This is a genomic window from Synechococcus sp. MEDNS5 (genome assembly GCF_014279875.1).
In the GTDB taxonomy this organism is placed as follows: domain Bacteria; phylum Cyanobacteriota; class Cyanobacteriia; order PCC-6307; family Cyanobiaceae; genus Synechococcus_C.
The window spans coordinates 1,856,710-1,911,913 of sequence record NZ_CP047952.1 but is presented as its reverse complement, the minus strand read 5'-3'; the positions used below and the strand labels follow the sequence as shown (position 1 = coordinate 1,911,913).

At 54.5% G+C, this 55,204-nt stretch carries 58 protein-coding genes and 1 tRNA gene (2 of these 59 running past the window's edge); 26 read left to right on the top strand and 33 right to left on the bottom strand.

Annotation, left to right across the window (positions count from 1 at the left end; all coding sequences use genetic code 11):
* The 6 genes from atpA to SynMEDNS5_RS10340 all read left to right on the top strand — a co-directional run.
* Positions 1-733: the 3' portion of a F0F1 ATP synthase subunit alpha gene (gene atpA, locus SynMEDNS5_RS10365; RefSeq protein WP_186583311.1), read on the top strand. 788 nt of this gene lie to the left of the window's left edge; the window shows 733 of its 1,521 coding nt (coding positions 789-1,521); its start codon lies beyond the left edge, outside the window; its stop codon occupies positions 731-733.
* A gap of 11 nt (positions 734-744) precedes the next feature.
* Positions 745-1,695 carry a F0F1 ATP synthase subunit gamma gene (locus SynMEDNS5_RS10360; RefSeq protein WP_186583310.1) on the top strand — a complete coding sequence of 317 codons (951 nt, stop codon included), beginning with the start codon at positions 745-747 and terminating at the stop codon, positions 1,693-1,695.
* A 92-nt stretch (positions 1,696-1,787) separates the two neighbouring features.
* Positions 1,788-2,516 carry a 2OG-Fe(II) oxygenase family protein gene (locus SynMEDNS5_RS10355; protein WP_186583309.1) on the top strand — a complete coding sequence of 243 codons (729 nt, stop codon included), beginning with the start codon at positions 1,788-1,790 and terminating at the stop codon, positions 2,514-2,516.
* A 33-nt stretch (positions 2,517-2,549) separates the two neighbouring features.
* Complete coding sequence (locus SynMEDNS5_RS10350) at positions 2,550-2,885, top strand: 2Fe-2S iron-sulfur cluster-binding protein (protein WP_255440133.1); 336 nt, start codon at positions 2,550-2,552, stop codon at positions 2,883-2,885.
* Positions 2,882-3,076 (top strand): hypothetical protein, encoded by a 195-nt coding sequence (locus tag SynMEDNS5_RS10345; protein ID WP_186583308.1) that lies wholly within the window; start codon positions 2,882-2,884, stop codon positions 3,074-3,076. Before SynMEDNS5_RS10350 ends, SynMEDNS5_RS10345 begins: the two co-directional genes overlap by 4 nt.
* 4 nt (positions 3,077-3,080) lie before the next feature.
* Positions 3,081-4,145, top strand: a complete 1,065-nt coding sequence (locus tag SynMEDNS5_RS10340) for a DUF3326 domain-containing protein (protein WP_186583307.1) — start codon at positions 3,081-3,083, stop codon at positions 4,143-4,145.
* Between the two features lie 161 nt (positions 4,146-4,306).
* On the opposite strand, the gene ald is transcribed toward SynMEDNS5_RS10340, so the two are convergent.
* Genes ald through SynMEDNS5_RS10315 form a run of 5 tightly spaced genes read right to left on the bottom strand, consistent with a single transcriptional unit; the run spans position 4,307 to position 10,114 of the window.
* Entirely contained in the window at positions 4,307-5,446 is a 1,140-nt protein-coding gene (gene ald, locus SynMEDNS5_RS10335; protein WP_186583306.1) for an alanine dehydrogenase, read from the bottom strand.
* A 29-nt stretch (positions 5,447-5,475) separates the two neighbouring features.
* A complete protein-coding gene (locus SynMEDNS5_RS10330; protein WP_186583305.1) occupies positions 5,476-7,209 on the bottom strand; it encodes an NAD+ synthase in 1,734 nt (577 codons plus the stop codon).
* A 6-nt stretch (positions 7,210-7,215) separates the two neighbouring features.
* A complete protein-coding gene (locus SynMEDNS5_RS10325) occupies positions 7,216-7,797 on the bottom strand; it encodes a nicotinate-nucleotide adenylyltransferase (protein WP_186583304.1) in 582 nt (193 codons plus the stop codon).
* A complete protein-coding gene (locus SynMEDNS5_RS10320; protein ID WP_186583303.1) occupies positions 7,794-9,110 on the bottom strand; it encodes a GTP-binding protein in 1,317 nt (438 codons plus the stop codon). The genes SynMEDNS5_RS10325 and SynMEDNS5_RS10320 overlap by 4 nt, the downstream gene beginning before the upstream one ends.
* On the bottom strand, positions 9,107-10,114 hold the full coding sequence (locus SynMEDNS5_RS10315; protein ID WP_186583302.1) for a CNNM domain-containing protein: 1,008 nt from the start codon (positions 10,112-10,114) through the stop codon (positions 9,107-9,109). Before SynMEDNS5_RS10315 ends, SynMEDNS5_RS10320 begins: the two co-directional genes overlap by 4 nt.
* Before the next feature lie 71 nt (positions 10,115-10,185).
* On the opposite strand from SynMEDNS5_RS10315, the gene SynMEDNS5_RS10310 reads away from it, so the two are divergent.
* Entirely contained in the window at positions 10,186-11,520 is a 1,335-nt protein-coding gene (locus SynMEDNS5_RS10310; protein ID WP_370593595.1) for an aminopeptidase P N-terminal domain-containing protein, read from the top strand.
* A gap of 2 nt (positions 11,521-11,522) precedes the next feature.
* Here the strand turns inward: SynMEDNS5_RS10310 and SynMEDNS5_RS10305 are convergent, their stop codons facing one another.
* Positions 11,523-12,692: a calcium:proton antiporter gene (locus SynMEDNS5_RS10305; protein WP_255440132.1), complete on the bottom strand. Its 1,170-nt coding sequence runs from the start codon at positions 12,690-12,692 to the stop codon at positions 11,523-11,525.
* Positions 12,693-12,734: 42 nt separating this feature from the next.
* Positions 12,735-13,508, bottom strand: a complete 774-nt coding sequence (locus SynMEDNS5_RS10300) for a TIGR01548 family HAD-type hydrolase (RefSeq protein ID WP_186585959.1) — start codon at positions 13,506-13,508, stop codon at positions 12,735-12,737.
* A 64-nt stretch (positions 13,509-13,572) separates the two neighbouring features.
* Here SynMEDNS5_RS10300 and SynMEDNS5_RS10295 point away from each other — a divergent pair, with 64 nt between their 5' ends.
* Positions 13,573-14,076: a 30S ribosomal protein PSRP-3 gene (locus SynMEDNS5_RS10295; RefSeq protein ID WP_186583300.1), complete on the top strand. Its 504-nt coding sequence runs from the start codon at positions 13,573-13,575 to the stop codon at positions 14,074-14,076.
* Between the two features lie 130 nt (positions 14,077-14,206).
* On the opposite strand, the gene atpC is transcribed toward SynMEDNS5_RS10295, so the two are convergent.
* Positions 14,207-14,617, bottom strand: a complete 411-nt coding sequence (gene atpC, locus SynMEDNS5_RS10290; protein WP_186583299.1) for an ATP synthase F1 subunit epsilon — start codon at positions 14,615-14,617, stop codon at positions 14,207-14,209.
* A gap of 82 nt (positions 14,618-14,699) precedes the next feature.
* Positions 14,700-16,163, bottom strand: a complete 1,464-nt coding sequence (gene atpD, locus SynMEDNS5_RS10285) for a F0F1 ATP synthase subunit beta (protein WP_186583298.1) — start codon at positions 16,161-16,163, stop codon at positions 14,700-14,702.
* Between the two features lie 217 nt (positions 16,164-16,380).
* Here atpD and groES point away from each other — a divergent pair, with 217 nt between their 5' ends.
* From groES to SynMEDNS5_RS10270, 3 genes are all read left to right on the top strand, one after another.
* Entirely contained in the window at positions 16,381-16,692 is a 312-nt protein-coding gene (gene groES, locus SynMEDNS5_RS10280; RefSeq protein ID WP_186583297.1) for a co-chaperone GroES, read from the top strand.
* Between the two features lie 53 nt (positions 16,693-16,745).
* The gene (gene groL / locus SynMEDNS5_RS10275; RefSeq protein WP_186583296.1) at positions 16,746-18,380 is read left to right on the top strand and encodes a chaperonin GroEL; all 1,635 of its coding nucleotides are present in this window, start codon (positions 16,746-16,748) and stop codon (positions 18,378-18,380) included.
* A 138-nt stretch (positions 18,381-18,518) separates the two neighbouring features.
* Positions 18,519-18,872 carry an MscL family protein gene (locus SynMEDNS5_RS10270; RefSeq protein WP_186583295.1) on the top strand — a complete coding sequence of 118 codons (354 nt, stop codon included), beginning with the start codon at positions 18,519-18,521 and terminating at the stop codon, positions 18,870-18,872.
* A 1-nt stretch (position 18,873) separates the two neighbouring features.
* Here the strand turns inward: SynMEDNS5_RS10270 and secG are convergent, their stop codons facing one another.
* Together secG and gpmI are read right to left on the bottom strand one after the other, a co-directional pair.
* Complete coding sequence (gene secG, locus SynMEDNS5_RS10265; RefSeq protein WP_186471875.1) at positions 18,874-19,104, bottom strand: preprotein translocase subunit SecG; 231 nt, start codon at positions 19,102-19,104, stop codon at positions 18,874-18,876.
* A gap of 24 nt (positions 19,105-19,128) precedes the next feature.
* Entirely contained in the window at positions 19,129-20,760 is a 1,632-nt protein-coding gene (gene gpmI, locus SynMEDNS5_RS10260) for a 2,3-bisphosphoglycerate-independent phosphoglycerate mutase (RefSeq protein WP_186583294.1), read from the bottom strand.
* Positions 20,761-20,910: 150 nt separating this feature from the next.
* Here gpmI and pyrR point away from each other — a divergent pair, with 150 nt between their 5' ends.
* Positions 20,911-21,471 (top strand): bifunctional pyr operon transcriptional regulator/uracil phosphoribosyltransferase PyrR, encoded by a 561-nt coding sequence (gene pyrR, locus SynMEDNS5_RS10255; RefSeq protein ID WP_186583293.1) that lies wholly within the window; start codon positions 20,911-20,913, stop codon positions 21,469-21,471.
* Here pyrR and SynMEDNS5_RS10250 read toward each other — a convergent pair.
* From SynMEDNS5_RS10250 to SynMEDNS5_RS10240, 3 genes are all read right to left on the bottom strand, one after another.
* The gene (locus SynMEDNS5_RS10250) at positions 21,456-21,677 is read right to left on the bottom strand and encodes a ferredoxin-thioredoxin reductase variable chain (protein WP_186583292.1); all 222 of its coding nucleotides are present in this window, start codon (positions 21,675-21,677) and stop codon (positions 21,456-21,458) included. The two genes, pyrR and SynMEDNS5_RS10250, sit on opposite strands and share 16 nt — an antisense overlap.
* A 30-nt stretch (positions 21,678-21,707) precedes the next feature.
* On the bottom strand, positions 21,708-22,553 hold the full coding sequence (locus SynMEDNS5_RS10245) for a hypothetical protein (RefSeq protein WP_186583291.1): 846 nt from the start codon (positions 22,551-22,553) through the stop codon (positions 21,708-21,710).
* Positions 22,554-22,630: 77 nt separating this feature from the next.
* Positions 22,631-24,259 carry an Hsp70 family protein gene (locus SynMEDNS5_RS10240; protein ID WP_186583290.1) on the bottom strand — a complete coding sequence of 543 codons (1,629 nt, stop codon included), beginning with the start codon at positions 24,257-24,259 and terminating at the stop codon, positions 22,631-22,633.
* Between the two features lie 39 nt (positions 24,260-24,298).
* Here SynMEDNS5_RS10240 and SynMEDNS5_RS10235 point away from each other — a divergent pair, with 39 nt between their 5' ends.
* The 4 genes from SynMEDNS5_RS10235 (at position 24,299) to SynMEDNS5_RS10220 (ending at position 25,802) form a co-directional block, all read left to right on the top strand.
* Positions 24,299-24,583, top strand: coding sequence for a hypothetical protein (locus tag SynMEDNS5_RS10235; RefSeq protein WP_186583289.1), 285 nt, complete (start codon positions 24,299-24,301; stop codon positions 24,581-24,583).
* A 25-nt stretch (positions 24,584-24,608) separates the two neighbouring features.
* Positions 24,609-24,836 (top strand): DNA-directed RNA polymerase subunit omega, encoded by a 228-nt coding sequence (locus tag SynMEDNS5_RS10230; protein ID WP_006043334.1) that lies wholly within the window; start codon positions 24,609-24,611, stop codon positions 24,834-24,836.
* On the top strand, positions 24,833-25,222 hold the full coding sequence (locus SynMEDNS5_RS10225; RefSeq protein WP_186583288.1) for a DUF1818 family protein: 390 nt from the start codon (positions 24,833-24,835) through the stop codon (positions 25,220-25,222). The genes SynMEDNS5_RS10230 and SynMEDNS5_RS10225 overlap by 4 nt, the downstream gene beginning before the upstream one ends.
* Before the next feature lie 298 nt (positions 25,223-25,520).
* Positions 25,521-25,802 (top strand): DUF2811 domain-containing protein, encoded by a 282-nt coding sequence (locus SynMEDNS5_RS10220; RefSeq protein ID WP_255440131.1) that lies wholly within the window; start codon positions 25,521-25,523, stop codon positions 25,800-25,802.
* On the opposite strand, the gene SynMEDNS5_RS10215 is transcribed toward SynMEDNS5_RS10220, so the two are convergent.
* From SynMEDNS5_RS10215 to SynMEDNS5_RS10190, 6 genes are all read right to left on the bottom strand, one after another.
* Positions 25,754-26,527 (bottom strand): hypothetical protein, encoded by a 774-nt coding sequence (locus SynMEDNS5_RS10215; protein WP_186583287.1) that lies wholly within the window; start codon positions 26,525-26,527, stop codon positions 25,754-25,756. The genes SynMEDNS5_RS10220 and SynMEDNS5_RS10215 overlap by 49 nt on opposite strands.
* Positions 26,511-26,972, bottom strand: a complete 462-nt coding sequence (locus SynMEDNS5_RS10210) for an EVE domain-containing protein (RefSeq protein ID WP_304623107.1) — start codon at positions 26,970-26,972, stop codon at positions 26,511-26,513. Before SynMEDNS5_RS10210 ends, SynMEDNS5_RS10215 begins: the two co-directional genes overlap by 17 nt.
* 24 nt (positions 26,973-26,996) lie before the next feature.
* Positions 26,997-28,385 carry a UDP-N-acetylmuramoyl-L-alanine--D-glutamate ligase gene (gene murD / locus SynMEDNS5_RS10205; RefSeq protein ID WP_186583286.1) on the bottom strand — a complete coding sequence of 463 codons (1,389 nt, stop codon included), beginning with the start codon at positions 28,383-28,385 and terminating at the stop codon, positions 26,997-26,999.
* A gap of 28 nt (positions 28,386-28,413) precedes the next feature.
* Positions 28,414-28,485 (bottom strand) — tRNA-Val (locus SynMEDNS5_RS10200).
* A 74-nt stretch (positions 28,486-28,559) separates the two neighbouring features.
* On the bottom strand, positions 28,560-29,339 hold the full coding sequence (locus tag SynMEDNS5_RS10195) for a photosystem II S4 domain protein (RefSeq protein ID WP_186583285.1): 780 nt from the start codon (positions 29,337-29,339) through the stop codon (positions 28,560-28,562).
* Positions 29,336-29,866 (bottom strand): hypothetical protein, encoded by a 531-nt coding sequence (locus SynMEDNS5_RS10190; RefSeq protein ID WP_186583284.1) that lies wholly within the window; start codon positions 29,864-29,866, stop codon positions 29,336-29,338. Before SynMEDNS5_RS10190 ends, SynMEDNS5_RS10195 begins: the two co-directional genes overlap by 4 nt.
* Positions 29,867-29,964: 98 nt before the next feature.
* Between SynMEDNS5_RS10190 and serA the strand changes: the two genes are divergently transcribed.
* From serA to SynMEDNS5_RS10170, 4 genes are all read left to right on the top strand, one after another.
* Positions 29,965-31,551, top strand: a complete 1,587-nt coding sequence (serA, locus tag SynMEDNS5_RS10185; protein ID WP_186583283.1) for a phosphoglycerate dehydrogenase — start codon at positions 29,965-29,967, stop codon at positions 31,549-31,551.
* A complete protein-coding gene (prmA, locus tag SynMEDNS5_RS10180) occupies positions 31,551-32,441 on the top strand; it encodes a 50S ribosomal protein L11 methyltransferase (protein ID WP_186583282.1) in 891 nt (296 codons plus the stop codon). The genes serA and prmA overlap by 1 nt, the downstream gene beginning before the upstream one ends.
* A 144-nt stretch (positions 32,442-32,585) precedes the next feature.
* Positions 32,586-32,885 (top strand): ferredoxin, encoded by a 300-nt coding sequence (locus SynMEDNS5_RS10175; RefSeq protein WP_006043345.1) that lies wholly within the window; start codon positions 32,586-32,588, stop codon positions 32,883-32,885.
* 101 nt (positions 32,886-32,986) lie between these two features.
* Positions 32,987-33,376, top strand: a complete 390-nt coding sequence (locus tag SynMEDNS5_RS10170; protein WP_186583281.1) for a hypothetical protein — start codon at positions 32,987-32,989, stop codon at positions 33,374-33,376.
* Positions 33,377-33,469: 93 nt separating this feature from the next.
* Here SynMEDNS5_RS10170 and psbV read toward each other — a convergent pair whose 3' ends face one another.
* Positions 33,470-33,982 carry a photosystem II cytochrome c-550 gene (gene psbV, locus SynMEDNS5_RS10165; RefSeq protein ID WP_186583280.1) on the bottom strand — a complete coding sequence of 171 codons (513 nt, stop codon included), beginning with the start codon at positions 33,980-33,982 and terminating at the stop codon, positions 33,470-33,472.
* Positions 33,983-34,068: 86 nt separating this feature from the next.
* Positions 34,069-35,040 carry a ribonuclease Z gene (gene rnz, locus SynMEDNS5_RS10160; RefSeq protein WP_186583279.1) on the bottom strand — a complete coding sequence of 324 codons (972 nt, stop codon included), beginning with the start codon at positions 35,038-35,040 and terminating at the stop codon, positions 34,069-34,071.
* An 88-nt stretch (positions 35,041-35,128) separates the two neighbouring features.
* Between rnz and SynMEDNS5_RS10155 the strand changes: the two genes are divergently transcribed.
* From SynMEDNS5_RS10155 to SynMEDNS5_RS10140, 4 genes are all read left to right on the top strand, one after another.
* Positions 35,129-36,538 carry a SpoIID/LytB domain-containing protein gene (locus tag SynMEDNS5_RS10155; protein WP_186583278.1) on the top strand — a complete coding sequence of 470 codons (1,410 nt, stop codon included), beginning with the start codon at positions 35,129-35,131 and terminating at the stop codon, positions 36,536-36,538.
* The gene (locus SynMEDNS5_RS10150; protein ID WP_186583277.1) at positions 36,529-37,338 is read left to right on the top strand and encodes a glucosamine-6-phosphate deaminase; all 810 of its coding nucleotides are present in this window, start codon (positions 36,529-36,531) and stop codon (positions 37,336-37,338) included. Before SynMEDNS5_RS10155 ends, SynMEDNS5_RS10150 begins: the two co-directional genes overlap by 10 nt.
* On the top strand, positions 37,335-40,997 hold the full coding sequence (locus tag SynMEDNS5_RS10145; protein WP_186583276.1) for a hydantoinase B/oxoprolinase family protein: 3,663 nt from the start codon (positions 37,335-37,337) through the stop codon (positions 40,995-40,997). The genes SynMEDNS5_RS10150 and SynMEDNS5_RS10145 overlap by 4 nt, the downstream gene beginning before the upstream one ends.
* 143 nt (positions 40,998-41,140) lie before the next feature.
* A complete protein-coding gene (locus tag SynMEDNS5_RS10140; protein WP_186583275.1) occupies positions 41,141-41,968 on the top strand; it encodes a cupin-like domain-containing protein in 828 nt (275 codons plus the stop codon).
* Here SynMEDNS5_RS10140 and SynMEDNS5_RS10135 read toward each other — a convergent pair.
* From SynMEDNS5_RS10135 to SynMEDNS5_RS10095, 9 genes are all read right to left on the bottom strand, one after another.
* Positions 41,949-42,197: a hypothetical protein gene (locus SynMEDNS5_RS10135; protein ID WP_186583274.1), complete on the bottom strand. Its 249-nt coding sequence runs from the start codon at positions 42,195-42,197 to the stop codon at positions 41,949-41,951. The two genes, SynMEDNS5_RS10140 and SynMEDNS5_RS10135, sit on opposite strands and share 20 nt — an antisense overlap.
* A 385-nt stretch (positions 42,198-42,582) precedes the next feature.
* Positions 42,583-44,160, bottom strand: coding sequence for a hypothetical protein (locus SynMEDNS5_RS10130; protein ID WP_186583273.1), 1,578 nt, complete (start codon positions 44,158-44,160; stop codon positions 42,583-42,585).
* A 437-nt stretch (positions 44,161-44,597) separates the two neighbouring features.
* Positions 44,598-44,897 (bottom strand): Nif11-like leader peptide family natural product precursor, encoded by a 300-nt coding sequence (locus tag SynMEDNS5_RS10125; RefSeq protein ID WP_186583272.1) that lies wholly within the window; start codon positions 44,895-44,897, stop codon positions 44,598-44,600.
* A 58-nt stretch (positions 44,898-44,955) separates the two neighbouring features.
* On the bottom strand, positions 44,956-45,255 hold the full coding sequence (locus SynMEDNS5_RS10120; protein WP_186583271.1) for a Nif11-like leader peptide family natural product precursor: 300 nt from the start codon (positions 45,253-45,255) through the stop codon (positions 44,956-44,958).
* A gap of 630 nt (positions 45,256-45,885) precedes the next feature.
* Positions 45,886-46,956, bottom strand: coding sequence for a hypothetical protein (locus SynMEDNS5_RS10115; protein WP_186583270.1), 1,071 nt, complete (start codon positions 46,954-46,956; stop codon positions 45,886-45,888).
* The gene (locus SynMEDNS5_RS10110) at positions 46,953-47,708 is read right to left on the bottom strand and encodes a sulfotransferase (RefSeq protein ID WP_186583269.1); all 756 of its coding nucleotides are present in this window, start codon (positions 47,706-47,708) and stop codon (positions 46,953-46,955) included. Before SynMEDNS5_RS10110 ends, SynMEDNS5_RS10115 begins: the two co-directional genes overlap by 4 nt.
* A gap of 966 nt (positions 47,709-48,674) precedes the next feature.
* The gene (locus tag SynMEDNS5_RS10105) at positions 48,675-49,829 is read right to left on the bottom strand and encodes an FAD-binding protein (protein WP_255440129.1); all 1,155 of its coding nucleotides are present in this window, start codon (positions 49,827-49,829) and stop codon (positions 48,675-48,677) included.
* Positions 49,829-50,947: a YcaO-like family protein gene (locus SynMEDNS5_RS10100; RefSeq protein ID WP_186583267.1), complete on the bottom strand. Its 1,119-nt coding sequence runs from the start codon at positions 50,945-50,947 to the stop codon at positions 49,829-49,831. Before SynMEDNS5_RS10100 ends, SynMEDNS5_RS10105 begins: the two co-directional genes overlap by 1 nt.
* A complete protein-coding gene (locus SynMEDNS5_RS10095) occupies positions 50,940-51,635 on the bottom strand; it encodes a TfuA-like protein (protein ID WP_186583266.1) in 696 nt (231 codons plus the stop codon). The genes SynMEDNS5_RS10100 and SynMEDNS5_RS10095 overlap by 8 nt, the downstream gene beginning before the upstream one ends.
* 147 nt (positions 51,636-51,782) lie before the next feature.
* Here SynMEDNS5_RS10095 and SynMEDNS5_RS10090 point away from each other — a divergent pair, with 147 nt between their 5' ends.
* On the top strand, positions 51,783-52,025 hold the full coding sequence (locus SynMEDNS5_RS10090; protein ID WP_186583265.1) for a MoaD/ThiS family protein: 243 nt from the start codon (positions 51,783-51,785) through the stop codon (positions 52,023-52,025).
* 139 nt (positions 52,026-52,164) lie between these two features.
* Positions 52,165-53,259: a hypothetical protein gene (locus SynMEDNS5_RS10085; protein WP_186583264.1), complete on the top strand. Its 1,095-nt coding sequence runs from the start codon at positions 52,165-52,167 to the stop codon at positions 53,257-53,259.
* Between the two features lie 45 nt (positions 53,260-53,304).
* On the opposite strand, the gene SynMEDNS5_RS10080 is transcribed toward SynMEDNS5_RS10085, so the two are convergent.
* The gene (locus SynMEDNS5_RS10080) at positions 53,305-54,900 is read right to left on the bottom strand and encodes a hypothetical protein (protein ID WP_186583263.1); all 1,596 of its coding nucleotides are present in this window, start codon (positions 54,898-54,900) and stop codon (positions 53,305-53,307) included.
* A 158-nt stretch (positions 54,901-55,058) separates the two neighbouring features.
* Positions 55,059-55,204, bottom strand: the final stretch of a protein-coding gene (moeB, locus tag SynMEDNS5_RS10075; protein ID WP_186583262.1) for a molybdopterin-synthase adenylyltransferase MoeB. Its footprint extends 1,003 nt past the window's final position; only the last 146 of its 1,149 coding nucleotides appear in the window; its start codon lies beyond the right edge, outside the window — the gene reads right to left on this strand; its stop codon occupies positions 55,059-55,061.

The window sequence follows — 55,204 nt, the reverse complement described above, 5'->3', positions numbered from 1 at the left end:
CCTCTCCAAGCAGGCTCAGGCTTATCGCCAGATGTCCCTTCTGCTCCGTCGTCCGCCCGGTCGTGAGGCCTACCCCGGTGATGTGTTCTATTGCCACAGCCGCCTGCTGGAGCGTGCCGCCAAGCTGTCTGATGCTATGGGCAAAGGTTCGATGACGGCACTGCCCATCATTGAGACCCAGGCCGGTGACGTGTCCGCCTACATCCCAACCAACGTGATTTCAATCACCGATGGTCAGGTGTTCTTGAGTTCCGATCTGTTCAACTCCGGTCTGCGCCCCGCCATCAACGTGGGTATTTCCGTGAGTCGTGTTGGTGGTGCTGCGCAAACCAAGGCCATCAAGAAGATCGCTGGCACGCTCAAACTTGAACTCGCACAGTTTGATGAACTCGCTGCCTTCTCACAGTTCGCTTCCGATCTCGATGCGGCAACCCAGAAGCAGCTCGGCCGCGGCAAGCGCCTGCGCGAGCTGCTCAAGCAGTCTCAGTTCAGCCCGCTGATCCTTGCTGAACAGGTCGCCATCGTTTACGCCGGTGTAAAGGGTTTGATCGATGATGTGCCCGTGGATCAGGTGGTTCAGTTCTCTCGCGAGCTCCGCGAATACCTCAAGAGCAACAAGCCTGAGTTCATCGAAAAAATCCAGACTGAGAAAGTTCTCAGCCCTGAGGCGGAGACCATGCTTAAAGAGGCCGTCGCTGAAGTCACCTCCACCATGCTGGCAACGGCCAACTGAGGTCCTGAGACATGGCAAATCTCAAAGAGATCCGCGATCGGATCAAATCAGTTAAGAACACCCGCAAGATCACCGAGGCCATGCGCCTTGTGGCGGCAGCCAAGGTGCGTCGTGCCCAGGAGCAAGTTCTGCGCAGCCGTCCTTTTGCGGATCGTCTGGCCAGGCTTCTGGAAAATCTGCAGGCGCGTATGCGTTTTGAGGATGCCGACGCTCCCCTGCTAGAGGAACGTTCCCTTGAAACGGTCACCCTTATGGCGGTGACAGGCGATCGTGGCCTCTGCGGTGGCTACAACGCCAACATCATCAAGCGCACTGAGCAGCGTTTCGCTGAATTGCAAGGCCAGGGCTACAAGGTGAATCTTTTGTTGATTGGTCGAAAGGCCATCAGCTATTTCACCAATCGCAGTTACCCGATTCAGGCCACATTTACTGGGCTTGAGCAGGTGCCAACGGCTGATGAAGCTGGATCCGTGGCGAACGAGGTGTTTGCGGAGTTTCTCTCTGAAACCACCGACCGGGTTGAAATTATTTTCACCAAATTCATTAACCTGGTGAGTTGCAAGCCCGTAGTTCAGACCCTTCTTCCGCTCGATCCTCAGGGAATTGCTGATGCTGAAGATGAGATCTTCCGCCTCACCACCAAAGACGGCGATCTCAGGGTGGAAACAGGTTCGGCTCCTGCCAACACACAACCGGAGCTCTCCTCCGAGATCGTGTTTGAGCAAAGTCCAGATCAGCTTCTGAACGCACTCTTGCCTCTCTATTTGCAGAATCAGGTGTTGCGTTCACTTCAGGAGGCTGCTGCCTCGGAACTGGCGAGCCGAATGACGGCCATGAACAACGCCAGCGACAACGCCAAGGCTTTGGCCAAAACCCTGACTCTTGACTACAACAAAGCCCGTCAGGCTGCGATTACCCAGGAGATTCTGGAAGTGGCAGGAGGCGCAGCTGCTGTTGGTTGATGAGAAACTCATCAACCTGATTGTCTCAAGCCGGCCTCAGTGCCGGCTTTTTTGTTGCAATCCAAGGTCCCCTTCAGCGTGGTGCATGACCGATGCTGGAGGTCTGCTGCCCCTTCGATGTGGAGCTTCACGCCCTTTTCCCAACGGTGGTGGCCACCGATCGGATGGCGATGGACCCCCTCACGCTGGCGGGGCAGCTGCAGACACTTCTGAGCCTGCGGGGCGAGGCGGTCAGCAATCCCGATGAAGGTTGTGCATGGACCGGGGATCTCCATGGCCTCTGGCAGCTGCATCAACATCACGACTTCCGATCCCTGGCGGATGAAGTGATTGCACGGGTTTGGATCTATCTGGAACGTACAGGATTTGATCTTGACCAGATCGCCTTGCACCTCCAACGGAGTTGGCCTGTGCTCAGCATGGCCGGGCAAGTGGTGGGTCGGCATCACCATCCCAACGCCCATGTCAGTGCCGTTGTGTATTTGAGTGGTGATGGTCAGGGTCAGGAGGGAGCTCTCTGTCTTCATGCAAGGCATCAACTGAATGAGCTGGTGCCAGGGCTTGCCGTGGGCCATGGGGGGCCGATTCGAGAGCATCACCCCCACAATCAGAGGCTCTGGACACTGAACCCTGAACCTGGTCTTCTGGTGATCTTTCCTTCCCGGTTGGATCACAGTGTTGGCGACAACAACGATGAGGAGTCACTGCGGGTGTCGATCAGTTTCGACTTCGTGCTCACGGCCCTGGCTTCGTCTTCGCCTGCGGAGTACCTGGCGCCCCATCCCCATCAGTGGCATCGCTGTGAGCGCCCGTTGTCCTGAGAGGATGCGGTCTTCCAGGACAATCTCGAACGGATGAGCGACTCCACGGCAGCGACCTTCGCCATCAGCGTTGAGCTGGATGGGCAGACCCATCAGTTCCAGTGCAGCGCCGATCAGACCGTGCTTTCAGCCGCTGAAGCAGCGGGAGTGGCGGTGCCCAGCTCCTGTTGTGCCGGCGTGTGCACGACCTGTGCCGCCCGCATCCTCGATGGAACCGTGCATCAACCGGATGCCATGGGAGTGAAGGAGGAGCTCCGCCAAGACGGCTTTGCACTCCTGTGTGTGAGTTATCCACGCTCAGATCTCAAGGTTCTCGCGGGTCAGGAGGATGCTCTCTACGAAGCGCAGTTTGGTCAGTATCAGAAGTGAGGATTGAGTCGCTTCAGCTGCAGCTGGCGCTTCCAGCCCACCGAGCGGCCTCGGATTGGCGTCGCAGGATCCTGGACCATCTGCGCGTGCATGGCGAGCCGCTGCGCTGGGCGATCACGTCGGTGATGGACTTGCCAGAGGGTGGTTCTGAGGTGGTGATCGAAGCGGTGATGCTTCAGCACGGGGGGTGACGTGATGGCTGCTGTCTTCCCCACACTGATGATTGTGCCTACAGGGATTGGCTGCGAGATCGGAGGCTTCGCCGGCGATGCCCTTCCGGCTGCGCGGGTCCTCGCGGCAGCCTCGGGCTGCCTGGTGACCCACCCCAATGTGATGAATGGGGCCGCCCTTTACTGGAGCGACGAACGCATCTTTTATGTGGAGGGATGGGGGCTTGATCGATTTGCAGCCGGGGAGCTGGCGCTTCGGGGAGGACGGCGACAGCGTGTTGGCTTGCTGCTCGATGCTGCGATCGAACAGTCTCTTCGGGACCGCCACCTGCAGGTAGCGGATGCCTGTCGCGCCACGCTCGGCCTGGAGATTGGCCCGGTGGTCACCACGGATGTCGCTCTCGGAGTCACGCTACGGCAGGGGGAGAGTGGGGTGAGCTGGGGCTCGCTCGAGCGCCCTGATGCGTTGCTTCGCGCTGGGGAGAAGCTGCGTGACGGGGGTGCCTCAGCGATCGCCGTGGTGGCTCGATTCCCGGATGATTCCGGCAGCGAAGCGTTGCAGGCCTATCGCCACGGAAGCGGTGTGGATGGGTTGGCTGGTGCAGAGGCGGTGATCAGCCATCTGCTCGTGCGGCATCTTCAGATCCCCTGTGCCCATGCACCGGCTCTGGCTCCCTTGCCCCTGGATCCCCAGCTGGACCCGCGGGCGGCAGCTGAAGAGCTGGCGCATACCTTCCTTCCCTGCGTTCTCGTGGGGCTCAGTCGCGCACCCGATCTGATTCAGTCGGCATCGGCGCAGCCTGGAGATCTGCTGGCCACCGGACTCGGGGCCCTTGTGGTGCCTGAGGGTGCCTTAGGGGGTGAGGCCGTTCTGGCCTGTTTGGAGCAGAACGTCCCAGTGATTGCTGTCACCAACCCTTCGGTGCTGCAGGTGTCGTCCTATTCCATGGGACTTGAGGGTCGGGTGGTTGCGGCTGCGACCTACGCCGAAGCCGCCGGGTTGGTGCTGGCGATGCGGGAGGGGGTGGCGTTGCCATCGCTGCAGAGACCCCTTCCTGGTTTGGATGTGTTGACTCTCGCTCAAGACTGAGCGCATGGCCAGGGGATTTGCTGGTGCCACGTTGGCGTCATGTTGCGGTCCTTGTCATCGGGGACTGGCGAAGGCCCGAATGGCTTGCAGCGCATTCCGTCGCATCTGGACGGCGCAGTGTCTTCAGGAAATCTCGTTGTTTCAGAGACGGGATGGGCAGCTCAGCGCAGGCATGCCATGGGATGGCGTGGCGGAACGTTTAAGGCCTTCGCGACACCTGGATGGCAGACCGATCCTTTCACGGTGTTCAAGCCAGACAGCAATTCGGGCCGCTCCGTGACGGCTTCTTCCAGTCCTCGTCCAGCGATGCCAAGGATGTATGGCAGCGTGACACTCACCAGGGCTTCCGTGGACGTGAACGGTACGGCTCCAGGCATGTTCCCGACGGCGTAGTGCTGCACTCCATGGATGCTGATCGTGGGATTGGTGTGGGTGGTCTCTCGACTCGTGGCGATGCATCCGCCCTGGTCGATCGCCACATCCACGATGGCTGAACCGGGTTTCATCTGTTTCACCATGTCCTCGTCGACCAGTGTCGGGGCCCGCCCTCCTGGGGTGAGCACGGCACCAATGAGCAAGTCGGCGGTAGGCACGAGTCGCTCCAGCAGTCCCCTGCTGCTCACCACACTCATCAATCGCCCTCGCCGGTCGGCCTCCAGGCTGCGCAAACGCTCCGGTGATCGATCCAGGAGCATCACCTCGGCATCCATGGCTGCTGCAAGCCGTGCCGCATTCCAGCCGACGGTGCCAGCCCCAAGCACCACCACCCGTGCCGGTTGAACACCGGTGCAGCCACCGATCAGCACACCACGGCCGCCGTTAGGGCGTTCCAGCAATCGCGCACCGACCTGAGCAGCGAGACGGCCTGCAATTTCACTCATCGGCGCGAGCAGCGGCAGGCTGCCGTTTTCCAGTTGCACCGTCTCGTAGGCCACACCCGTTGTGCCTGCATCCAGCAGCGCCTGGCCCACTTGGGGATAGGCCGCGAGGTGCAGATACGTGAAGAGCACCATGTCATCGCGCAAAAGACCGAATTCCTCTTGCTGCGGCTCTTTCACTTTCACCACCAGGTGAGCGGCCCAGGCGTCGTCCCGGTCGACCATGCGTGCACCAGCTGCTGCAAACGCGTCATCGCCGATGCCAGCACCGGCTCCCGCACCATGCTGGATGCGCACCTCCAGCCCTTGGGTCACCAACTCCCTGACGCCATCCGGTGTCAGGGCGACCCGCTGCTCATCAGCTTTGATCTCAGTGGGCACCCCGATACTGGCCATCGGGGCCGTCAGAACGGAATGAGCCATGGGAGGCAGAGATGTGTTCTCAATCTGGCTCAGATGGCTGCAATCGGCAGCCGCCAGCCGCTGCCGAAGGCTTGATTGCTCACTTTCAGAAGCGGAGGGGCCTGTCGCCGCTTGAATTCAGCCCGACGGAACAAACGTTCAATCCGATTCACGTCATCGGGATCATGCCCGGCGCTGATCAGTTGCACACCACTCATTCGGTGTTCGATCAGATCCACCAGCAATGGGTCCAGCCGCCCGTAGTCAGGCAGTGAATCACTGTCTTTCTGGTCTGGTCGCAGTTCGGCGCTCGGTGGTTTTTCAAGAATGGCCTGGCCGATCAACGGCCCCTCAATGGCCAGCCCCAGTTCGGATCGACAGGCACCAGCATCTGGGCTGTCTAGCCAGTGGCAGAGGGCGAACACTGTTGATTTGTAGAGATCGCCGATCACCGCCAAACCGCCGTTCATGTCGCCGTAGAGGGTGCAGTAGCCCACGGCCAGTTCGGATTTGTTGCCCGTGGAGAGCAGAAGCTGCCCCTGCTGATTGGCCATGGCCATCAGCAGGGTTCCGCGGATGCGTGATTGCAGATTTTCGGCTGTGATCCCGGATGGCTCGGCGTCGAGGGCTGGTGTGAGCGTGGCTTCAAAGCCGTCCATCAGGGTCTGAATCGGCACGATCCTTGAAGAGATGCCCAGGCGTGACGCCAGGGCTAGGGCATCTTCGAGCGATCCGGAGGAGCTCCAGGGAGAGGGCATCAGCAGGGTCTGAATCTGTTCAGGGCCCAGGGCAGCGGCGGCGATCACCGCCACCAAGGCCGAATCAATGCCGCCACTAAGTCCAAGAAGTGCTTGTTTGAATCCGCATTTGGCTGCATAGTCCTTGACTCCGGCCACCAGTGCGCGGAACAGCGGCTCGAGGCTGGCGTCTTGGTCTTGCCTGCGTTGATGGGGATGGGGATTCTGATCGCTTGGACTGACTGGTAATTGCGCAGTCCACACCGCTGTGCTGACGCAGAAGTCGGGCAGCTGCAGCAGCGGGGTGCTGTTACCGGGAGCCATCACGAAGCTGGCGCCATCGAAGATCAATTCATCGTTCCCGCCCACCTGGTTCACGTACACCACAGGACATTGCAGGCGTCTAGCTGCACGGGCCGCAAGCTCACGGCGGAGGGTCGCCTTGCCGCGGCTGAAAGGGGATGCCGAGCAGTTGATCAAGGCGTCAATGCGTTCGGGCATCAAGGCTGCGATGGGATCCGGGCCTACCAGGCGTCGCTCCTGGAGCTCCTGGTCCACCCAGAGGTCTTCGCAGATGGTGAGGCCCAGGCGCCAGTCGTGGTGGTTCACGCGCAGGCTGATGGTGGACGGACTTCCGCTGGGGCGGAAATAACGGGTTTCGTCAAAGACGTCGTAGCTGGGCAACAGCTGCTTGCGGGCGACGACCCGCCATCCCCCCGCCTGCACCAGCGCCATCGCGTTGTAGAGCCTGGGGTGTTGCTGATCAGGGGCAACCTCGGCCACACCAACGAGGAGGGCCACATCCAGTTGTTCGGCGTGCAAGCGTTGCTGCAGTTTGTCTAAGGCCTGTTGTTGCTGCGCAAGGTGAGTGGAGCTGAAGAGCAGATCCCTCGGTGGGTAGCCCCAGAGAGACAGCTCCGGCGTGACCAGGAGATCCGCACCCACCTTGCCGTCCACCATGGTGGCGTCCAAGGCCGCGTGAATGCGATCGGCATTTCCCAGAAGGTCCCCCACAAAGGGATTGATCTGGGCCAGGGCGATACGCATCAGCACTCAGGCGGAGGAGGAGTGGTAGCCGTAAAGATTGTGCTCCAGAAGCAGAGGCCAGAGTGTGTCGGGGATCTGGTCATCTCCAGTGGCCTGGCGGACTGCTGAGCTGGCGGTGGCTGGGATATCAAGGGACAGAATCCTTGGACGGGCACCGAGGCGTTCGAGGCCCTGCAAGTCGCCATCCTCGATGGGCCAACCTTTGCGCGGAACAATGCCCAATTCACAGAGACCAAGCCACTGATCGCAGTGCTTCCATCGAGGGATCTGGGTGGCCAGATCGCTCCCCACCACGAAGCAGAGAGGGGATTCAGGCCAGCGCTGTCGCGCTCGCTCCAGAGTGGTGATGGCATAGGGACTGCTGAGATCCTGAGCCAGTTGCAGGCGAGGGTTACCGATCGTCTGAACGACACGATCGAGCAGGTAGCTGCGCTGCTTGAGCCCGGCACCATGGCGTTTGGACGGGTTGTCACTAGCCCACGTCACCACTCTCTGGAACTCCCCGAGAAGACCCTCAAGCAGGGCCTGATGTCCAATGGTGGGGGGATCCGCGCTGGTTCCCAGAAGTGCAATCGTGTCTCTGCTCATGGCAGCAGGGATTTCAGTGCCGGACGCGTCGGCGCATCAGGCCAGCGATGCATCAATCCGATCAGACCGCGGTCTGTGCGGCACAGACGGCGCATCAGGCTGATGGGAATCGGCTGGTTGCGGCGACCGCGACCGCGTTCCTCCAGCAGCCAGCGGGCTGTCAGTCGACCGGTGCGGCGGGTGGTATGAACCGCCAGAGCCGCCTGGGCCACCGCCACCGGGGCCGCCGGGGCCAAGCTGAGCCCAGCACTGAAGGGTGCCGCTAGAAGCAGCAGCTGGCGTATCACTCCCAGACTCATCTGCAGCCCCAGCTGTGCTCCCCCGATCAGGGCATTCTGGCCACCAAGCTGACGGAGCAGTCGGCGGGCTGCCGGGCCTCCCAGGGGAAGGTCATACAGCGCACAGAGCTGGCTCACCAAGGCGGCATCACAGGCCATGCCTCCCGCAAGATCGAGCAGCATTAAAGGGTTGGCGGCCAGCGCCGCCGCCTTGAGGGCGGCGTAGCGACCGATCAGCCCCTGCGCTTCCCGACGGCGCCGCAGCAGGCGGCCGGTTTCGAGCTGCTGCTGAATGCTCGTTGCCTGCCGCAGGCTGTTCAAGAGCAGCAGGCCTTCGCCATGCTCAGCCAGCAGTGATGTCAGGTGGGTCTGCAGACGCGCCACATCGGCCGGCTGCTGCTGGCTGCGGATGCGTCCGTCGCTGAGCTGCACAGCCTGCCGTGGCGCCGCCGCCGCGACAACTGGCCCCGGGAGCCCTCGCGGCAGGCGGCGTTTGATGCTGGCGAGCAAAGGAGCCAGCTCTTCGCCTGGCCAGCAATCGCTGCGATTCAAAACGGTGACCACCGGTTTTCCCTTCTTCTGGAGGGTGGCGAGTGCATCGAGCTCAACCTGGGTGATGTCCCCATCCAGCACTAGCAACACCAGGTCGGCGTTCAAGGCCACGCGGCCCGCCAGGCGAGCCCGAGCTGGGCCATCGACCTCGTCGATCCCGGGTGTGTCCACCAGGTCGACGGCTTGCAGACCTGGGACTGGCGTCGGCCAGGGAGTGCTCTGCTGTTGTCTCGTGCAGCCATGGGCCACATCCGTGGCCATCAGCGACTGGCCTACAAGCGCATTGACCAAGCTCGACTTGCCGACGCCGACTCTGCCGAACACGGCGATCCGAATCCTGCTCTTCTCCAGGCGATGCAGCTGGTGATCCAGCGTTTTGAGGGCACCGCTCAGCAGACCCTGCTCAAGGGCGGTCAGGTTGAGCTGGTCTTTCCACAGCCGCAACACCTGTGCCTTGGATGCCATCGCAGTGGAGATGGTCATGGGGTAGCGCTGCCTCCCTTGCGCCACCACCCAGCCAGGACGGCCAGGACGGCATCGGGGCCGATCACACCGACGAAGCCACCGAATTCATCCACCACGACGCGCACGCCGGCATTGTCACGACGAAACGCGGTTAACAGTCGATCAGCGCGGATCATCTCCGGAACGAATTCGGCTGGTTCGCTCAGATCCAAAGGTGTGAGCTGACCGCGGTTCTGAACCAGCGCACTCAAGAGGCTGTCCCGGTTGGCCACCCCCAGAACCTTGTCCACCGCGTCGCCGAGCACGACCCACCACTGGGCTTCATTCTCGACCAGCGCGTCCCGCAGTTCATCCAGGCAGGTAGCGCCATCAAGGGTGGGCGCTGCCACACGCGGGATCATCAGGTCGCGGGCGGTGAGATCGTTGAGCTGAAACACCTTGGCGATCATGGCGGCCTCGTCCGCTTCGATCTGACCTTTCTGAGAACCGAGTCTGGCGAGAAGCCGGATCTCTTCCTCATCGGTGCTGATCTCGCTCTCCTCCGTGATGGCCGGCAACAGTCGCTCAAGCAGCAGAACCAGGGGACGCATCATGACGCCGAGCCAGTGCAGCACAGGGGCACTGGCCAGAGCCACAGGCAGAGCCAGGCGACTGCCGATCGCTTTGGGCAGGATCTCGCCCAGCAGAATCACCAGAACGGTGAGGCTGATGGAAAACAGCGGCAGCGCCACGCTGCTGCTGTCCATGCGTTTGAACAGCCAGGCGGCATAACCACCAAGCATCAGGCTGCCAAAGATGTTGAAGCCGTTGTTGGCAATCACCAGCACGGACAGGGTGCGTCCCAGGCGCTGTCGCAACTGAGCAAGCCTGCGAGCACCAGCGACCGGACGCGGACGTGCTGCGAGCTCATGGACGCGGATGGGATTGACCGTGAGCAGCGCTGCCTCCACACCCGAGCAGAGGGCTGATCCAGCCAGCACCACCACCACCAGGATCAGCAGGATCAGCAGGTCGGAGGTCATGGGGGTGTGCTTTCCCTGCCATCCTGACGGTTACTCGGCGACCTGTCTCTTTCGTGGCTGATTGCACCCCCATCGTTGATTTTGCTTGTCATGCGGATCGTCGTCAGCGGTTCATGCAGGATTTGGGACGTGCTGCTGCGGTGATCCCTGCAGCAACCCTGGTGACCCATCATGCCGATACGGAATGGCCGTTCCGTCAGGACAGTGATTTCTGGTACCTCACCGGTTTTGACGAGCCCGACGCGGTCGCCCTGTTCCTTCCCCATCGACCGGAGGGAGAACGTTTTGTGCTGTTCGTGAACCCGCGCGAACCGGCCGCCGAGGTCTGGACCGGACGACGCTGGGGGTGTGAGGGGGCTGTGGAGTGTTTCGGTGCCGATATCGCCCACCCCCGCTCCGAGCTTGAGCAGCGACTGCCGGACTATCTGCAAGGCGCTGAGGGAATCGCCTTCCGCGTCGGTCGCCATCCCGCAGTCGAGCCCCTCGTGGTGGCCGCCTGGGCGGGGCAGCTCGATCGAGCGTCGCGAACCGGCAGCGCAGCCCTGGCCTTGGTGGCTCCCTGTTCAGTGCTGCATCGCATGCGTCTGCGTAAGGAGCCGGAAGAGCTGGAGCGACTGCGTGAGGCCGGACGGATTTCCGCAGCCGCCCATGAGCTGGCCCGCTCCGTTGTGAAACCTGGGATGCGGGAACGTCAGGTTCAGGCCTTGATCGAGGAGCATTTCCTCGATCAAGGGGCCCGTGGTGTGGCCTATGGCTCAATCGTGGCGGGTGGTGATAACGCCTGCGTTCTCCACTACATCGAGAACAATGCCGTGCTTCAGGATGGCGATCTGCTGCTGATCGATGCCGGCTGTTCGCTGCCTGACTACTACAACGGAGACATCACGCGAACGTTCCCGGTTAACGGTCGCTTCAGCGGTGAGCAGCGAGAGCTCTACAGCCTTGTGCTTGCTGCGCAGCAGTCCGCGATTGACAGCGTCCGGCCAGGGCAGACTGCTGAGGGTGTTCATGACACGGCAGTGCGCGTTCTGGTGGAGGGGCTCGTGAGCCTTGGTCTCCTGCAGGGGGATGTGGATGGCCTGATTGAAAAGGGTGCTTATCGCCATCTCTACATGCACCGCACCGGCCATTGGCTTGGCCTGGATGTTCACGATGTGGGTGCTTACCGGCTTGGTGAGCATCACGTGGAGTTAGAACCTGGCATGGTGCTCACCGTGGAGCCTGGGCTCTATGTGAGCGATCGTCTGCCGGTTCCGGAAGGGCAACCCAGCATCGACGAGCGCTGGAAGGGCATCGGCATTCGCATCGAGGATGATGTGGCCGTGAGGGATCTCGATGAGGTGCCCGAAGGCCATGAGGTGCTCAGCGCTGACGCCCTCAAGTCGGTTCAGGCCATGGAGCGCTGAACTCAGACCAGATCCAGCATCAGCCAGAACAGGAACACCACCAGAAGCATCAACCCTTCGCTCCCGAGCACCTTGGGATGGGGGCGAAGCAGAAACAGGGTGAGGGCCAGCAGCACCATGGAGGCGGGCTCGAGGCCCAGGATCACCTCAGAGCCAATGATCTGACCGATGAGCAGCACCGCAGGAACGGTGAGGCTGATCGTGGCCAGTACCGACCCGAAGAGGGTGTTGAGGGCGCGCTGCAGCTGGCCGCGGCGCGTGGCCTGAATGGCGTTCAGCGCTTCAGGGATCAAGATCAACATGGCCACGAGGATTCCAGCCAGAGCGCCAGGGAGTTGCAGTTCGTTCACGCCCCGTTCGATCAGCTGACCCATGGACTCAGCGATCAGCACCACCACCCCGAGACTGGCGACCAGCAGGCCGCCTGCTCGCCATGGTCGGGGCTTCTGGATGAAGCCCTCAGGGTTGTGTTCGCTGTTGAGGGCCGCTCGCTCCTGAGCATCCATGAAGAAACAGCGGTAAGGCCCCATCTGGTTGATCAGAAAGATCACGTAAACGCCCACGGCGACTACGGACAGCACCACCTCGATCGGCAGGCTGAATTCACCCTCTGGAGAGTCAGTGCTGAAGTTGGGGATGATGAGAACGAGCACGCTCATCGTGCTGATGAGGTTGTAAAACACCATCGATCCGGCCATGTTCGGGCCCGAGAGGTCTTCCTCACTCATTGCTTCGTCAGACTCGAGCCTCTGCCTCGATTGCCTGGAGGTGAGCGCCATGCATAACCCGGTGATGCCGGTGAGGGCGATCATCAGCACCGAGAACATCGAGTCACGGGCGAGCGTGGGGTTCTGCTCGCCCGTGATCATGGTGCTGCCGATCAGGGCCAGCTCGATCACAATCACAGATCCCGTGAGCACCAGGGTCCCGTAGGGCTCTCCGAGTGCCTCGGCCAGCAGTTCCGCCTGATTGGCCACTTGCTGGGAGAGAAGCACCACTACGGCTCCCAAGATCAGCAATCCAGCAATGATCAATCCTGCGTCGCTGGCCAGCAGCCACTCCAGAAGTCCGCTGAAACTGAGCAGGGCCAAAACCCCGCCTCCCAGGCCGAGGGTCGACAGTTCGTTGCGGATCTCCATGATCGAGGAGGACAACGCCGGTCGGCTGCTCATGGACGCCTGGGGGTGCTCACAGGGCACACGTTGGCAGTCCCTTCATGGCTGTGCAGAGGATTGCAGCCATTCAGTCACGGCCATGGTGCTGATCAAGATGTGGTCAGCACCGGCATCCTTCAACCGCTGTTCATAGGCACGGCGCTCAGCTGGGTGAGGGTGAAGGTGAGGAGGGGCGACTGCCAGGCTGATCCAGGTTCGTCCCGGTTGCTCCGCCCTGGCACGGATGACGGTTTGAACGTCTGCCACGGTGTCGCCGAGATAGGCAACGGTGGTTGCTTCGCTGCTGGTGAGAAGGGCCTCACTCAGCTGCAGCAGTCCGGTGGGGTCCGGTTTGTCGGGAGCATCTCCCATGGCGATCAGAGGCGGCGCTTTGAGTCTCAGGCGCTGCTCAAGCACGTAGCGGGCGGAGGGGGGTTCGGCTCCGCTGACGAACCCCCAGGTCCATCCGAGGGTGTGAATGGTCTCAAAAAGGGAGGCATTCACAAGCAGCGGCTCATCGCCGATGTAACCGCTCCAGCTTTCGGGTGAAGCCCCAGGATCGCCACCGAAATAAAAGTCGCTGAAGCGATCGATCAGGGCCTGGCGTTCCGGCAAGGGTGAACCATGCCGTTTCAGCAGTTCGAGGCTGGCATCCCAATCGTTGTTCCATCGCCCCTCTCCCTTGAGAGCATCGATCTGCGCAGGGCTTGGTCGCCAGCCGCTGTAGTGCTCAACCGTTGCTTGCAGGGCACGGCGGTAGCTTCCGGCTACATCCCGAATGACGCCGTCAATATCGAACAGCAGGAGTTGGCGAGGATCGCTGGAGAGGCTCAGGTGAGGCGGGGTGAAGGCGGCTGTTAGGTTAGTTGTTTGTCCTTAATCCTTGAGCGCTGACACCATGACGGTTTCCGAAGGCGCTGCCGTCGACCAGGAGGTCGCCACTGAGGCAGCAGCAGTTGATCAGGCACCGCAAACAACTGACGCCGATCAGCAGCAGGAGCCGAAGGAAGGCCGCCCTGTGATGCGCGGCGGCAGCGCTGCACTGGCCTCTGCCACCATCGATGCCGACGGTGTTCCTTCTGGTTACACACCGAAAGCGGATGAAGGACGCTTTCTTCTCAAGATTCTTTGGCTGCCCGACAACGTGGCTCTGGCCGTGGATCAGATCGTGGGTGGCGGTCCCAGCCCTCTGACTGCTTATTTCTTCTGGCCTCGTGAGGATGCTTGGGAAACGCTCAAAGGTGAGTTGGAAGGGAAGTCCTGGATTACCGACAACGAACGTGTCGAAGTGCTCAATAAAGCCACAGAAGTGATCAATTATTGGCAGGAAGAGGGCAAGGGCAAAAGCCTGGAAGATGCCAAAGCCAAGTTCCCTGACGTCACCTTCTGCGGTACCGCCTGAAGCCAGCGCTCATTCGTGTTCTCAGTACGACCTGCAACTGCAGGTCGTTTTTTTTGCCCAGCGGTTCAGACAAAAAAAGCCGGGATCTTTTTGACCCCGGCTTTGTTAAGAATTCAAATGGTTGAAACCGTTAATCCTGGTTTTTTGCTGCCTGTACGCGAGCGCGAGCACGGTCAAGGGATTGCTGGGCTTTGACTTTGTCGACTGAAGCAGGCTGCCCCTCCATTTTGGAGACTTCGTTTCTTGCAGCTTTCAAGTCCGATTCGGCACTTGAGGCATCAATGGAACTGCCGAGCTCAGCAGAATTCACCAGAACGGTGACGTCATCGGCATCCACTTCCGCGAAGCCACCCATGAGGGCGATGGACTTCCAACCGCCTTCGGCGCGTACTCGCAAAACACCAACATCCAGTGCTGCGAGCAAGGACACATGGCCGGGGAGGATTCCAAGCTGACCAGTGGTACTTGGAAGAATCACCTCGTCAGCTGAACCGTCGAACACACTCTGGTCGGGTGCCAGCACGCGGAGGGTGAGGGACATGGAAAGGGAAGACTTGGGGTCGGAGCGTTGGAGCTGAATCGTGGTTGGGGGGACCGACCGTGGATGGTGGTCCCCGGAAGCGTCACTTGGCTTCTGCCGCGATCTTCTCGGCCTTGGCCTTGACCTGGTCGATATTGCCGACGAGGTAGAAGGCCTGTTCAGGGAGGTGGTCGAGCTCACCAGCGAGGATCTGGTTGAAACCGGAAATGGTTTCCTCCAGCTTCACGTAGACACCAGGCATGCCGGTGAAGATCTCAGCCACGAAGAATGGCTGGGAGAGGAATTTCTCAATCTTGCGCGCACGATCCACGATGCGGCGGTCATCTTCGGAGAGCTCGTCGAGACCCAGGATGGCAATGATGTCCTGAAGCTCCTTGTAACGCTGCAGTGTGGACTGCACGGAACGAGCCGTCTTGTAGTGCTCTTCACCCACGACTGCGGGCTGAAGCATGGTGCTGGTGGAATCGAGAGGATCCACAGCGGGGTAGATGCCTTTGGAGGCCAGGCCGCGACTCAACACGGTGGTGGCATCTAGGTGAGCAAAGGTGGTGGCAGGCGCCGGGTCGGTCAGGTCGTCAGCGGGAACATAGACCGCTTGAATCGAGGTAATGGAGCCCTCGAGCGTGGACGTGATGCGCTCTTGAAGTTCACCCACGTCGGTGCCAAGGGTGGGCTGGTAACCCACAGCTGACGGCATGCGGCCCAACAGTGCGGACACTTCAGATCCGGCTTGAACGAAGCGGAAGATGTTGTCTACAAACAGCAGCACGTCCTGCTTGTTCACATCGCGGAAGTGCTCAGCCATCGTCAGTGCAGAGAGGCCGACGCGCATCCGTGCACCGGGGGGCTCGTTCATCTGGCCGTAGCAGAGAGCCACTTTCGACTTGGACAGGTCTTCAGCATTGATCACACCGGAATCCTTGAATTCCTCGTAAAGATCGTTGCCCTCGCGGGTGCGCTCACCCACACCGCCAAACACGGACACACCGCCGTGCTCTTTGGCGATGTTGTTGATGAGTTCCTGAATCAGAACGGTCTTACCCACGCCGGCACCGCCGAACAGGCCGACCTTGCCCCCCTGGCGATAAGGAGCAAGGAGGTCGATCACCTTGATGCCGGTTTCGAAAACCTTCGGCTTGGTTTCCAGCTCAGTGAGCTTGGGGGCTGAACGGTGGATCGGTGCCGTTGCAGAGGCGTTCACAGGGCCCTGTTCGTCAACAGGTTCGCCCAGAACATTGAAGATGCGGCCGAGGGTGGCTTCACCCACAGGCACACTGATCGGAGCGCCTGTATCGAGCGCTTCCATACCGCGAACCAGGCCGTCAGTGCCGCTCATCGCGACGGCACGAACGCGATGGTCACCCAGCAGCTGCTGAACTTCTGCGGTGAGGGCGACAGGCTGACCAGCCGTGTTGGTTCCCTCGATCCGAAGTGCGTTGAGAATCTTGGGCAGCTTGCCGGCGGGGAATTCCACGTCCAGAACCGGGCCAATAACTTGGCGAACAACGCCCTTGGTACCGGCGGAGGCGGGAGCAGCAGCGGCCATAGGAAAGGAGGTGTGTGAGGGACGCGACAAGCGCACCCTTCTCGAGCGGCGCAACGATACCACCGCCGTGAGCGCCACCAAAGGGTTCGGTCACCCGCACGCTCAATTCATGGTCTGAGGGTGGTGAGCACGCATAGGTTGGCAATCAGTGACCTTGAGTGCCAGCTCGGGTCGCTTTCGCGCTTCGGCGCCCTGTCCCTGCTCCCGCAAGTCCCCCATGGCAGCTGTTTCTCTCAGCGTCTCCACCGTCAAGCCCCTCGGCGATCGCGTCTTCGTCAAGGTCTCCGAATCCGAGGAAAAGACCGCTGGCGGCATCCTTCTCCCCGACACCGCCAAGGAAAAGCCCCAGGTGGGTGAGGTGGTTCAGGTCGGCCCCGGCAAGCCCAACGAAGACGGCTCCCGTCAGGCTCCAGAAGTCGGAGTCGGCGACAAGGTTCTCTACAGCAAGTACGCCGGAACCGACATCAAACTCGGCAGTGACGAGTACGTGCTTCTGTCCGAGAAGGACATCCTCGCTGTCGTCAACTGAGACAGCACCGCTTCGGCTGAACATCACTCCATCTCTTCTGAACATCGCCTCCCATGGCTAAGCGCATCATTTACAACGAGAACGCCCGCCGCGCTCTCGAGAAAGGCATCGACATCCTTGCTGAATCTGTTGCCGTCACCCTCGGCCCCAAGGGTCGCAACGTGGTGCTGGAAAAGAAGTTCGGCGCTCCTCAGATCATCAATGACGGCGTCACCATCGCTAAAGAGATCGAGCTCGAGGATCACATCGAGAACACTGGTGTTGCCCTGATCCGTCAGGCCGCCTCCAAAACCAACGATGCCGCTGGTGACGGCACCACCACCGCCACTGTCCTGGCTCACGCCATGGTGAAGGCGGGTCTGCGCAACGTGGCTGCCGGCGCCAATGCCATCACGCTCAAGAAAGGCATTGATAAGGCTTCCGATTTCCTCGTTGCCGAGATCAAGAACAAGGCCAACCCGATCAGCGACAGCAACGCCATCGCTCAGGTGGGCACCATCTCCGCTGGCAACGATGAGGAAGTGGGTCGGATGATCGCCGACGCCATGGACAAGGTCGGTAAGGAAGGCGTGATTTCCCTCGAGGAAGGCAAGTCGATGACCACCGAACTGGAGGTCACCGAAGGCATGCGTTTCGACAAGGGCTACATCTCCCCTTACTTCGCCACCGACACCGAGCGCATGGAAGCGGTGCTGGATGAGCCCTACATCCTGCTCACCGATAAAAAGATCGGTCTGGTGCAGGATCTCGTTCCCGTGCTGGAACAGATTGCCCGCACCGGCAAGCCTCTGCTGATCATCGCTGAGGACATCGAGAAGGAAGCTCTGGCCACCCTGGTGGTGAACCGTCTTCGTGGTGTGCTGAACGTGGCGGCTGTCAAGGCTCCTGGCTTCGGTGACCGCCGTAAAGCCATGCTCGAAGACATGGCTGTACTGACCAACGGACAGCTGATCACTGAGGACGCCGGTCTCAAGCTCGAAAATGCCAAGATCGAAATGCTGGGCACTGCCCGCCGCGTGACGATCAACAAGGACACCACCACGATCGTTGCCGAGGGCAATGAAGTGGCTGTGCAGGCGCGCTGCGAGCAGATCAAGAAGCAGATGGACGAAACCGAGTCCACCTACGACAAGGAGAAGCTGCAGGAGCGTTTGGCCAAGCTTGCTGGCGGTGTCGCTGTGGTGAAGGTGGGTGCAGCCACCGAAACCGAGATGAAGGACAAGAAGCTTCGCCTCGAGGACGCCATCAATGCCACCAAGGCTGCTGTTGAAGAGGGCATCGTTCCTGGCGGCGGCACCACCCTGGCTCATCTGGCCCCCACCCTTGAGCAGTGGGCTTCGTCCACGCTCACCGGAGAGGAACTGATCGGTGCCAACATCGTGGCTGCGGCTCTGACCGCTCCACTGATGCGCATCGCTGAGAACGCCGGTGTCAATGGTGCTGTTGTTGCCGAAAACGTGAAGGCCAAGTCCTTCAACGAGGGCTACAACGCTGCCAATGGTGAGTACGTCGACATGCTCGCTGCTGGCATCGTCGATCCCGCCAAAGTGACCCGTTCCGGTCTGCAAAACGCGGCATCCATTGCTGGCATGGTGCTCACCACCGAGTGCATCGTGGCGGATCTTCCCGAGAAGAAGGAAGCAGCACCTGCTGGCGGCGGCATGGGCGGCGGCGATTTCGACTACTGATCAGCACGCATCAGTTGCGTCGATCGCAATCGACTCTGGTCAATCTCAAGACCCCTGCTTCGGCGGGGGTCTTTTTGTGGATACCTGCAAGCTTTAATGGCAGACAGCTGTTGGCTTGTAATGATTCTGCGTCGTTGGTTGCGCGAATTCACTGAGTTCTTCTTTCAAAAAGGCAATGCCCTCAATCTGGCCATCGCTGTGGTGGTTGGCACGCAGTTCCAACAGATTGTGGATGCCATCAGCAAGGATCTGTTGATGCCTCTCCTCAACCCTCTGGTGCGTGGAGGGGACTGGCAAAACCTCGTGATTCCTTATTACGGAGGAAACTTGGCGATCGGGAAGATTCTCGATGTCATGCTCAACTCCCTGATTGTTGGTTGGGCACTGTTCTTCATCATCAAAGCCATCAACCGATCACAACGCACCCTTGAGAGTGGCGTGAAGACGATCAAACACTCGGTTAAGCCGATGCAGGACAACGACGGGGACTGACTTACTTCAGCCAGCCAGCGCTGAGGATGATCGCGAGGGTGAGAAAGACCGCCAACGTGGTCCAGGTGATGCGGTTCAGTGTTGCCTCAGCGCTACTTGAGCTGGTGAACGTTGAACTGCCACTGGCGGCCAGTCCTCCCATGCCGTCGCCCTTGGGGCTGTGGAGAAGGACAAACAGAATCAGCAGAAGGCCGCTGCCGATCCAGATCCAGGAAAGAACGGTTGTAATCATCAGCTGATCCTATGGCGGGCCGGGTCAAACAGGCTGGGGCAATCTGGCGCTGGACGGGGCTGCCGTGTCAATCGCTTCGATCAAGCTGTGACCAGTCATGGCGGCAGGTTTCTCGAGGCCAAGCAGCTGCAGCAAGGTTGGGGCGATGTCTGCAAGCCCCCCTTCATCGCGCAAGCGCAGGGCATTGCCCATGCCAACCATCTTGCGCTTTTCACCCTCCACAAGAATCACCGGCACTGGATTGGTGGTGTGCGCTGTCCAGGCCTCTCCGTCCTCACCGCGCATGCACTCAGCGTTGCCGTGGTCTGCGGTGATCATCAAGGTGCCGCCCATGCGTCCCACCGCATCGAGCAGGCGACCGATGCAGTGGTCCACCTTCTGGATCGCTTCGGTGGCTGCCTCCATGACTCCCGTGTGGCCCACCATGTCGGGATTGGCGTAATTAATCACCACCAGGGAATAGATCCCCTTTTCGATGGCGGCGATGCAGCTGTCCGTGAGGGTGTCCGCCGCCATGGCTGGGGCTTGGTCATAGGTGGCAACACGGGGAGATGGAACCAGATGTCGGTCTTCTCCCGCGAGGGGCTGCTCTATACCGCCATTCATGAAATAGGTCACGTGGGGGTATTTCTCGGTTTCCGCCGTGCGGTACTGCTTCAGTCCCTCGGCAGCCACCACCTGGCCGAGGAGGTCGTCGAGGGATTCGGGGGGGAAGGCGACCTCCACGGGCAGTCCGCTCTCGTACTGCGTAAAGGTCACGACATCCAGTTTCGGATGGTGCGGACGCGGAAATCCCTCGAAACCATCAAGGGTGAGACTCTGGATGATCTGGCGTGCGCGGTCCGGACGGAAATTGAAAACGAGCAGGGCATCACCGTCTTGGAGGTGGCTGCTGCTCAGCCGGGTGGGCTCTAGAAATTCATCGGTGGTTCCAGCGGCGTAACTGGCTTCGAGAACCGCGGTGGGGGTGCTGCTGCCGCAGGGATACGCAGGGTCTGTGAGCAGGGCGTAGGCGCGTGAGGTTCGTTCCCAGCGCTGGTCGCGGTCCATGGCCCAGTAGCGGCCGCACAGGCTGGCGATCTCACCCACACCGCTGGAGCGGATGGCTTCTTCGATCGTGTGGACGAAGCGCGGTGCACTCTGGGTGGGTGTGTCCCTCCCATCGGTGATCGCGTGAATGGCCACGGTCTGGATGCCTTCCGCTGCGGCCCAGTGCAGAAGTCCACAGAGGTGATCAACGTGGCTGTGCACCCCGCCATCGGAGCAGAGCCCAAGGAGGTGCAGGGTCCGGCCGCTCTCACGTAGACGCGCAGCCAGCCTGCTGAGCGTCGACACCCCGGGGAGCTGATTCCCGCGCACAGTGTCTCCAATACGAACCAATTCCTGGCGAATGATGCGTCCTGCGCCGATGGTCAGATGGCCGACCTCTGAATTCCCCATTTGCCCGTCTGGGAGTCCCACGTGGGAGCCGCTGGCGTGGATCAAGGTGTTCGGATAGGCATGCCTCAAGGCATCCATCACCGGGGTATCAGCGGATCGGATGGCGTTGAAGTCGCTGCCGTCACGATCACCCCATCCATCCAGGATCGCCAGCACCACAGGCGCCACCGACGACCTCTGCTTGGGATGTCCATCCTCGCGATCAACCGGGTTCACGCAGCGTTTCTCCCTTCTTAAGGACTTCTCCAGAATCACAAGCTACCTCCGCATCCCTCCTGAGGCGAATCCGCTGCAGCTGAATGGTCAGCTTTCTCGGACGCTTCGCCGCCCAAAACACATACACTCAGCCTCACAGACATTGAATCCATGGGATCGGGCGCCCAGGATGAACGGGTCGAGATTCTCTCGTCCGATGAACTGAGAAGAACGTTGATGCGCCTCGCTTCTCAAGTGCTTGAGAGGGTTGGCGGGCTTGATGATCTCGTCCTGCTTGGAATCCCGACGCGTGGCGTGCAGCTGGCCTCGGTTCTGGCGCGCTCACTGGAAGAGCAGGCCGGCCGCCCAGTGGCCCGAGGAACCCTTGATCCGACCTTTCACAGGGACGATCTCGAGCGCGTGGCGATGCGACCGGTGAAAGGCACCGACCTGCCGGTGGGAGTTGAGGGGCGTGACGTGGTGCTTGTGGACGATGTGATTTTTACCGGTCGTACGGTGAGGGCCGCCCTTGAAGCCATTCAGGCCTGGGGACGTCCCCGCAGAGTTCTGCTGCTGGTGATGGTGGATCGAGGCCATCGAGAACTGCCCATCCAGCCAGATTTCTGCGGGCGAATGGTTCCAACGCGTCGCAGTGAAACCATCGAACTGCGTCTGCTGGACGTGGATGGTGAAGAGGGGGTGTTTCTGCGCAGAACTCAGGACGAAGCCTGAAGTTCATCACTGCGGAAATGCGCCTTGTAGCGACCGAAGGCCACGATCACCGGAAGGGTCGGGCTGATCGGGCGCCCTTTCCACTCCGTCAGCACAGTCACCACCTCTCCCTCACTGCCCTGGAGATCGAAGGATGTGCCTCGATGTTCCGGATGGTTGTAGACCACCACTGATGAGGCGACGACGACCTTGTCACCAGGCTGCATGAAATCACGAGTCCAATGGGGCGAATTGTCTCATGGCCCCTTCGCTTTGCAGAGGCTTTCAGGCCCCTCTTCCACCAGGACACCACCAAGATCCGAGCACCCTGCAACGAAAGCGCTCCAAGGATCCATGCCTTCGCCAATGCGCTGTTCAACGGCATTGTTCAATTGCTCCGTGTCCACGGTGTGATCAGGGAGATCACCGTGACTGGTGTGGCTTTGCTGGTCGCGAAGGTTCTTGATAGCGGTTTCGATCTGACGTCGAAGCGGCAGGGCATGGCGTTGCCACCAGGGATGGTCTAGTTGGTTCAGCACACTCAAGGCTTCCCACCACTGCTGGCGCTGTACGCGCTCCTGTAGGCGCTCGTGATCGACGCGATTGCGGTTCCAGGTTTCTTTCAAGCTGTCGCTGAGTTGGCTCCCCGTGCGTTGCCCCCTGGTTTCAAGGGGAGACAGCGTGGCCAACGCTGCGTCGAGATCTCCAGCACGGAACTGGTCCAGTGCCTTGTCGCGCACCTCAGAGCGCCAATCCTGCAGCCGCTGGCGATCGCTGATTTGCTCCGCTTCACTGCCGACTGCCGAATTCACGAGCTGAGTTTGCAGTTCCAGCGCTCTGGTCGTGTCTCCGGCTTCCCAGGTGCGCTGGGCCTGGCGGCGTCTGCAGAAAGCCTGCTCCAGAGGAGCTTCTTTCCCTAGCCAACGCAGGGCGGCCAGCTGCTCTCCGTAGCGAAGGCACGCGTCCAGGTCGCCAGCGTCAGCTGCATCCTCAAGGCGTTTGGGCAGCTGCTGCTCCCACAAGTAGGCGGCTCCGCAAAGAGCAACCACACCACCCAGCGTGGCGATCAGCCAGAAGCGGGGAAGAGGGCGTCGAAGCGCCAAGGAAGGAACTTTTGTTAAGGGAAGTCTATTGCTAACTGGTTCTGATGACGCCGTATACGCCCTTGAAGACAGACCGTTTACCGCACGGTCCCGAGGCTGACTCTCTCCAGGCGTGAACCGTTCCGAAGGTCTTCGCCCTCCATGATCAGCTCTGCAAGTTCATCAAGGTGAAAGTGCAGTTTCAGGCAATCCTCTCCCGGCTGACCCGGTGGATTGAGCATGAGCTTGAAGCAGGGCGAAGGACGCTCCTTCACCTCTGCTGCGTTGGGATTACGTTCGATCACTTGCGGAAGTCCATCGATGAGTCTCACCTCATGGCGAGCCTCGAGCTCAGGCTCGCCAAGGACGAACTCAATGGTGGTTTGCTCTACCGCACTGGCACTCAGCACCAGCTCAAAAGGTTGGCTTGATGGCCAGGGCTGTCCGGCTACAAAGAGTGGATGCCAGTGATGTCGGTTGCTGCGGCGGTCCCAGCAGCGCAACGAAATGCCCCGTTGCAGAAGATCGAGAATCCGAACTCCAGGTGTGAGGCTGAGGGCACCGCAGGCGACGGCTTCCATCGGAGGCGGTGTGCGCAGAGGAACTGGACTCATGAAGCTGGTGAGCCACGCGCGCAACTGGGGAAGATGAGCGCCTCCACCCACCATCACAACAGCGTTGAGGTCGCTGCGGCGACAGCCGTGAACCTCGGCAGACCGCAGGGTCTGGTTGAGAAGCTCTTCCAGAAGCTGGAACAGTCCCCGTTCCTCCAACAGCTGAGTGAAGCGTTTGCGGTTCATCCGCAAGGTTGTGGGTGTTGTCATTTCCGGACTACTGGCCAGTTCCGTCAGTTCTTGTTCATCGTTGATTTCGGTGTTTGAAAGCCGGCATTTGAGCCGCTCGGCCGCATCGAGAAGAGCGGTGTATCCATCGCCCTCCGATGGGAGGCCTTGCGGCTGGAGCGCGTCAAGGATCCATCGGTCCAGATCTCTCCCCCCTAGCGCGATCCCTGTTTTTCCAAGAACGCGCGCCTGGCGGAGGGCCTGGCGACTTTTTGTGAGGTTTCGGCTCTGGAAGCGCAGCAGCTGCGCCAGAGGTGCGGCGCGTCCTTCGCCTCCCTCTAGAGCCACAAGGGACAGATCAAGCGTGCCTCCGCCGAGGTCAACAACCAGCAATTTCGATCCAGCCGGTAACCCCGCACCAAGCGCAGCGGCCGTGGGTTCATCCACCAGGGCGATTTCAGGAATCTGCAGCGACTCACAGGCTTCCAGAAGCCACTGGCGGTAGGCCGATCCAGTCTCCACCGGTGCGGTGAGCACGAGGCGCTCAATGGTTAGATCCTGGGGAATTCGCTTCCAGATTTCCTGAAGCAAGCGAGCCCCCGCCTGATCAGGACTGAGCAGTTGACGCCATGGCGAGGGGATGGGAAGGCCGATCCAACGCTTGAAGTCACGGTGAAGCTGGGGGAGATCACGGTCGCCGAGACCGCTTTCCAGCACCTGGCGGCCCACCAGAACGCTGGGAGAGTTTCGATCATCAAGCCAAAGCATCGAGGGCACCTCTCCCTCTTTCCGGCTGATCGGCGCGAGGTCAATCAGCTTGATGCGCGCATCGTTGCAGGCCTGAAAGGCCACCATGGTGGTGGTGCTCCCCAGATCGATCGCCAGGGTCCCGCGTCCGGAAAGATGAAGGTTTTGTTCGCCAGCGAGGGGCTTCGCCATCCCCATGGGCAGTTTGGAAGAAGGATGAGGCTACGGGGATCTGAAATGGATCGGTTACGTCGACTGGTGTTCTCCTTTTATCGGGAGGAGCCTGAGATCGAGGCGGAGCTGGAACCCCTCCGGGACTGCCGGATGTCGCGGAGCTGGGGAACCATCCGCGTGGAGTGTGTTGATGCCGGTCATCTTGAGGAGGTGAGTGCATTGCTCAGCCACTTGCGGCGCCCGCTGGTGGCCATGGGACTGGGGCGTCAGATTGTGTTGCGTGTGCCAGGCCGACCGCAACGTTGCTATCCGATGCACGTTCCTTTCCACAGCGACCTGTTCACCTAGGATTAGAGATTCCTAGGAACTGGGCATGCTCACGGCCGGTGTTGACCATCAGGATCTTGCCAAGCGGGGAGAAAGCCTGATTCGTCAGTCCAGCAATCGCTATCTGACCACGGTTCGCATTGCGTTTCGTGCCAAGCAGCGTCGCTTTGATGACTTCGATGGGTTGCTCGAGGAATCCAGTGTGAAGCCTGTGCAGCGAGCCATTGTGGAGCTCAGTGACGAGCAGGATCAACCCGATCTCCTCCCGGGATGATTCAACAGGAGGGTCCCGGCTGGAGACTGGCCAGGGATCCTCAGCGCCATCCCTACGGCGCACTGATCGGTGGGGAAACCTGGGCCATTGAGCTCACCGAGTCCGAGGCAGGCGCGTTGGCCTCTCTGATCGAGGATCTTGTCGCTCACCACGCTGCGCAGCGTGGGCAGTTGATGGAAGAGGAGCAGATCACTCTCGAGCTTGAACGCTCTCCCTGGTGGGGATGTCTTGAGGGGGACAGTCGAGCCTGGTCCTTGCAGTTGATTCTGAGACCTGTCGATGTCTGCGAGCGGGGGGTGGAGGTGTCTTGGCCAGCTCCAGCGGCAGAAGCAGCGGCCGCAGCCATGAGAACGCTTTGGGACATCTCCATTGATCAGCTGAACTGATCAATGGAGATGCGACGAATTTTCCCGAGGCTTTTCCGCGCTTATTTCGATGTTTTCCACAGCGCTGAGCGCGGTATCGCTCTTGTGGCCATGCTCTGTGGAAAACTTCAGCCAATCGGCGCGAGCGGGTTGACGAAGGTCCTTGTGGCCGGCCTGTCGTTCATCCAGGCAAATCCCCCGCTGTGAATGCTGTCTGCCACTGAAATCTCATCGGGAGAGTTGTTGGGATCGCTCGAACAGCACTGCCTTGACGCGGCGTCGTTCATGTGGAGAACTAGTAGCCATTGGAGGGGATTGCATGCATTTGGTTGACAAGGCTGTTGCGACGGTGGAGCAGCGGGTTCTGGCTTCTGCCGGATTGGATGAATCAGGGACCGTGAGCTTTCAAACGCAGCTCCCCCAGCCGCTTCAGCAGGCCATGGTGGGGTTTGTTGAGCGCTGTCCCAACTGGGATCAGTACCGACTTGTTCAGGCTGCAATCGCCGGTTTTCTGATTCAGAACGGTGTCGAGTCCCGCGAGATCACCCGTCTTTATGTAGGAAGCATGTTTCGGCGTGAATCCCTGTCCCAGGGGGTCTGAGTCCGGCAGCTTGCCATCAAGAGCAAGGCTGAGAGCGGAATGCTCAGCAAAAGCCCTAGGCAGGCGCCCATTAGGCCGATCAGGTTGACGCCCAGCAGAAGTCCCAGCAAGGCAAGCACCTTGATGCGGTTGGCTTGAACAATTTTTCGACTGTGCTCCATCGCTGCCAGGGGGTGATGCCCGTGATGCACCAGCAAGGGAAGGGCCAGGATCTGGCTGAGGGCCCAGGCCGCCAGCGCCAGGAGTCCGATGAGAAGTACCGCTGTGGATAGAACTCCGCTGTAGGACGCGATGAGCCCGCTGAGGATGCGGATCACATTCAAGCCACCGATGAACACCACCCCCTCGAGCAGGACGAGCGCTGTGGTTTGGCGCAACAGCCAGCGAAGAGGTCGCCCCTTGCCGGGACTTGCCTCAGCTTCGGAGCCAGCGCCCGACGGTAGAAGCTGATCGGCCAGACGCAGCAGCGACACCAGCGGGCCAAGTGATGCAGGGATGGTCAGCACCAGCAAGGCATTGCCTGTCATTTCAAAGCCTCTTTGACCGCTCTCCTGCAGGTCCCGAGCCAGCACGCCAAGACCAGTCAGGACGATCAGGGTGAGTGCGGTCAGCCCGACGCATTTCCAGGGAGCTTTCCCGAACCCGATCCAGGCTCTCGGAATGATGGTGGTCAGGGGCAAGCGCTCGGCGCTGGCCGCCTGATCAGGGTCACTGGAGAGGGCCAAGTCGCTTCAGTAGATCGCGGGCGATGGGCTCGTCGACAGGGAGGATCGACAGCCGATTGCCACGCCTCACGACGGCCAGTTCTTCGGGTTGGTAAGACTCGCGCAGAACATCGAGGCTTAAAAGGCTTTGAAATCGGCCTTTGTAGGTGAGTCGAACGCAGTCCCAGCGGGGCGTATCCGGCTTTGATGCTGGATCGTGGTATTTGGAGGAAGGATCAAACTGGGTGGGATCAACAAGACCCGTTTCGATGACCTCCATCAGGCCAACGATTCCTGGGGGTTTGCAGTTGGAGTGATAAAAAAAAGCCTGATCCCCGACGGCCATCGTGCGCATGAAATTTCGGGCCTGGTAATTGCGAATTCCATCCCAAAGGGTGGTGTGCTCCTGTTGGAGGTGGTCAATCCCGTACACATCGGGCTCACTTTTCATCAACCAGTAGGCCACGGTTTTCGAAAGGTTTTCAGCAGCCTAGGGATCTTTTACCGCATTGATTAACTGCCGGAAATGATCGCCTCTTGCCTCAAAGTTCGGGTATTGGTCGAAACTGGCACAAGCCGGTGACAGAAGCACGCTGTTGGCCTGGCAGTCCCTAGCAAGGCTTAGAGCCTGCGGCACGGCTGCGTCCAGGTCGGCGCGATGAATCACAGGACCTGCGAAGCCTGCGGTCTCGATCAGATTGGCAAGCTCTCCGGCTCCTTCTCCAAACAGCACCACACCGCCCACCTGGGATTGGAACAGTTCCAGCCATGGACCTGCATCGCCCTGCTTCGTCTGACCGCCGGCCAGGAGAACTACAGGTGCCGGCACGGACCGCAAACCCACGGCGGCGGCGTCGTAATTCGTGGCCTTGCTGTCATTGAACACGGGAATGCCGCCTACGAATCCCAGAGGTTCGAGCCTGTGCGGTACCCCGGTGAAGCAGCTCAGTGCCGCCTCGATGCTGGAAGCAGATACACCCGCTTCCAGAGCAGCAGCGGTCACCAAGAGCATGTTTTGGCGGTTGTGATCGCCGGGTAAAGGCAAGGAATCAGCAGGGAAAAGAGGTTGCTCTCCCTGGCTCACCCAGCCCTGCGCGTTCACGGTGATCGGGGGGATTCCCGCTTCCGGGCTGTGATCTCCGCAGGACACCCAGCGAAGACCTGACCGTGACCACTGGCCGCAGTGGCGGTGGATGTCGGGGTCATCCGCATTCAACACGGGGATCGCTGCGCGTTCGAGGAGCCCCCGCTTGATGGATCGGTAAGCCTCGATGGTTCCGTGCCTTTCGAGGTGATCAGGTGTGAGGGTTGTCCAGATTCCGATGCGCGGCGACACCTCCAAAGCGGCTTCGATCTGATAGCTGCTCATCTCCATCACGACCCAGTCGGGCTTGGGCCTGGTGCCTTGCAGCACTTCGAGGGCCAGTTCGGCTGCGGAATGGCCCACGTTGCCGGCCATGGGTGCTTCCAGGCCGGCATAGGCCAGCACGTGCTGGAGAAGATGGGTCACCGTGGTTTTGCCGTTGGTTCCGGTGATGCCAATCCAGGGAATGTCTCGGAGGGCATCCCAGGCCACAGACATCTCACCTCGGACCCGGAGGCCATGGGCACGCAGGGCCTTGAGGGTGGGGTGATCCCATGCAATTCCAGGACTGATCACCACCTCCCCGGCACTGTCGAGCCAGGGGGCGAAGCTGTCGAGCTCCAGGGGACATCCCAGTTGGATGGTGATGTTCTGTTGGCGCAGGGCATGGGCTTTGTCTCGCAACGCTGGTTCATCGCCCCGTTCGAGCACGACGACGTCGTACCCCTGAGCCTGCAGCAGCCGAGCCGCACCTGAGCCGGAACGCCCCAGGCCCACGACCACGGACCGTGCCATCAAGAAACTCCTCTCCCACCAAGGGAAATGGGCGATACTGGAATCGAACCAGTGACTCCTACCGTGTCAAGGTAGTGCTCTACCTCTGAGCTAATCGCCCGCATTGTCACCCTTCAGAGAATCTGCGGTGATCGGATGGATCGAATTCCACCGGGTGGGATTGAAGTTAGCAGCTCACCGGCGCATCATTTCGACTCGCCATCGCTCTCGCTTGGTCAGCGTCAGGCTCAGCACCTCCACGCTTCCTCGGTCTTGAAGTTGCAGTTGATCACCCACGTTGACGTCACGACTGGCCTGACGGATCGCTCCCCAATTGAGCCTGAGACGTCCTTCCCTGATCTCGCGCGTCATTTTGGAACGGGAGAGTCCGAAGCCAGCTGAAGCGATGGCATCCAAGCGGCATGATGCCTCCACGCTGCGCAGCAGTCGGGGAGTTCGTTGGGCTGGCCACTGCAGGGCTTCGAGAGGAACCGTTTCCAGCAGGAGCGGCACATCGCGGACCTGTCCGGTCAATCCGTTGAGATGCTCCCCTGCTTCTGGAGTACAGACGGCTTGCGCTCCCCGGTCACCCCGTAGCCAGAGATCACCGATGGCATCCGCGCGCACATCGAGGTGCATCAGTGCCTGGCGCATGTCATCGGGTTCGGCGCGGTCAAAGAGAAAGTTGCCTTCCAGGCGGAGACCACACAGCGGGGCTGATTCCGAGTCCGTCTCCTGGTCGCGGCGGCTCAGCTGAAGTCGGCAGCGCTCGGCGCCTTCCCGTCCTCCATCGCGCACCATCCGCAACTCCGAGAGGGCTTCGAGCTTTGCGGCATCCTCCAGTTCAGGACCACTGAGAAAGGGGCTCCAGCTCGGTTGCCAGGTGCGCAGCACCTCCTCAGCCTGATCGAGCAGCCCAGCCATCACCGGCCGATGGCAGGAGCCAGCGAGGAGCGCATCCCTGGGAAGTGTCATAACTCACTCAGTCGCACGACCTGCTGCGGGCGGACCTTCTGAACGAGCGTCCAGGGAAGCTCCACGCCTGGCCGGGTCTCGAGCAGGAGTAACCAGGCATTCTCTTTGTGACGGTTGCGCAGAATCCGCACTCCGTCTTCATTGTCAGAAGGAACGCTGGCGGCAGCGGCATAGCTGCCCATCAGACCGGATCCAAGACCAAGCAGTCCGCCAATCACTACTTCGCCGATCGTTCCGAAGCGGGCAAAGGTGTCGAGCGTTGTGATCTGAGTAAACGTTGCTCCGGCCAGGAAGCCAAAGGGCATCAGCCAGCGCGACATGGAACGCTGACGCCTGTTTCTAGCCAGGTTCGGATTCAAGAGGTCGACGTCGTCCATACGCTCGGCTGTGAGGCCACCGGACGAGGTGGGTTCACCGTCGGGGGCCACCAGGGCCACCCGCAGCAAATGGGTGCCTGCATCCCGCAATGACGTCACCAGGCTTTCAGCGGTGTCGCGTTGACTCAGCACCAGGACACAGACGGGCATGGACGGACTCGGTGCACCGTTTCATTCTCCATGGTTTGATCCGCAGAGGGCGATCGGATCAATCTCTAGAGTGGATAACGGCTTTCTCCCGCCGCTGGATGACCAAAGTTCTCGTTTCAGACCCCATTGATCAGGCGGGGATCGACATCCTCGGGCAGGTGGCTCAGGTGGATCAGCGAACGGGCCTGTCGGCCGAAGAGCTGAAGGCCGTGATCGGTGAATACGACGCCCTGATGATCCGCTCAGGCACACAGGTGACGGCGGATGTGATCGCTGCTGCTGATCGCTTACGCATTATCGGCCGGGCTGGCGTGGGTGTTGACAACGTGGATGTTCCCGCTGCGACCCAGCGCGGCGTGCTTGTTGTTAACTCTCCCGAAGGCAACACGATCGCGGCGGCTGAGCATGCCCTCGCGCTTCTTCTGTCCCTGTCGCGTCATGTGCCCCAGGCCCATGGATCCATGCGTGCCGGTGCCTGGGACCGCAAGAAATACGTGGGAAATGAGCTCTACAAGAAGGTTCTCGGCGTTGTCGGTCTGGGAAAGATCGGCTCCCATGTGGCTCGGGTCGCCAAGGCGATGGGAATGGAGGTGATCGCCTTCGATCCCTTCATTTCTGCTGATCGCGCCCAGCAGATGCAGGTGCGGCTCACCACGCTCGAGGATCTGTTCCGTCAGGCGGATTACATCACGCTTCATATCCCCCGCACGCCGGATACCGAAAATCTCGTCAATGCCGAGCTGCTCCGCTCGATGAAGTCCACGGCTCGCATCGTGAACTGCGCGAGAGGCGGAATCGTGGATGAAGCGGCTCTGGCCGAAGCGATCGAGAACGGTGTCATCGCTGGAGCAGGGTTGGATGTATTTGCCTCAGAGCCGCTGGCTGAGGATTCTCCGTTGAGGAGCGTGGAACGCGGATTGGTTCTGACCCCTCATCTCGGCGCCTCCACCGAGGAAGCCCAGGAAAATGTGGCGACGGATGTGGCAGAGCAGATTCGTGATGTGCTGCTCGGTCTTCCCGCACGCAGTGCAGTGAATATCCCCGGGCTGAGCGCGGAGATCATGGAGCAGCTCAAGCCCCATCTACAGCTCGCTGAGACGCTTGGACTGCTGGTGAGTCAGCTCAGTGGCGGGCAGGTGCAGGAGCTTGAGGTGAGGCTTCAGGGTGAATTCGCTCTCCATCCGTCCCAGCCTCTGATGGTGGCAGCGCTGAAGGGGCTGCTGACCAGTGCTCTCGGCGACCGCATCAACTATGTGAATGCCTCTCTGGAAGCCAAGGGACGTGGCATTCACGTGCTGGAGGTTAAGGATGACGCCAGCCGCGACTTCGCCGGTGGATCGCTTCAGCTGACCACCCGCGGCGGTCAGGGGGGGCACAGCGTGACCGGCGCTGTGTTCGCCGATGGTGAGCTGCGGGTGACCAACATCGATGAGTTCCCTGTGAACGTGCCCCCCAGCCGTCACATGCTCTTCACTCGCCACCGGGATATGCCCGGGATCATTGGCCACCTTGGCTCACTGCTGGGTGAGCACAACGTGAACATTGCCTCCATGCAGGTTGGGCGGCGGATCGTGCGCGGGGATGCCGTGATGGTCCTGAGCATCGACGATCCGATTCCGCCGGCGTTGCTGGCAACGATTCACGGGATCAACGGGATCCAGGAAGCTCATCCCGTCACCTTGTGATGTGGTGGCGCCTGTCTCTGCCTCTGCAGCCAGAGCTGGAGGAATCCCTGCTCTGGAAGCTCACGGCCATGGGACTCCACCGGGTGGCGGTTCAGCATGCTCCTGAGGCCCCTGATCAACGCACGCTGCTGGCCTGGCTGCCTGCCCATGAGTGGCCGGAAGACCAGCGCCTTCAGCTGATTGCGAGTCTCTCTCCCCTCGCTGAAACATTCGGCCTTCAGCTGGCCACCCCGCGATGGGACGAGCTGGCTGATGAAGATTGGAGCCGCAGCTGGAAGCAGCATTGGCAGCCGGATCCTGTGGGGAAAGGGTTGCTGATCCTTCCCGCCTGGCTCAGCGTTCCCGAGGAGCATGCCCAGCGTCTGGTGCTGAAAATGGATCCCGGCAGTGCCTTCGGGACCGGCAGCCACCCCACGACGCGATTGTGCTTGGAGGCTCTCGAAGCAGCACCTCCCCAGGGGCTGCGGGTGGCTGATCTCGGTTGTGGCAGCGGAGTGCTCGGTTTGGCGGCACTGGGTCTGGGGGCCCGCGAGGTGCTGGCTGTGGACACCGATTCCCTGGCCGTGCGAGCCACCTCCGAGAACGCTGCCCTCAACAACCTGGCCTCCGGTGCGCTGCGCGTCCATCAAGGGTCTCTCGAGACCCTGGAGCCCCTCCTTGCCGGCAAGCCTGCCGATCTTCTGCTCTGCAACATCCTGGCGCCGGTGATCGAAGCCCTGGCACCTGGCTTCCAATCCATCCTCAGCGCCCAGGGGCGTGGACTTCTCAGTGGGCTTCTCGTGGAGCAAGCTCCGCGCCTTACGAATGTGCTGGAGGCACTGGGCTGGTCGGTGCAGCATCTCGACAGCCAGGGACGCTGGGGACTCCTGGAGATTCGCCGACAAGTTTGATAAGTAGAGCTTATGCAAGTATCGGGTTTGATTGGCCTTGGCCCCAATGCTCGGTTGAAGCGTGTGGGTGGAGGCCTGTCCGATGTAGAAGGGTGCGGTCCTGCGAGCCCGATTGATTCGGGTCTCTGCACACTTCATCCATCCATGGCTTCTTACAAGGTCACTCTGGTCAGCGAGAGCGAAGGTCTCAACAAGACCATCGAGGTTCCCGACGATCAGTACATCCTCGATGCCGCTGAAGAGCAGGGCATCGACCTGCCCTACTCCTGCCGCGCCGGCGCATGCTCCACCTGTGCAGGCAAGATCACTGCTGGCACCGTTGACCAGTCCGATCAAAGCTTCCTCGACGACGATCAGATCGAAGCTGGTTTCGTGCTGACCTGCGTGGCTTACCCCACCTCTGACTGCACCATCAAGACCCACGCCGAGGAAGAGCTCTATTGAGCCCCTCCGCAAACATCAGCTCTCTCTGACGGGAGAGCCATCGGCCACCCCCAGGGGTGGCTTTTTGTTGGCAGGGTGGTGTGTGTCTGGCCGATCGAAGGATGTCCTCCGCCACCGCTGCTACTCCCCTGCGACCTGAGGTTGATGGGCTTCTTGCTCACGGCACGGTGCACACCAGTCCTGGCGGCCAGTACAGCTTCAGGGTGATCGGTCCCTGCTGCCGGCTGTTCGATCGCAATGAGCTTCCCTGGCCCTGCTGTCGCCTTGTGTGGCGCAGCAAGGAGCCGAGTTGGCGTCGGGTGGGCCGTCGTTTTGTTCCCGACCTTGCCTCCCGTCGTTGCCCCTCCTACGCGGTCGAGCTGCTCCAGCCAGGCTCCAGGCCTACTGCCACCGTGCTGACGCTTTTTTCCATGCGCTTCACGCCTGAGCTTCAAGAGTGGTGGTACAGCCGTCATCCCCGCTCCTTTGATGCGACCAATCAACAGCCTTGATCAAGCCCGGCCATCGCAAGCCATCACCATTAAAAAAGCCCGCCGGATGGCGGGCTTCCCTGAAGCATTCACCGTGAATGCCTGCTGGGCTAATCAGAAGTAGATCTTGCCGCCGCCCCATTCCTGACCCAGCACTTTCGGTGCCACGAGGATGTAGGCAGACATCAAGCGGAGATCCTCATCGGTGAGGTCACGCATGGCGGGATACAGATCGCGGCTGCGCATGCTGGGGTGCAAGTCGGCAATGCTGTACTCACCGTCATAGGAGGTGGGGTCCTGGAGGTAGTCCACCAGGGCTGCCACATTGTCGCGGGCTGGTGTGGCCAGGGCCAGGGTTTCGGGGTCGAGGCCAACGTTGTGGTTGGTCTTGGTGATGCCGCCGGCATGGCAGGTGCCGCAGCTGGTATTAAACACCTTGCGACCAGCCTTGACCTGCTGCTCCGTAAACGTGACAGGAATGCCTTCCGCGTCGGCGGGAACCGTCAAGGTCTCCGCATCCCAAGAAGCGGCCTGGGCAGGGGTGCCGATCACCAGGACGGCGAAGGCCGACAGCACGATCAGCAGTCGGCTCAGGGAGCGACGCAGGTTGGGGAGAAAAGAGGCCATAAAAATGCCAGAGACTGATGAAGACAGCGCACAACGCTCTTGTATCACGGGGTGGGATCCCCCCGTGGGTGATCTCGCTCAGGCGATCACGAACTGTTGCAGCACAACGGCTGCATTTGCGGGGTTACCTCGATGGAGAGGAAGTCTTTGGCGAGCACCGTGGCTGGAAAGATCGCCTGGGCTTCGGCCAGTAGATCGTCTGCAGTGACCGCATTCCCAGGGGCATAACGGGGGCTGAGGTGGGTCAGCACCAGCTGGCTGACACCCGCTTCCGCTGCCGTTTGTGCCGCCATGGTGCTGGTGGAGTGCTGGCGTTGGAATGCCATCTCCGCCTCGGCATGGGAAAAGGTGGATTCGTGAATCAGGAGATCCGCCCCTCGCGCCAGCTCCACGGCGGCTTCGCAGAACACTGTGTCGGTGCAATACACCACGCTGGCTCCGCGACGCGGAGGGCCGCAGAGGTCGCGGCCGTTAATGCTGCGGCCATCATCGAGGGTGACGGTTTCGCCGCGCTTCAGCGCGGCATAGACAGGCCCCGGCGGGATGTTCAGATCCCGGGCTTTGGCCACGTCGAACCGGCCGGCCCGCGGCTTCTGATCCACCCGGTAGGCATAGGCGGGCACCCGGTGATCCAAGGGGGTGGCTCGCACCTGCAGATCGTCGTCTTCGAAGACAATCCGTCGTGCTTCGGCGGCTCCGCGCACTGGATGCACGGCCAGCGGGTAGCCAATCCGGGTGGAGCTGGTGCGCAGAACGCCGTGTAGGTAGGCATCCAGGGGATCGGGGCCGTAGAGATCCACCCCGGCGCTGCTGCCGCTCAGGCCCAGGCTGGCCAGGAGCCCCGGCAGCCCGAAAACGTGATCGCCGTGCATGTGTGTGATGAACACTCTGCGCAGCTGAGAGAGGCGCAGATCGCTGCGCAGAAACTGATGCTGGGTGCCTTCCCCACAGTCAAACAACCACAGCTCTGACCGTTGCGGCAGTCGAAGCGCCACGGCAGACACATTGCGGGCGCGGGTCGGAACTCCGGAACTGGTGCCGAGAAAGGTGACCTGCACGGCGGGGTGGGCTCAATGGCCAATCTGCCACGGAGGCCTGGCTCTCTCGCGATGGGAGGGGCACACTGGGCGCCCATCTGTTTCTGGAGTGCCGACGCTCGTCTCCATCCTTCGGCCAGGGATAAGGGCGGCATCGCTGGCTCCCCTTGCCATGGTCGCCCTCGTGAGCGAGCCGCGGGTCGCTGTGACCGCTCAGGAGCCGATGATGCGGGTTCTCGTGGCCGAAGGGCAGGCGCTGCAGTTGAGGGCCGACGACGCGCTGCCGCTTCGGGTGCGCGGGTTCGGTGGACAGGAACGCTCTTTGCGGCGGCTGTCGGTCAGCCTCCATGGCGGCTCACTGCTGCTCGATGGCCTGGGCCAGGCGCCATCGGTCCGCGTGTCCACGGATGATCCGCGGGGGCTCTGGCTTGGCAAGCGGCGCTACCGCGGGGATGTAGTGCTTCTGCCCCGGGGCGGTCGCGTGATGGCCATCAACCGGCTGGGGATCGAGACCTATCTACCCAGTGTGGTGGGCAGCGAGATGCCGGCTAGCTGGCCTCTCGCCGCACTGCAGGCCCAGGCGGTCGCCGCTCGCACCTACGCCCTACGGCAGCGGGGCAAGAAGGGCGATTTCGATGTGAAAGCCACCGTTGCCAGCCAGGTGTACAAGGGCATCGAATCGGAGACGCCACGCACCCGGGAGGCCGTTGATACCACCCGATCCTTGGTCTTGGTGCATGGGGGGCGCCTGATCAATGCGGTGTTCCACAGCAGCTCGGGGGGAGCCACGGAGCCCAGCGGCGAGGTGTGGCGTCAACAACTTCCCTACCTGGTCAGCGTCCGTGATCACGATGACCACAGCCCTGTTCATCGTTGGAACAAGCGCTTCGACGTCAGCGATCTTCAACGGCTCTTCAAGGAGATCGGTGGTGTGGAGGGGGTGCGTGTCCTGAGCACAAGTTCCACAGGCCGGGTGCGCTCGGCTCGCATCCAGGGGCCGAGGGGTGCATTGGTGCTGTCAGGGCGCGAGCTGCGTCAGCGCCTTGGGCTCAAAAGCACGATGGTGCGCTTCGACATGCTGCGTGATGGCGACATGGAAACCTCTCCAGGGATCCCGTTGGATTCCGAGCCGTCCCGCGAGCCGCCGGCACTGATCGGCCTTTGGAGCGATTCGGCCAGCGGCTCCAGTGAAGCTGCGGATCCGGGGTTTGCACCACCGATACCACCACCACCACCACCTGTGCCGTCGCCTGGTATCAGCCTCGACCGACCGAGCAGCCTTGTTCACTCGAGCAGCCGTGTTCGTTCGAGCAGCCGTGTGCTCGAAGCGCGGGGACAGGGGTATGGGCACGGCGTTGGCATGAGCCAGTGGGGAGCCCACGGTCTGGCTGAGCAAGGGGCTGATTTCCGCCAGATCCTTCTTCACTACTACCGAGGGGTGCAGATTCGTCCCTACCGGCCTGGCGATGATCCATCGCTGGCATTCAGCCCTGGATCGGAGCCAGCCTGGTGGGGTTGATCCCCGCCCCATCTGTGCCGCAGCTTCCCTCATCCATTTTGGTTCAGCGCCGCCAGGATCCCGCTGCGCTGATGGCGGCGGTGGTAGATGCTCTGGACGCTTTCCTGCAAACGCGTGTTCAGCAGCAACAGTTCCGCCCTCTGGGACTGGCCACCGGCCGCACCATGGAGCCCCTGTATGCGGCGCTGTGTGAGCGGCTCAGGGCCTGGCCTGCATCGCATCTGCAGTGGCTGCGGGACCATTGGTGCAGTTTTAATCTCGATGAATACGTCGGTCTGCCGGCCGATGATCCGCGTCGTTTCGCGGCCTATATGCAGACCCACCTCGCGGGGCCCCTTGATCTGCCGTCCGACCAGGTCATGATTCCTGACGGTATGGCCTGCGATCCAAGCTTGGAGGCCCGTCGCTACAGCACGGCTCTGCGTCAGGCGGGGGGGATCGGGCTTCAGCTTCTCGGCCTTGGCAGCAACGGCCATGTGGGCTTCAACGAGCCGCCCTCAGGGTTCGACAGCCCGTGCCGCGTTGTGACCTTGCAGGCAGCGACCAGGATTCAGAACGCTGACGCCTTCGGCGGTGACTCCGAGGCCGTGCCCAAGCAGGCGATCACGCTCGGGCTGCAGGAGATTCTCAGTGCCGAGGTGATTCATCTGATCGTGACGGGCAGCGCCAAGGCGGAGATTCTGCGCCGGGCCCTGTTGGAGCCCCCCACCGGTCTGGTGCCCGCCAGCTGGCTTCAACGGCATCCGCGGGTGCACCTGTGGGTGGATGATGCGGCCCACGCCCGTCTATCGGCATCTTGACCCGCTGGCAGTTTTCGATCGATCGCGGCGGCACCTTCACCGATGTGGTGGCCCGCAGGCCTGACGGAGGGCTGATCGTTCGCAAGGTGCTGTCGGTCCAGCCCGATCGGGAGGGTGATCCGGCGGTGGAGGCGATCCACGCACTCCTCGAGATGGAAGGCCCACCCTCCCCATCAGCAATCGAGGAGCTGCGACTGGGCACAACCGTGGCCACCAATGCCCTGCTCGAGAGCCAGGGCGAGCCCGTTCTGCTGCTCACGAACAAGGGTCTGGCCGACCTGCTGCGCATTGGTGATCAGCACAGACGGGATCTGTTCGCTCTGGAGATCCCCCGTCCCCCCTCGCTGATCGCGGCGGTTGAGGAGGTGTCCGGGCGCCTCGATGCGAAGGGGGATGCGGTGGAGCCTCTGGTGATTGATGCCGTGCTCACCAGCCGGTTGCGAGACCATCGCCGGGAGGGTCTGCGCAGCTGTGCCATCGCGCTGATGCATGCGTGGCGGGAGCCTGCCCATGAACTGGTTCTGGCGGAGGCGGTGCTTGCCGCCGGTTTTGAAACGGTGGTCTGCTCCCATCAGGTGAGCCCTCTTCCCCGACTGGTTCCCAGGGGGCAGACCACCCTGGTGGAGGCTGCCGTCCGGCCGGTGCTGGAGACCTATCTCCACCAGGTGCAGGCCGCTCTGAAGGGACACCCCCGGCTGCGGGTGATGACCTCCAGCGGAAGCCTGCAGGCACCTGCGTCATTGCTGGCCAAAGACACGATCCTCTCCGGCCCGGCGGGCGGCATGGTCGGTGCCGTGGCCGCGGCTCAACAGGCCGGTGTGGGGCATCTCCCGATGGTGGGCGTGGATATGGGAGGCACGAGCACCGATGTGTTCTGCCTGCCCGCTGGGGCGGCCGATCGCGACTGGGACCGCAGCCCTGAAACGGAGATCGCGGGGTTGCAGCTGTCGGCATCCCGATTGCCGATTCACACGGTGGCTGCCGGTGGAGGCTCGATCATTGATCACGATGGCGGCCGGGTGCTGGTGGGACCCCGCTCGGCTGGAGCGGATCCTGGCCCCGCCTGTTACGGCAGGGGTGGCCCCCTCACCATCACCGATGCCCATCTGCTGCTGGGCCGGTTGCAGGCCCAGGCTTTCCCAGCCGTGTTCGGGCCGAATCGGGATGCGCATCCCTGCCTCTCCACCACCCGGCAGCAGTTCGCGGTGCTGGCTGACTCGCTGCGGCGATCACCGGAAGCACTGGCGGAAGGGGCCCTCGACCTCGCGGTTGAAGCCATGGCGGCGGCCATCCGTCAGGTGTCTCTGCATCGCGGTCATGACATCCGAGGGGGCGTCCTGGTGGCCTACGGCGGTGCGGCTGGCCAGCTGGCCTGCCGCATGGCATCAGCCCTCGGGCTGCGCCAGGTGCTGTTGCACCCCCTGGCGGGGGTGCTGTCGGCCTATGGGATCGGGCAGGCACGGCAGCGTCAGCTGCGTCAGGCTGCGGTCCGCGAGCCTCTGGATCATTCCTGTTTGACCCGGTTGCCGTCACGGGTGGCAGCGGAGCTGGCCCTGGCCCACGCCGCCCTCGAGCAGGTGGGCGGCCGTTCCCTGACGCTGGGAGAGCAGCGGGTCCGTCTGGAACTCCGGGACGTGGCGGCGGAACAGGGACTGCTCATCACCCTGGCGCCTCCCCCGCAACAACCGTCCCTGGAGGCGCTGCAGGCAGCGTTTGCCCAGGCGCATCAGCAGCGTTTCGGGTATGCGCCATCCCCTCGCACCCGGTTGGTGCTCGAGCGGATCGAGGTGGAAGTGCTGGCGGCGGTGGACCCCCAGGCGCAGAGCGGGGACGGGCGCCCCGGACCTGCTGCTCAGAGCTTCGCTGCCCCCGAGGCGGCCATGGTGCACTGGCCGCAGCGTGGCTGGTGTGCCGTTCCGGTGGTGCAACGGGAGCAGGTTCCCTTGGAGCAGCGCCTGGAGGGCCCGGCCCTGATTCTGGATCCAACGGCTGGAACCGTGCTGGAGCCCGGTTGGTCAGCCCGGAGGCTGCAGAACAGCTGTCTGTTGCTGGAGATGGAGCAGACCCTGCCGGGGTCTGCGGCCCTGGCTGCAGCGGAGAGCCCCGATCCCGTGGATCTGAGCCTGTTCCATCACCGTTTCATGCAGATCGCGGAACGGATGGGAGAGCGGCTGCGGCAGACCAGCCGCTCGGTGAACATTCGCGAACGGCTTGATTTTTCCTGTGCCCTGTTCGACGGGGAGGGGGCTCTGGTGGCCAATGCTCCGCATATTCCCGTTCATCTGGGTTCCATGGGGGATGCGGTGGCGGATCTGCTGCAGCAGGTGCGCCGGGGCGAACGCCCCGCTCTGCAGGCCGGCGACACGATCATCAGCAATGACCCCTTCCACGGCGGAACCCACTTGCCCGATGTCACGGCCATCACTCCGGTGTTCAGCGAATGCAACGACGTGCCGTTCGCTTTTGTGGCCTGCCGCGGGCACCATGCGGATGTGGGGGGACTCACCCCGGGATCGATGCCGCCCTTCAGCAGGCAGATCGGCGAGGAAGGGCTGCTGGTGCGCAACTGGTGGCTGGTGCGGCAGGGCGTTCTGGATCAGGACGGCTGGGCTGTGCTGTTGCGCCGCCAGCCGATCCCCCCGAGGACTCCCGATCTGCTCTGGGCGGACCTCCAGGCTCAGGTGGCCGCGAATCACCTCGGGATGCAGCTGCTCGACACGCTGCTCGAGGCGGAAGGTCAGGCTCGCGTGGGGCGTTATCTCCAGCATGTGCAGGACCACGCTGCCAGCAGCGTTCGCCGTTTGATCGATCGGCTGGAGGACCGGCAATGCGAGGTGCAGCTGGACAACGGTGCCTGGCTGCGACTGGCGCTGCGGGTGCAACGGCAACGTCGCCAGGCGGTGCTGGATTTCAGCGGCAGTTCTCAGCAGGGAGATCACAATTTCCATGCCCCGCTGGCTGTGACCAAGGCCGCCGTGCTCTACGTGCTCCGTTGCCTGCTGGAGGAGCCGATTCCTCTTAATGCCGGGTGTTTTCAGCCCCTGACGTTGGTGGTGCCGGAGGGGTGTCTGCTCAATCCAAGGCCCCCTGCGGCGGTGGTGGCAGGAAATGTGGAAACCTCCCAGGCGCTCTGCAACCTGCTGTTCGCGTCCGTGGGCGCCATGGCGGCAGCGCAGGGCACCATGAACAACGTCACCTTCGGCGACGCCGGACGGCAGTACTACGAAACGATCGCCGGGGGCGGCGGTGCTGGCCCTGGCTTCCCCGGATCCTGTGGGGTGCAGACCCACATGACCAACTCCAGGCTCACGGATCCTGAAATCCTCGAGCAACGGTTCCCCGTGAGGCTGGAGCGGTTTGGATTCCGTCCGGGCAGTGGTGGTGCCGGCCGTTGGCCAGGAGGGGATGGCCTGGTGCGGGAGTTCAGATTCCTGGAACCGATGACCACGGCCTTGCTGTCGGGCTCAAGGTTGGTGGCACCGTTCGGACTCGAGGGGGGGGAGGATGGTGCCTGCGGGGCTGCGATTCTCACGCGTGCGGATGGGGCACGGGAACAACTGCAGGGATGCGCCCGATGTGAGGTGAAGCCAGGGGATCGTCTGTTGATCGCAACCCCTGGAGGCGGCGGCTGGGGAATGCCAACAGAGGCGTCCTTATGAAGCTAAAGGGCTTTTCGCATGTTACGAGACCTAATGGCAGGTGTTTCGTTTTTAGATGCGATGCCATTGCTCTCTTGGGCGGATCTGGTCTATCTCGCAAAAGTGTTTTTTAAGGCTCTTCAAAAAAAATCAATAATTTCTATATGCTGGGACAAATTGGAGGGAGTGATTTGTTTGAAAATTTTTCTGAGCCTTTTTTGGCTCAACAGGCGGCAGAAGGCTGGCAAGCGCTTGATTGGTCATTAGACACCTTTATTGAGAAAAGCAACCAGGAAAAAACTACATTTTATAAATTTGATAAAAATTGTATGCAAAAACCGATTTTATCGCAGGAAACAATTCCAAAAGCACTTGAAAAAATAAAACTAGCCGGAAGTCAAAGGAGGCAAAAATACAGTTATTATTTGAAGCAAGTTAAAATCTCTCAATTCTCTTGCTTGCTTTCAGAATTAAAACTCCTGCCAGGATTCAAGGAAAAGATAGCAGATATAAACCTTTGGATTGGAAATGAATCAGCAGCCACGCCGTGGCATTATGACTTAGTTGACAATGTTATCATTCAATTAGACGGTGAGAAGGAAATATTTTTAGCGCCGCCAAGCTTGACAAAAATATTTAAGCCGCAAATCTATCTAAGAGGAGAAAAAGAAGAAAGCACAGACTTTAACTTTTCAAAGCAAGAAAGTATGGAGTTTATTCAAAAAGAAACAGATTGTTGCGACGAAGCAATAATGGTTAAGCTTGAAAAGTCTGATATGCTATTTATACCACCGTATTGGTGGCATTCGGCTCAATGCTCAAGCCCAATTAGTGTATCAGTGAATTACTTTTATAATTCACAATATAATCAAAAGCCTTTCATGTTAGGCGAAGAAGTTCAAGCGCTAGATGTGCTTTATAAGATAAGCAAAAACTCTTGCATTAGCAGAAAAGCTGCTTTAAGAGAACTTATCAATGCGATAGAGATGTAAAGTAAATCATCTGAGAGTTCGTAATTTTTAACCCTTCTAGTCTTTTTATTTTCAAGCGGTTCGAGATCGACTCCCCTTTCTTCAGACTCTCGATTGGAATCTGCAGGCGCGTTTGCAGGTAGGCGAGCAAATGTCGGCATTGAATCGTGAGGGCGATAGCGCTCAGGCATAGAACATCTAACTGCGCTGCCGCAAGGAATGGGCTGCCATCCACGTTGAAGTCGAGCATCAAGGCCTACAGATGACGACTTATTCATTCAGGCATCGCTACGCCAAGGGGATGCATTCAGCGAATGTCCCTGTTGCCAATTTCAACGAAGCCATGGGACACACAATTAAGGTGCATCTTGTGGGAGCTATGCCAGGATCAAACTCAACACAACGGCAGACATTATTGCGGCGGCGAATCTTTGATAGCTATTCCAACGATTAGTAATGAGCTGTTATGTATCGATAGCCCTTTCACCTAAAGTAGGGGACCTTTGGATTCATGTGTGCTGGCGGTGAAGAGGAGATCACCGGCCATTGCGATTGGCTCTCTAATATAGAAAAATAAAGACTTGAATGTTGCTTGATATGTTTTGTTGGGATAAAAACAATTATTATAAAGGCTTCTAAGTGGTTGAAGGATCATAATAGACTGCTTCATTGATAAGACCAGCATCAAAAAATCTTTTCAACAAGAATGAAGCGGTTAATATGCTTGAACCAGGTACATTGGCAGTAATTTTGTCACGCATTTCTTGAAATAAAAGTTGTCTGTGTTTTGAATATATTAAACCAATTGCCTTGTAAAATTCAGAACCTCTAAATGAATGAAATAAATAGGGTGATACGAGTTCAAAACCATCTTCAAAGAGACGAAAATCAAGATCATCTCGCCAGGAAAAAATTAGATGATTATCGGTGGAATTTGGAATAAAGCGATTAATTAAATCTATGAATGCAGGATATACAGAATCGGGTGTGGAAAAGGAAACAGTTCCAAAATTCCGATAACCATGAGACCACTTATAGGATGTATAACAAGGACTTGTTAAGGTGATTGTTTTTTGGACCATATTAATTCGAAAACCTGTTACACAAGCAATTGATCCTTGCGGAATTAGAGAATAATCAACTTGATCTGCAGATGTGTATTGACGTGCATCTTTTACTTGAGACAATACTTTCATGCCAAACTTTTCACGACCACCAGGAACCTTGGCTCTTTCATCTTCTATTTCAATAGATTGAGCGAGAATCGAAGGATAAATGAACTCAAGAGGAGAGAAGTGCCTATGCATTTTTTCCATAATATGTGGTGATAACACACTTACTCGTGGCCAAAATGTGGGCTCTGGAAATGAGTAAAATTTAATCAAATCCTCTAACCAGTCTATATTATATCTCGCTGTAGATGTGCAAAGCTTATATCCTGTTATTTGATAGTATGTTTCCAGAAAATTAATATAGTCGGGATTGTCATTCGGTTCTGTAGCATAATACAGCATACCCCCACCACATCCATCACCTAGTATGAGTTGCAACGACCGAGCAACTGCTTTAAAAAGATCAAGATTATGGTTATTATTGAAATCAAAAATAGACTCGAGCTTTTGTGCATCATATGCACAGAACGTGCAGCCAACTGTACAGCCAACTGCTAATTCTATTGCAAATGTTGGGTGGTCAATACTCGTTCCATAAAATCCAAGTTCACTCTGAATTGATAAAATTCTACGTTGACGCCATGTGAAATATGGAGAATCACCATTGAATTTATTCAAAGTCCAATTCTGATGTTTAATCAACGATCTATTTTTAAGTAAAGTTAGCTTGAAATGCAATCTAAGTATTTGGTTTGAAACTTTTTGATCTATTTCTTCGAGCAAATGCTGATGGCTCTCTTCGACATTATTCAGTACCTCAAATATTGGATGTATTTTGGGAGAACTATACAAAGTGCTCATCACTTCAATGACCTCTCTTCGTACTCCCAGATTCATAAGACGATTCAACCAAAAGGATGATAGTTGAGATGTACGACATTGATCTCTAAATTCAGCCGAACCTTCGTACCATTCCTGGAAGCGTTTTATTTCGGCAATAATTATTTTTTGATCCAAAGTCAAAGATTCAATAAACTGCACAGGCTCATTCGAGCGTCTATAATTTGTCACATTTATGTTTTGACTCGGATTATTTTGCATGATGATGCTTCGATTTAAATAATTTGTATAACATTATACTAGCATCTTTACGCTTCTGTAACCATATTTCTTGATTGACCAGGATTGCTTAATTAACAATCATTAATCAATGAGGAAAAGGAGATATTGTTCGCTGTTCATCGGTCTGTTAAACAATAGTGTTATGCATCATTTCTTGTATGCGAGACTCATTGTTATATGATAATTCTCTTTGCAATATTCAGAAACAACAGATTGATTCATATTTATAATACTTGCATTGCTAAACACTCCTGCCAAATTAAGGAAAATCAGAAAAACAAACAGATTTGCTTCTTGTTAAGTGCAGTAGCTAAAATGTCTTTGTCAAAAAAGCTTTGTAATTGAGAAGCCATGACTAGATAAAAAAAAGAGGCTGATAATGATCAACCTCATGTTCTTAAGTTGCAAATTAATGGTTACCAGCCTGAACCTTGAGTCGTTGATGTAACACCAGCACCGGCACCAACCACAGCAGCAGCCAATGCTGTTGCTGTTCCGCCAGCGACGCCACTCAGATCAGCTTCAGAAAGATCAGCAGCATCACCAAGTGATTCTTTAAAGTGATCTTCCAATTCCTTTGTAGTTATCGTAAAACCTAACTCTTTAGCAAAGTCAACAATCTTGGGGAAATCAGAAAAACCAACAGCTTTTGCTTTTGCGGTAAGCGCGGCGTCGCTATTGACCTTGTCAAAAAAGCTTTGTACCTGAGAAGCCATAATTAGTGTAAAAAGTGGAACAAAATGAGCCTTGTGTACTTGAGTAGTGAATTAATGGTTACCAGCCTGAACCTTGAGTCGTTGTTGTAACACCAGCACCGGCACCAACCACAGCAGCAGCCAATGCTGTTGCTGTTCCGCCAGCGACGCCACTCAGATCAGCTTCAGAAAGATCAGCAGCATCACCAAGTGATTCTTTAAAGTGATCTTCCAATTCTTTTGTAGTTATCGTAAAACCTAACTCTTTAGCAAAGTCAACAATCTTAGGGAAATCAGAAAAACCAACAGCTTTTGCTTTTGCGATAAGCGCGGCGTCGCTATTGACTTTGTCAAAAAAGCTTTGTACTTGAGAGGCCATAGCTGCAATGAAAGCGTAGCACTAGCAATATAGAGAGTTTGCGCAATGCATGCAACAACGAATGTATTTTTAAATACTTAATTCTCAGGAATTGACCAGAGCTCGCATAAAGGCGCATTAAATTTTTTGCGAAAAATAAATAAATCTAAATTAAACATTTTAACATAAAGCAGTTTCTTCACATATTACCATATAAATATAATATTTTATAGCATACTAATCTTTTTGAGATAACTGTATGGCAATTCAGCCAAACGATTTGGGTTGGATTTTCCAACTAAAATATGTAGTTAAATACTACCTTCTTATGCGAGTATATACGAGTAGGAGATTTAATGATTTTGTTATGCATAGATTGATTATTATTGCTTAAAACATTTACTTCAAAAAAATTGATTTAATAAGTCAATCCGAATGTGAAATCAAATTCACAGTTGCCAACACTTTATAGAATAACGAAGATGCTTATCATAAATTTTCTTAAGTCAACAAACATGAATTAGAGGCTATATAATGTATGATGGAATAGAAAAACCAGATAATTAATTTTCGAATCAAAGCGTATATAACAATATAGGTTATTATCAAATATCAATGACATTTAAACAAATTTAGAAAAGAAGGCGCAGATTAGCTAAATGATTCTGATAAATATAATTGATCTTGGTGTTCAAGTAATTGTGGAAAAAGAAAACCAATATATGCTTTGATTTTAGGACCATTCGATAAAAATGTATGTGGTGAAAAAGAAAATTTTATATGATGAATGGACATATAAGATTGAATTGCAAACACTTTGTGCTCATCTTTAATATAATGGTATGGATTGTTGTGAACATGAGGCGGAAGTGATAGCTTATCCATAAACAGATTGCTTAAATCATCCAACTTTATCGAATGACCATAGATAGCTTTGATAGCATTTAACATAGTTAACCATTCAGCTTTATCCATCCAAGGTTTATATACTTCAACGCCATACACTAAATTAAGATTACCTGAATCATTAATATCTAATCCAACAGCAAGAAGCGTCGGCTGTACTAATCTTAAAAAGGTATCAAAATGCTTATCATGTAGCATTGGTAGATAAATAGACTTTAAAAAAAAAGTGATGGACTGGAAATCAGTGTGAGTAAAAACTAATCTTGTTGATGGTATTTTCCTACTCTGCATATATCCAGCTTGTGTTAACTTGAGACCGTATTTGTTAGCTTTTTCCAATATCCAAGTAATATTTTTAAAAGGGACAGATGGAAAAATGTGATTTAAGGTATTTAATGCAGAAAATTCATCACTGATATTATTTTCCATATTTTTTGTTCCAACAAATATGGACGGTGTAATCAAAGCAAAATCATTATTATTAAATGATGACCAGTCATACTCCAACCAAATATTTCTAATATTAACATTGCATTGTGAGCTAGAAAGTATACTTAAAATAATATCACTTGAATGCCGCGGGAGATTAAATCCATATTTAAATATTTGTGGGGACCAACTTAAAGTTGATGGCTTAAGCTCTAGCAGCAAGTCTGCTATTAAATTTTTATCATATAAATCTAATTCTATCCCAGAGAACTGAAATATTGAAGGAGAAAAACCTGACAAAAATAATGAATAGACATCTTTAGAATCCCCAGCAATATTTAAGAATTTATGAGAAGCTAAAATTTCAGTAATTGATTTGAAATTCATAAACTCTGATTTTCTCGAAGAAAGGAGTAATGTTCTAAAATAGCATTAGCTATTTTTTTAATATACTGCTTCTCTGAAATTGAGAGAAAATATTTTTTCCCCCTACCCTTATTTACATGTGTATTTTTCGACAATAAGCTCGTATCTATGCCAAGAAAATTTCCAATTGAACCCAAGGAATTTGAAATCATATTTGTTTCAAGATAGAGTGTATTTTTATCTTTACAAAAAGAAAGAAGATTTTTATGTTCTGTATACCAAAAATTGATCAAATCTTTTATTAAAAGTTCTGCATATGGTGTTCTTGTTTCTAGAGTGCATTCATATAATTTTTCCCAATCAAATGATAATGAATAAATTTTTCCATAATTTGACATCCATATTGGCATTTCTTGACTCCCAAAGATAGTTCGATAATAGAGAAGCATTGATACAAATGATTCAATCCAGCTTATAGGTTCTCTCAGCAAATATATATATCTCATATTTGGATAAACTTCATGAATATGACTAGGACACATAAAATTAAAGCTCGCTGCATCTACTTTCATATTAGATAACATCCATCTTTTCTTCACATGATCAATTAAAATTTTATCAAAATTATTGGCATTGCCATTCAATCTATACCTTGAAAAAATATCTACTGATTCTTCCTCCAAATATTCATTTTTCGATCCAAAATTCTCAAGTATTGAGAATATAGAGGTGGTTCCACTGCGTGGCAACGCTAGAATGGTAGTTTTTTCCATTAAAACAATTTTTCATCTGACACCATGAAGGAGTATAAATGACGTGGTATAATATGGTGGTGAAACGAATTTAAATTTATTGAATTTATATAATCAACCCTTTCTTTATGGTTATGCTTGACTTCTTTAGAATAAACAACACAAGGAATAATCCATAAATTATATGGAAAACAATTTTTAATTGAGAATATATCGTAATTAAAACAATTATTACTGGTAAGACATTCAAACGTTTGGGCAAGGATTTTTGCAATCCTATATTTCATTTTATATTTCTGCAATGAGTTGAGTAGACATAATCGACAGGTATATGAAGTAACGGCATATGATAGAGCTTGATTAGTAAGTAGACATAGCATCCAACGTAAGCGTTTCGTGCTAGTCCTATCAATTATTTTCGATTGAATCTCAAAACATCGAAACTCAGATTGCATAGAAAATTTATTCGTAAAGAACGCTTTAAACATAAAATTGCATGACTCCTCAAACAACATGTAATCCTTTTCCTTCGCAGATACGGAGATCAGCCTGCTTAATAACATCATATGACTATCAATAAAAAAGTAAAGATCATGGTATTTTGTGTATAAATACGAATCATTTTCAATTGACTCATGGATTGATTTTAATGATTGTTGACCTTGCCCATTACAGAAATAAAATAACGATTCCGCATGATATAACCAGCTTTTTGAAAGTGGGTATTTAATTCCATCAAAGCTTTCTGCTCTTGAATATAGTGATAACAATTCACTTTTAAGACGGCCTTGACAATCACGTTGAGATTGAATGTTTTTAACAAATTTCCTGCAATCTTCAACAAAAATTCTCAAGGAATGGTCTTTGTCATCATGTTTATTAATTAATTTAGTTGCATTTTGAATAAATGCCTGGCCAGATAAAATATAATTATTGCAAAAAGATAATTCTTTGATCTCCAATTCTCTTGCATTAGGTATTGTCATTTCAAAAGAACCTTACCAAGCCAGAGTTTGACTTTTTACTAAAGTCAAACCAACCATTGTTTAAAAAATTTGAGCAATGATTTTTCTCTCTAAGTAACAATGCATTATTCAATATTGATTCGCAATACCTTAATCGTGCCGAATAAGAACTAACAATATTCTCAACAGATGAATATAATTCTATTGAGTTTTCGAGGGCATAGTCGTAAATGGTTTTCATAGCATATGCTAAAAGTTTATTTGTATTAAAATTACCAGTTTCAGTCGTAAACGCAATTCCAAGAGCTTTAAAGTCTGATTGTTTTGAATAAACTAGTGGTGGATTAAAGGATTTATAGCTGATAACGTAGTCAAAACCAATGGGAGCCCCATTATAAATAGGACCTGCCCATCTAGCATTATCAACTGGTCTAATTATGTTTCTGAAATTTAAATACCATTCCTCTAATAAATTCCATGACTTTTCTTCCTGTTCGGGAGAAACAAAAAAAGTCACCCATAGCGTTCTAATCTTGTTTTCACTAAACTCACTAGCTGACTTTTCTGCTGTACACTGCATATTATTAAAATGATTACTACTCGTTGGCACAATCTTCAAATCAGCATCTATAAATATACCAAACTGCCCCCTTGATCCAAAAAGGTACTTAAAGTCTGATGAATTAGGATTTGAGGTACAGAGTTTTCCTTGACCATTAAGATACCTGATTTGTGTAACATTTTCCCAAAATCCGCCATGTACACAAGATCTTCCAGCTTTCATTTCTTTTCCTGGTTCAGTTTTGCCTATCCCTCCGGCCGAAATAAATCCCCCAACTGTTGGTGATGCATCACCACCATTGATTACTGGCAGTTCGAGATTTTCTTTAGATAACTTGCTCTGAATATTCCACAATTTAGCAGATGCATCTACGCGTATTGTTGATTTTTTAATTAATTGTATTGAATTGAATATATTTGATTTCAATAAAATTTCATTTTCAATTGGCAAATTGCATGTAGACAAGGAATGGGACGAGCCTATGTGTCGAACATCTAATCCTCTACTCTTTGCCTCCTTTAATATATTCTTAAGTTGCAATAAGGAAGAGTATTTGATCAAGTTATACTTTTCGCTTGATAGATAAAACTGGGAGTAATTCGTGATTCTCTTCATCAAAATAAACCCTGTTTGAATGTGGCTTTAGGTGCAACGTGCTTGTAAAAAAATATATTTTCTATATGTGAGAGCTTGGAGAATATAGGTATTTGATAAATTGGGCCAGGTAGACCTTCCAATGGATCGCAATTACTATTATATTCTAAGTCGTCTATGCACACACTTTGCAAAGAGTTTATAAAATCTTTCAACCTTTTTACCTTGGCTGAGCAAGGTATAGCTATGTGATCAGATAGGTCTTCTCTTACACCCTGGATTTGTGATGCTCTCTGTTGGCATGCTTCCGTAAAGGAACCAATGACTGCATCTTCAAGAGATATTGATGATTTGCTTCCAAAATTCACGGATAAATTTGGAGAAAGAGGAGATTCATCAAATATTATACACCAAATTGTTGGTACTTTTGACGTCGTTATCACTATAAAATTAATGCAAAATAAATTCTCGTCTTGAAAGTTTAAGGATTGTTCTAATAGTGTAATTACACTTCTAATATTTATCTTCTTGACCACATTTTTATTGGCGGCGCCTTTTTCAAAGATTGATGATATATAATGTCTTTCTATTAATTCACATATTCCATGTCTTATTGCCGATTTGTTATTTAAACCACCTGACAACCCGTTGGTTACCATCCCAAATTTTGACGCATTATTTGATAGGTATGCCCAATAAAGTGGAACATATACATCTTCTCCACTTTTAATTTCTCTTGCTTTAATCCAAGTTATTTCTTCTTTATTTATTATTGGAGTAACTCCCAACAGCTTCTTCGACTCACTTTTTAAATGAATCAGTGAAATAGGATTTGCTGGATTTATCGTTACATCTAAAGGATAAGAATTTAAATATGACTCACATACATATCCTTCTAATGCTTCCATTATTGCCGTTATGATTGCTTGCTTTTTTGTAAATCCTTTTCCAGCCGATACTTGCCACATAAATGCTTTTGGTCTACACGCACTCCAAATTTCTACATTTGTTTTATCAAGTTTAGTTATTCTTGAGAGTCTAGTGATTTCTGCATTAATACAGGCACGATTAAATAAGTTCGCTAAATTTTCTGGCAAATACCGCTTAAGTATTTTTTCTACTTGGCTGAGCTCATTCATAATATAAGTTCTCTACTGTCTCTAAAAGTGGCGACAAGTCTCTATTATATAGTCGACCTAGTAAATTAATAAAATCAAGTGACTTTATATCATATTCTTTTTTTTGCAAACGAAACTTCAGTAAATTGACGACCGATAAGGGTAGCATGTTATTCGCTACATTTAATATGTATGAAAAAGTACGTTCATTGAAAGGCTTGCTTTTGATCCGGTTAAGAAACTTTGCTGCATTGATATCAGATAAATAATGCTGTCCATATATTGAAGACAAAATCCACATTATTGTTGCCATTGGTACTGAATACGAAATAATGTTGCCAGATGGATCAACACTATATAACAATGAAACCTCATCATCGCCCTCAATAGTTGCACTTAGAACATTTTTGTATACCCATCCACTCCCTATCATGCCATGAACTCCTAGTTCTGCAGCTCTTAGTGCGCCTATACTAGAACAACCCAGTACAGTTTTTCCTATTGTTATTGCATGTATTATTTCTCGTTGCCAAACAGCTCTAGAGGTTGCAAATACTCCATCTACTATTAGAAATCTATCATATTTTTCTGCATCTCTATAAATATCATTTTTTTTTACAGCAGGTAAATAGTCAACACCATTTAATTTAGGAAGAAAATTTTTATTAAATGTACTTTCTATGTAGACCGCTGTTTTTGGGTTGATCAAAAAATGAAGGAATAAACAAATTTATATTAACACAAGCCCATTCATATACAAGTGTTGCACTTCGACGGTTGAGTCTAGTCTTTGTGTGCTATATTAGTAAAAATTTTAAATCTTATGAGTTGCACAATAGACCTCCCCAAAATCTATATGCAAGAGCTTGGTTTACAGGATAAGCCAGTTATTTCTGCTTCGAATTTAGAGGAAGTCTTTAATTTTATGAAAATTACTTATCCATCTATATTCGATCAGCTATTTGACAGTACAGGGTCTGCAAAGCAATATGTTGCAATTTTTCTCAATGGAAAAAACATAAGAGATCTTTCTATAAGCAATAAGTTAATCGAGGATGACTCTATTATTTCCTTTATGATTCCAATTGCCGGTGGTTAGATCCTTCTTAATGTATAATAGAAAGTTGTAAATAAATTCATCTATTTGTTATCACTTCTTTTTGGTTTTACTTTCACCCTTTTACTCAATTGATGTCTTAATTTTAAAACCTTACTTTCTTTGTATTACATCTTACTTTATGAACTCCGAGTGCTTAGATGAGCTTTTTGCAAAGGCAATAAATAAAACAAAATCCACTGTATCAAATCATTTTATAATTAATGCATCTTCAATTTGTATTACTGGTGATATCCATCAGGATTACAAGGCAACAACTTCCTTTTTTATTCGTGACGCCAAGTACTTTCATAAGTGGCACAATACTATAAACGAGTCTCTTATCAGTGAATTAATATCTTCTGTAGGAGTTAATATTAAGACTCCTTTAAGCTACTCTTATGGATGTTCTTCTGCAGGAGATACTTGGTTGATCCAAAAAGCTCTTGTATCAAACAAATCAATTTATCTGCCTGATATACTTCATAGATGTTTTTTAATTGGACAAGCATTTGTATTTTTCTATATCCTTGGAACAACTGATTGCCATAAAGATAATTTTGTTTTTAGTGATGATTCTCTTTTTTGGCTTGATTCTGAGACACTTTTGTCAGCTTATTATTTTAAGAATCTAAAGTTAATCAACCAACCTGAAGATAATTTTTTTTCAAATAATGACTTCAATTTATCTGAGCTTCTAAAAACAAATCGAAGAGAAGGTACTAGTAACACGGAAGATCTAAGTTTGTTTAATTCGTTTATTCGCAGCTTACCAGCTGAAATCGACAACGCAAAAATTTTAGAATCAATGCATGATGGTATTGCTTTTGGATACAAATGTTGTTTTAATTCTCAAAGCTTTATTTTCGATTGGATACTCTGTACTGACATTGAGTCAACCAGAGTAATTATTCGCGCGACTCGAATTTACGAGCAAATTATTAAATTTTTGCTTGATAGTAAAAACGAGATAGAAAGAGATTTTCGTGCAGAGAAAATCTTTAAATCAATGTATAACCTGGGTATCTCTGAAGAGGGTGTACTATCTAAACTTAGACAGATATCAACGATTGAGATTAATCTACTAAAGCAAGGTTTAATCCCCAAATTTCGAATAAAAGATTTGCCTTTGGAGATCAAAAATAAATATTCAATAGCAAAAAATGTAGTCAATAGAATTAATTCAACAAACTGTAGTAAGTTGATTCAAAATTTTAACAAAATTATAAATATTTAGCTTTGTTTTTTATATAATAAACGCCTAATTAATTACAAAGAAACGTTAGTGTTTGCTCTGTTGATGCACTAGTGGTGGCTTTACCTCCTGTGTGGAAATAATTGAACTATCAACCTCATTAACAAAACCTGCATTGAAAAAACTTACTAAAAGACGCGAGACCTCAAATATATTTGTATCTTTTACTTCTTTTAGCAAGATGTCTCTCACCTCCCCAAGTGTGTAACTTTGGCAATGACTCGTTATTTCTCCTAACACTTTATAGAGTTTCGTTCCTCTGAATGTATAGTACTTATAGGGACTTACTAATTCAAAGCCATCATTATGAAGGCGTACCTCCAAATTGTCACGCCAGGAATAGACCATGCTCTCTGTCATTTCTTTATGCATGCAACTTTCAATCAATTCTAAAAATGCAGGATATACTGATTCAGGTGTAGTAAAATTCACAGTTCCATACTCACGATATCCATGGGTCCATTTATATGACGTGTAACACGGACTTACAGCTGTAATTGTTTTCTTAACCATATTAATTTTAAAACCTGTTACACATGCTATTGAGCCCTGTGGTATTTTAGAATAATCAACTTCTTCTTCTGATTTGTAATTTCTAGCATCTTTTACATCTGCTAGTTGTTTTAATCCAAATCTTTCTCTTCCACCAGGAACTTTTGATCGCTCATCTTCCATTTCAATTGATTGAGCAAGAATCCATGGATAGATAAAGTCAATGGGTGCAAAGTGCTTATGAATTTTTTCCATGCAATGTCTTGATAAAACACTTAATCTTGGCCATGGAAGAGGCGTTGGTGTTGAATAAAAATCTTTTAATTTTTGAATCCATTCTATATCATATCGAGCTGTTGATGTACAAAGTTTGTGCCCTGTTACTTGATAGTATTCTTGCAAGAAATCAAGATAGTTAGGATTATCGTTCGGTTCTGTTGCATAATAAAGCATTCCACCACCGCATCCATTATCACCAAGTATTTTTTTTAGTGAACGTGCTACTTCAACAAATAATTCACGATTCACATCGTCATTATAGTCAAAATTTATTTCATGCTTCTTTGCGTCGAATGCACAAAAAGTACAACCAACAGTGCATCCGATACCTAATTCAATTGAGAATGTTGGATGATCAATTGAATGACCATACCAGTCTAATTCATCTCTCATTGCACGAATATGTCTTTTTCTCCAGTTGAAATACGGAGAATCTCCATCAAGAATGTTTAATGACCAATTCATATGCTCCTGGTGGGCATGGATTCTAATTACCATATATTTTAAATAAAGAGTAATTATCTTATCTCTTTCTGTTTTATCGATTGAATCATAAATTTCGTCTAATTTTGCATCTTTTTCATATGTCTTTTCTAAAATTGGATGCTGAAAATCCTTTGTAAATATTTTTTTCATACTTGATATGACTTCTTTGCGAATACCAAGTGATTCTAACTTATTATACCATTCATCTGAAATTAAATTTTGTCGACATGCATCTCTAAATTCCGAGGATCCTTCGTACCATTCTTTGAAGCGTTTTATCTCTGCAAATAATTTTTTTTCTTCAAATGGTAATGCTTCTATGAATACTCCGGGAGTTGCAGGACGAGCATTTTTTGCAGGTGTCATAAACATTAAATGACTTATTAATATTTTAGCACTATAGACAGTTTAATTCGCAGGCGTAGTATTTCTTGTTTATGATTTAATATTTTCCCCTCTTTTGATCTCACTCTTTCTCTTCTTCTAGAAAAAAATTGTCGGCAGATTGCTGAATTTGTATTTTTTTAGTATAGATTAATAGAATTATCTATTACTTTTCCCCATTCTATTATACCGCCTTTCAAGGTTTTAGCTGCTAAACCATGCTTCTTAAATATCTCTATTGCCTTCTCTGATCTTACCCCGGTTTTGCAATATACAATTATAATTC

What these genes read in the sequence shown, in the direction of transcription:
- ald (WP_186583306.1), bottom strand. Translation starts at nt 5,446, where the DNA reads ATGGCTCATTCCGTTCTGACGGCCCCGATGGCCAGTATCGGGGTGCCC.
- secG (WP_186471875.1), bottom strand. Translation starts at nt 19,104, where the DNA reads ATGATTACAACCGTTCTTTCCTGGATCTGGATCGGCAGCGGCCTTCTG.
- SynMEDNS5_RS10115 (WP_186583270.1), bottom strand. Translation starts at nt 46,956, where the DNA reads ATGAATTTCAAATCAATTACTGAAATTTTAGCTTCTCATAAATTCTTA.
- atpD (WP_186583298.1), bottom strand. Translation starts at nt 16,163, where the DNA reads ATGGCCGCTGCTGCTCCCGCCTCCGCCGGTACCAAGGGCGTTGTTCGC.
- SynMEDNS5_RS10350 (WP_255440133.1), top strand. Translation starts at nt 2,550, where the DNA reads ATGAGCGACTCCACGGCAGCGACCTTCGCCATCAGCGTTGAGCTGGAT.
- SynMEDNS5_RS10130 (WP_186583273.1), bottom strand. Translation starts at nt 44,160, where the DNA reads ATGCAAAATAATCCGAGTCAAAACATAAATGTGACAAATTATAGACGC.
- SynMEDNS5_RS10120 (WP_186583271.1), bottom strand. Translation starts at nt 45,255, where the DNA reads ATGGCCTCTCAAGTACAAAGCTTTTTTGACAAAGTCAATAGCGACGCC.
- SynMEDNS5_RS10080 (WP_186583263.1), bottom strand. Translation starts at nt 54,900, where the DNA reads ATGACACCTGCAAAAAATGCTCGTCCTGCAACTCCCGGAGTATTCATA.
- SynMEDNS5_RS10360 (WP_186583310.1), top strand. Translation starts at nt 745, where the DNA reads ATGGCAAATCTCAAAGAGATCCGCGATCGGATCAAATCAGTTAAGAAC.
- groES (WP_186583297.1), top strand. Translation starts at nt 16,381, where the DNA reads ATGGCAGCTGTTTCTCTCAGCGTCTCCACCGTCAAGCCCCTCGGCGAT.
- SynMEDNS5_RS10320 (WP_186583303.1), bottom strand. Translation starts at nt 9,110, where the DNA reads ATGACCATCTCCACTGCGATGGCATCCAAGGCACAGGTGTTGCGGCTG.
- SynMEDNS5_RS10125 (WP_186583272.1), bottom strand. Translation starts at nt 44,897, where the DNA reads ATGGCTTCTCAGGTACAAAGCTTTTTTGACAAGGTCAATAGCGACGCC.
- SynMEDNS5_RS10170 (WP_186583281.1), top strand. Translation starts at nt 32,987, where the DNA reads ATGTCCTCCGCCACCGCTGCTACTCCCCTGCGACCTGAGGTTGATGGG.
- SynMEDNS5_RS10235 (WP_186583289.1), top strand. Translation starts at nt 24,299, where the DNA reads ATGGATCGGTTACGTCGACTGGTGTTCTCCTTTTATCGGGAGGAGCCT.
- serA (WP_186583283.1), top strand. Translation starts at nt 29,965, where the DNA reads ATGACCAAAGTTCTCGTTTCAGACCCCATTGATCAGGCGGGGATCGAC.
- SynMEDNS5_RS10195 (WP_186583285.1), bottom strand. Translation starts at nt 29,339, where the DNA reads ATGACACTTCCCAGGGATGCGCTCCTCGCTGGCTCCTGCCATCGGCCG.
- SynMEDNS5_RS10220 (WP_255440131.1), top strand. Translation starts at nt 25,521, where the DNA reads ATGCATTTGGTTGACAAGGCTGTTGCGACGGTGGAGCAGCGGGTTCTG.
- SynMEDNS5_RS10240 (WP_186583290.1), bottom strand. Translation starts at nt 24,259, where the DNA reads ATGGGGATGGCGAAGCCCCTCGCTGGCGAACAAAACCTTCATCTTTCC.
- murD (WP_186583286.1), bottom strand. Translation starts at nt 28,385, where the DNA reads ATGGCACGGTCCGTGGTCGTGGGCCTGGGGCGTTCCGGCTCAGGTGCG.
- SynMEDNS5_RS10315 (WP_186583302.1), bottom strand. Translation starts at nt 10,114, where the DNA reads ATGACCTCCGACCTGCTGATCCTGCTGATCCTGGTGGTGGTGGTGCTG.
- SynMEDNS5_RS10110 (WP_186583269.1), bottom strand. Translation starts at nt 47,708, where the DNA reads ATGGAAAAAACTACCATTCTAGCGTTGCCACGCAGTGGAACCACCTCT.
- SynMEDNS5_RS10135 (WP_186583274.1), bottom strand. Translation starts at nt 42,197, where the DNA reads ATGCTCGACTTCAACGTGGATGGCAGCCCATTCCTTGCGGCAGCGCAG.
- psbV (WP_186583280.1), bottom strand. Translation starts at nt 33,982, where the DNA reads ATGGCCTCTTTTCTCCCCAACCTGCGTCGCTCCCTGAGCCGACTGCTG.
- prmA (WP_186583282.1), top strand. Translation starts at nt 31,551, where the DNA reads ATGTGGTGGCGCCTGTCTCTGCCTCTGCAGCCAGAGCTGGAGGAATCC.
- SynMEDNS5_RS10085 (WP_186583264.1), top strand. Translation starts at nt 52,165, where the DNA reads ATGAACTCCGAGTGCTTAGATGAGCTTTTTGCAAAGGCAATAAATAAA.
- SynMEDNS5_RS10090 (WP_186583265.1), top strand. Translation starts at nt 51,783, where the DNA reads ATGCAAGAGCTTGGTTTACAGGATAAGCCAGTTATTTCTGCTTCGAAT.
- atpC (WP_186583299.1), bottom strand. Translation starts at nt 14,617, where the DNA reads ATGTCCCTCACCCTCCGCGTGCTGGCACCCGACCAGAGTGTGTTCGAC.
- SynMEDNS5_RS10355 (WP_186583309.1), top strand. Translation starts at nt 1,788, where the DNA reads ATGCTGGAGGTCTGCTGCCCCTTCGATGTGGAGCTTCACGCCCTTTTC.
- SynMEDNS5_RS10225 (WP_186583288.1), top strand. Translation starts at nt 24,833, where the DNA reads ATGATTCAACAGGAGGGTCCCGGCTGGAGACTGGCCAGGGATCCTCAG.
- SynMEDNS5_RS10230 (WP_006043334.1), top strand. Translation starts at nt 24,609, where the DNA reads ATGCTCACGGCCGGTGTTGACCATCAGGATCTTGCCAAGCGGGGAGAA.
- SynMEDNS5_RS10340 (WP_186583307.1), top strand. Translation starts at nt 3,081, where the DNA reads ATGGCTGCTGTCTTCCCCACACTGATGATTGTGCCTACAGGGATTGGC.
- SynMEDNS5_RS10190 (WP_186583284.1), bottom strand. Translation starts at nt 29,866, where the DNA reads ATGCCCGTCTGTGTCCTGGTGCTGAGTCAACGCGACACCGCTGAAAGC.
- SynMEDNS5_RS10250 (WP_186583292.1), bottom strand. Translation starts at nt 21,677, where the DNA reads ATGCAGCCTGGTGACAAGGTCGTCGTCGCCTCATCAGTGGTGGTCTAC.
- pyrR (WP_186583293.1), top strand. Translation starts at nt 20,911, where the DNA reads ATGGGATCGGGCGCCCAGGATGAACGGGTCGAGATTCTCTCGTCCGAT.
- SynMEDNS5_RS10325 (WP_186583304.1), bottom strand. Translation starts at nt 7,797, where the DNA reads ATGAGCAGAGACACGATTGCACTTCTGGGAACCAGCGCGGATCCCCCC.
- groL (WP_186583296.1), top strand. Translation starts at nt 16,746, where the DNA reads ATGGCTAAGCGCATCATTTACAACGAGAACGCCCGCCGCGCTCTCGAG.
- SynMEDNS5_RS10100 (WP_186583267.1), bottom strand. Translation starts at nt 50,947, where the DNA reads ATGAATGAGCTCAGCCAAGTAGAAAAAATACTTAAGCGGTATTTGCCA.
- SynMEDNS5_RS10305 (WP_255440132.1), bottom strand. Translation starts at nt 12,692, where the DNA reads ATGAGCAGCCGACCGGCGTTGTCCTCCTCGATCATGGAGATCCGCAAC.
- SynMEDNS5_RS10295 (WP_186583300.1), top strand. Translation starts at nt 13,573, where the DNA reads ATGACGGTTTCCGAAGGCGCTGCCGTCGACCAGGAGGTCGCCACTGAG.
- SynMEDNS5_RS10330 (WP_186583305.1), bottom strand. Translation starts at nt 7,209, where the DNA reads ATGCGTATCGCCCTGGCCCAGATCAATCCCTTTGTGGGGGACCTTCTG.
- SynMEDNS5_RS10140 (WP_186583275.1), top strand. Translation starts at nt 41,141, where the DNA reads ATGCTGGGACAAATTGGAGGGAGTGATTTGTTTGAAAATTTTTCTGAG.
- SynMEDNS5_RS10105 (WP_255440129.1), bottom strand. Translation starts at nt 49,829, where the DNA reads ATGAAGAGAATCACGAATTACTCCCAGTTTTATCTATCAAGCGAAAAG.
- SynMEDNS5_RS10175 (WP_006043345.1), top strand. Translation starts at nt 32,586, where the DNA reads ATGGCTTCTTACAAGGTCACTCTGGTCAGCGAGAGCGAAGGTCTCAAC.